Source organism: Pseudoduganella sp. jia 9 (genome assembly GCF_055502615.1).
Genome location: NZ_JBUPWE010000002.1, coordinates 115,344 through 173,014 on the forward strand (window position 1 = coordinate 115,344; position 57,671 = coordinate 173,014).

At 67.3% G+C, this 57,671-nt stretch carries 47 protein-coding genes (2 of these 47 cut by a window edge); 16 read left to right on the forward strand and 31 right to left on the reverse strand.

What is annotated here, in order from left to right; all coding sequences use genetic code 11:
• On the forward strand, positions 1-288 hold the end of the coding sequence (locus tag ACY34H_RS02285; RefSeq protein ID WP_464975859.1) for an AraC family transcriptional regulator. 705 nt of this gene lie to the left of the window's left edge; the window shows 288 of its 993 coding nt (coding positions 706-993); the start codon falls outside the window, past its left edge; the stop codon is at positions 286-288.
• A gap of 130 nt (positions 289-418) precedes the next feature.
• Positions 419-1,789 carry an amino acid permease gene (locus tag ACY34H_RS02290; RefSeq protein WP_464975860.1) on the forward strand — a complete coding sequence of 457 codons (1,371 nt, stop codon included), beginning with the start codon at positions 419-421 and terminating at the stop codon, positions 1,787-1,789.
• 51 nt (positions 1,790-1,840) lie between these two features.
• On the opposite strand, the gene ACY34H_RS02295 is transcribed toward ACY34H_RS02290, so the two are convergent.
• From ACY34H_RS02295 to ACY34H_RS02305, 3 genes are all read right to left on the reverse strand, one after another.
• A complete protein-coding gene (locus ACY34H_RS02295) occupies positions 1,841-2,779 on the reverse strand; it encodes a diguanylate cyclase domain-containing protein (RefSeq protein ID WP_464975861.1) in 939 nt (312 codons plus the stop codon).
• A complete protein-coding gene (locus tag ACY34H_RS02300) occupies positions 2,776-6,933 on the reverse strand; it encodes a PAS domain S-box protein (protein ID WP_464975862.1) in 4,158 nt (1,385 codons plus the stop codon). Before ACY34H_RS02300 ends, ACY34H_RS02295 begins: the two co-directional genes overlap by 4 nt.
• A 289-nt stretch (positions 6,934-7,222) precedes the next feature.
• On the reverse strand, positions 7,223-7,588 hold the full coding sequence (locus tag ACY34H_RS02305; RefSeq protein WP_464975863.1) for a hypothetical protein: 366 nt from the start codon (positions 7,586-7,588) through the stop codon (positions 7,223-7,225).
• Positions 7,589-8,022: 434 nt separating this feature from the next.
• Here ACY34H_RS02305 and ACY34H_RS02310 point away from each other — a divergent pair, with 434 nt between their 5' ends.
• Both ACY34H_RS02310 and ACY34H_RS02315 read left to right on the forward strand, forming a co-directional pair.
• Complete coding sequence (locus ACY34H_RS02310) at positions 8,023-8,277, forward strand: hypothetical protein (RefSeq protein ID WP_464975864.1); 255 nt, start codon at positions 8,023-8,025, stop codon at positions 8,275-8,277.
• 203 nt (positions 8,278-8,480) lie between these two features.
• Positions 8,481-10,508 carry a bifunctional diguanylate cyclase/phosphodiesterase gene (locus tag ACY34H_RS02315; RefSeq protein WP_464975865.1) on the forward strand — a complete coding sequence of 676 codons (2,028 nt, stop codon included), beginning with the start codon at positions 8,481-8,483 and terminating at the stop codon, positions 10,506-10,508.
• Positions 10,509-10,525: 17 nt separating this feature from the next.
• Here ACY34H_RS02315 and ACY34H_RS02320 read toward each other — a convergent pair whose 3' ends face one another.
• Entirely contained in the window at positions 10,526-11,344 is an 819-nt protein-coding gene (locus ACY34H_RS02320; protein ID WP_464975866.1) for a Crp/Fnr family transcriptional regulator, read from the reverse strand.
• A 233-nt stretch (positions 11,345-11,577) separates the two neighbouring features.
• Between ACY34H_RS02320 and ACY34H_RS02325 the strand changes: the two genes are divergently transcribed.
• The gene (locus tag ACY34H_RS02325; protein ID WP_229422550.1) at positions 11,578-11,778 is read left to right on the forward strand and encodes a hypothetical protein; all 201 of its coding nucleotides are present in this window, start codon (positions 11,578-11,580) and stop codon (positions 11,776-11,778) included.
• Positions 11,779-12,064: 286 nt separating this feature from the next.
• On the forward strand, positions 12,065-13,462 hold the full coding sequence (locus ACY34H_RS02330; RefSeq protein ID WP_464975867.1) for an amino acid permease: 1,398 nt from the start codon (positions 12,065-12,067) through the stop codon (positions 13,460-13,462).
• A 62-nt stretch (positions 13,463-13,524) separates the two neighbouring features.
• Here the strand turns inward: ACY34H_RS02330 and ACY34H_RS02335 are convergent, their stop codons facing one another.
• The 4 genes from ACY34H_RS02335 to ACY34H_RS02350 form a co-directional block, all read right to left on the reverse strand.
• Positions 13,525-16,293, reverse strand: a complete 2,769-nt coding sequence (locus tag ACY34H_RS02335; protein ID WP_464975868.1) for a TonB-dependent receptor — start codon at positions 16,291-16,293, stop codon at positions 13,525-13,527.
• 394 nt (positions 16,294-16,687) lie between these two features.
• The gene (locus ACY34H_RS02340) at positions 16,688-17,614 is read right to left on the reverse strand and encodes a DUF3616 domain-containing protein (RefSeq protein ID WP_464975869.1); all 927 of its coding nucleotides are present in this window, start codon (positions 17,612-17,614) and stop codon (positions 16,688-16,690) included.
• Between the two features lie 130 nt (positions 17,615-17,744).
• Positions 17,745-18,071, reverse strand: coding sequence for a hypothetical protein (locus tag ACY34H_RS02345; protein ID WP_464975870.1), 327 nt, complete (start codon positions 18,069-18,071; stop codon positions 17,745-17,747).
• Positions 18,072-18,192: 121 nt separating this feature from the next.
• Complete coding sequence (locus tag ACY34H_RS02350) at positions 18,193-19,419, reverse strand: NnrS family protein (RefSeq protein ID WP_464975871.1); 1,227 nt, start codon at positions 19,417-19,419, stop codon at positions 18,193-18,195.
• Between the two features lie 178 nt (positions 19,420-19,597).
• Here ACY34H_RS02350 and ACY34H_RS02355 point away from each other — a divergent pair, with 178 nt between their 5' ends.
• On the forward strand, positions 19,598-19,861 hold the full coding sequence (locus ACY34H_RS02355) for a cation transporter (protein WP_464975872.1): 264 nt from the start codon (positions 19,598-19,600) through the stop codon (positions 19,859-19,861).
• 134 nt (positions 19,862-19,995) lie between these two features.
• On the opposite strand, the gene ACY34H_RS02360 is transcribed toward ACY34H_RS02355, so the two are convergent.
• The 12 genes from ACY34H_RS02360 to ACY34H_RS02415 all read right to left on the reverse strand — a co-directional run bounded on the left by ACY34H_RS02360 (position 19,996) and on the right by ACY34H_RS02415 (position 35,545).
• Positions 19,996-20,673, reverse strand: a complete 678-nt coding sequence (locus ACY34H_RS02360; protein WP_464975873.1) for a response regulator — start codon at positions 20,671-20,673, stop codon at positions 19,996-19,998.
• Positions 20,674-20,688: 15 nt separating this feature from the next.
• Positions 20,689-22,629 carry a type IV pili methyl-accepting chemotaxis transducer N-terminal domain-containing protein gene (locus ACY34H_RS02365; protein WP_464975874.1) on the reverse strand — a complete coding sequence of 647 codons (1,941 nt, stop codon included), beginning with the start codon at positions 22,627-22,629 and terminating at the stop codon, positions 20,689-20,691.
• Between the two features lie 134 nt (positions 22,630-22,763).
• Complete coding sequence (moaA, locus tag ACY34H_RS02370) at positions 22,764-23,735, reverse strand: GTP 3',8-cyclase MoaA (protein WP_464975875.1); 972 nt, start codon at positions 23,733-23,735, stop codon at positions 22,764-22,766.
• A 107-nt stretch (positions 23,736-23,842) separates the two neighbouring features.
• Positions 23,843-24,595, reverse strand: a complete 753-nt coding sequence (locus ACY34H_RS02375; protein WP_464975876.1) for a peptidylprolyl isomerase — start codon at positions 24,593-24,595, stop codon at positions 23,843-23,845.
• Between the two features lie 37 nt (positions 24,596-24,632).
• Positions 24,633-25,316, reverse strand: coding sequence for a respiratory nitrate reductase subunit gamma (narI, locus tag ACY34H_RS02380; RefSeq protein WP_464975877.1), 684 nt, complete (start codon positions 25,314-25,316; stop codon positions 24,633-24,635).
• A 10-nt stretch (positions 25,317-25,326) separates the two neighbouring features.
• Positions 25,327-26,007 (reverse strand): nitrate reductase molybdenum cofactor assembly chaperone, encoded by a 681-nt coding sequence (narJ, locus tag ACY34H_RS02385; RefSeq protein ID WP_464975878.1) that lies wholly within the window; start codon positions 26,005-26,007, stop codon positions 25,327-25,329.
• A 3-nt stretch (positions 26,008-26,010) separates the two neighbouring features.
• On the reverse strand, positions 26,011-27,567 hold the full coding sequence (gene narH, locus ACY34H_RS02390) for a nitrate reductase subunit beta (protein WP_464975879.1): 1,557 nt from the start codon (positions 27,565-27,567) through the stop codon (positions 26,011-26,013).
• Positions 27,568-27,601: 34 nt separating this feature from the next.
• Positions 27,602-31,309, reverse strand: a complete 3,708-nt coding sequence (locus ACY34H_RS02395) for a nitrate reductase subunit alpha (protein WP_464975880.1) — start codon at positions 31,307-31,309, stop codon at positions 27,602-27,604.
• A 264-nt stretch (positions 31,310-31,573) separates the two neighbouring features.
• A complete protein-coding gene (locus tag ACY34H_RS02400) occupies positions 31,574-32,254 on the reverse strand; it encodes a Crp/Fnr family transcriptional regulator (RefSeq protein ID WP_464975881.1) in 681 nt (226 codons plus the stop codon).
• A 20-nt stretch (positions 32,255-32,274) separates the two neighbouring features.
• Positions 32,275-33,660 (reverse strand): NarK family nitrate/nitrite MFS transporter, encoded by a 1,386-nt coding sequence (locus ACY34H_RS02405; RefSeq protein ID WP_464975882.1) that lies wholly within the window; start codon positions 33,658-33,660, stop codon positions 32,275-32,277.
• 33 nt (positions 33,661-33,693) lie between these two features.
• Positions 33,694-34,947, reverse strand: coding sequence for an MFS transporter (locus ACY34H_RS02410; RefSeq protein ID WP_464975883.1), 1,254 nt, complete (start codon positions 34,945-34,947; stop codon positions 33,694-33,696).
• A gap of 124 nt (positions 34,948-35,071) precedes the next feature.
• The gene (locus ACY34H_RS02415; RefSeq protein WP_464975884.1) at positions 35,072-35,545 is read right to left on the reverse strand and encodes an RrF2 family transcriptional regulator; all 474 of its coding nucleotides are present in this window, start codon (positions 35,543-35,545) and stop codon (positions 35,072-35,074) included.
• 158 nt (positions 35,546-35,703) lie between these two features.
• Here ACY34H_RS02415 and ACY34H_RS02420 point away from each other — a divergent pair, with 158 nt between their 5' ends.
• The 4 genes from ACY34H_RS02420 (at position 35,704) to ACY34H_RS02435 (ending at position 39,157) form a co-directional block, all read left to right on the forward strand.
• Complete coding sequence (locus ACY34H_RS02420) at positions 35,704-36,081, forward strand: SirB2 family protein (RefSeq protein ID WP_464975885.1); 378 nt, start codon at positions 35,704-35,706, stop codon at positions 36,079-36,081.
• A 196-nt stretch (positions 36,082-36,277) separates the two neighbouring features.
• Positions 36,278-38,245 (forward strand): ribonucleoside triphosphate reductase, encoded by a 1,968-nt coding sequence (locus tag ACY34H_RS02425; protein ID WP_464976072.1) that lies wholly within the window; start codon positions 36,278-36,280, stop codon positions 38,243-38,245.
• A gap of 10 nt (positions 38,246-38,255) precedes the next feature.
• A complete protein-coding gene (gene nrdD, locus ACY34H_RS02430) occupies positions 38,256-38,453 on the forward strand; it encodes an anaerobic ribonucleoside-triphosphate reductase (protein ID WP_464975886.1) in 198 nt (65 codons plus the stop codon).
• Entirely contained in the window at positions 38,453-39,157 is a 705-nt protein-coding gene (locus ACY34H_RS02435) for an anaerobic ribonucleoside-triphosphate reductase activating protein (protein ID WP_464976073.1), read from the forward strand. The genes nrdD and ACY34H_RS02435 overlap by 1 nt, the downstream gene beginning before the upstream one ends.
• Before the next feature lie 50 nt (positions 39,158-39,207).
• Here ACY34H_RS02435 and ubiT read toward each other — a convergent pair whose 3' ends face one another.
• From ubiT to ubiU, 3 genes are read right to left on the reverse strand one after another with little or no spacing between them, the layout of a single operon-like run.
• Entirely contained in the window at positions 39,208-39,702 is a 495-nt protein-coding gene (ubiT, locus tag ACY34H_RS02440; RefSeq protein ID WP_464975887.1) for a ubiquinone anaerobic biosynthesis accessory factor UbiT, read from the reverse strand.
• Positions 39,699-40,595, reverse strand: coding sequence for a U32 family peptidase (locus ACY34H_RS02445; RefSeq protein ID WP_464976074.1), 897 nt, complete (start codon positions 40,593-40,595; stop codon positions 39,699-39,701). Before ACY34H_RS02445 ends, ubiT begins: the two co-directional genes overlap by 4 nt.
• 13 nt (positions 40,596-40,608) lie before the next feature.
• A complete protein-coding gene (ubiU, locus tag ACY34H_RS02450) occupies positions 40,609-41,619 on the reverse strand; it encodes a ubiquinone anaerobic biosynthesis protein UbiU (protein ID WP_464975888.1) in 1,011 nt (336 codons plus the stop codon).
• A 136-nt stretch (positions 41,620-41,755) separates the two neighbouring features.
• Here ubiU and ACY34H_RS02455 point away from each other — a divergent pair, with 136 nt between their 5' ends.
• From ACY34H_RS02455 to ACY34H_RS02470, 4 genes are all read left to right on the forward strand, one after another.
• The gene (locus ACY34H_RS02455) at positions 41,756-42,034 is read left to right on the forward strand and encodes a DUF2249 domain-containing protein (protein ID WP_464975889.1); all 279 of its coding nucleotides are present in this window, start codon (positions 41,756-41,758) and stop codon (positions 42,032-42,034) included.
• Positions 42,035-42,040: 6 nt separating this feature from the next.
• Positions 42,041-43,387, forward strand: coding sequence for a permease (locus tag ACY34H_RS02460; RefSeq protein ID WP_464975890.1), 1,347 nt, complete (start codon positions 42,041-42,043; stop codon positions 43,385-43,387).
• Positions 43,384-43,581, forward strand: coding sequence for a hypothetical protein (locus ACY34H_RS02465; protein WP_464975891.1), 198 nt, complete (start codon positions 43,384-43,386; stop codon positions 43,579-43,581). The genes ACY34H_RS02460 and ACY34H_RS02465 overlap by 4 nt, the downstream gene beginning before the upstream one ends.
• A 125-nt stretch (positions 43,582-43,706) precedes the next feature.
• A complete protein-coding gene (locus ACY34H_RS02470) occupies positions 43,707-43,892 on the forward strand; it encodes a hypothetical protein (RefSeq protein WP_464975892.1) in 186 nt (61 codons plus the stop codon).
• Between the two features lie 21 nt (positions 43,893-43,913).
• Here ACY34H_RS02470 and ACY34H_RS02475 read toward each other — a convergent pair whose 3' ends face one another.
• The 7 genes from ACY34H_RS02475 to ACY34H_RS02505 all read right to left on the reverse strand — a co-directional run bounded on the left by ACY34H_RS02475 (position 43,914) and on the right by ACY34H_RS02505 (position 54,983).
• Entirely contained in the window at positions 43,914-44,876 is a 963-nt protein-coding gene (locus ACY34H_RS02475) for a glycoside hydrolase family 43 protein (RefSeq protein ID WP_464975893.1), read from the reverse strand.
• Between the two features lie 28 nt (positions 44,877-44,904).
• Positions 44,905-47,811, reverse strand: coding sequence for a TonB-dependent receptor (locus ACY34H_RS02480; protein WP_464975894.1), 2,907 nt, complete (start codon positions 47,809-47,811; stop codon positions 44,905-44,907).
• Between the two features lie 175 nt (positions 47,812-47,986).
• Entirely contained in the window at positions 47,987-48,817 is an 831-nt protein-coding gene (locus ACY34H_RS02485) for a carbohydrate ABC transporter permease (RefSeq protein ID WP_464975895.1), read from the reverse strand.
• Between the two features lie 10 nt (positions 48,818-48,827).
• Positions 48,828-49,712 carry a carbohydrate ABC transporter permease gene (locus ACY34H_RS02490; RefSeq protein ID WP_464975896.1) on the reverse strand — a complete coding sequence of 295 codons (885 nt, stop codon included), beginning with the start codon at positions 49,710-49,712 and terminating at the stop codon, positions 48,828-48,830.
• 48 nt (positions 49,713-49,760) lie between these two features.
• The gene (locus ACY34H_RS02495; RefSeq protein WP_464975897.1) at positions 49,761-51,089 is read right to left on the reverse strand and encodes an extracellular solute-binding protein; all 1,329 of its coding nucleotides are present in this window, start codon (positions 51,087-51,089) and stop codon (positions 49,761-49,763) included.
• A gap of 60 nt (positions 51,090-51,149) precedes the next feature.
• On the reverse strand, positions 51,150-53,135 hold the full coding sequence (locus ACY34H_RS02500) for a glycoside hydrolase family 2 TIM barrel-domain containing protein (RefSeq protein ID WP_464975898.1): 1,986 nt from the start codon (positions 53,133-53,135) through the stop codon (positions 51,150-51,152).
• Between the two features lie 42 nt (positions 53,136-53,177).
• Positions 53,178-54,983, reverse strand: coding sequence for a glycoside hydrolase family 43 protein (locus ACY34H_RS02505; RefSeq protein ID WP_464975899.1), 1,806 nt, complete (start codon positions 54,981-54,983; stop codon positions 53,178-53,180).
• Positions 54,984-55,367: 384 nt separating this feature from the next.
• On the opposite strand from ACY34H_RS02505, the gene ACY34H_RS02510 reads away from it, so the two are divergent.
• The gene (locus ACY34H_RS02510; protein ID WP_464975900.1) at positions 55,368-55,781 is read left to right on the forward strand and encodes a BLUF domain-containing protein; all 414 of its coding nucleotides are present in this window, start codon (positions 55,368-55,370) and stop codon (positions 55,779-55,781) included.
• Positions 55,782-55,914: 133 nt separating this feature from the next.
• Here the strand turns inward: ACY34H_RS02510 and ACY34H_RS02515 are convergent, their stop codons facing one another.
• A protein-coding gene (locus tag ACY34H_RS02515; protein WP_464975901.1) for an NADP-dependent malic enzyme crosses the window boundary here: on the reverse strand, positions 55,915-57,671 show its 3' portion. 442 nt of this gene lie beyond the right edge of the window; only the last 1,757 of its 2,199 coding nucleotides appear in the window; its start codon lies off the right edge, out of view; the stop codon is at positions 55,915-55,917.

Genomic DNA, 57,671 nt, shown 5'->3' on the forward strand with positions numbered 1-57,671 from the left:
CATGCCGATCCGCGCCACCCATGGGACGTGGCCCAGCTGGCCGGCGCCGCGGCGCTGTCGCGCTCGGCGTTCTGCGAGCGCTTCGTGCGGCTGCTCGGCGTATCGCCGGCGCGCTACCTGGCACGCTGGCGCATGGAGCTGGCCGCCATGCTGCTGCGCCAGGGCCAGGCCCCGGTCGCCACCATCGCCTTCGAGGTCGGCTATGAATCGGAAGCCGCGTTCACGCGCGCGTTTGCCCGGCTGGTCGGCATGCCGCCCTCGCGCTGGCGCGCCGCGCCGGTTCATTGAGGCAGCGTTTCCGCCGCCCCCTGCCCTGGCGCGGCCCGGCCCGCCGCAGGCCCGCCATTTGCCGAACCGCTTTTCCCATACGTTGCCGATGCGATAGAATCGTGCTCTTTGAACACGACCGGCGGGAACCATGGCAGCAGACATCGAGAATGGCGGGGGCCTGAAGCGGGGGCTGAAAAGCCGGCATATCCAGCTGATCGCACTGGGCGGCGCCATTGGTACCGGGCTGTTCCTCGGCATTGCGCAAACCATCCGCATGGCCGGCCCCTCGGTGCTGCTCGGCTACGCGATCGCCGGTATCGTCGCCTTCCTGATCATGCGCCAGCTGGGCGAAATGGTGGTCGACGAGCCCGTCGCCGGCTCGTTCAGCTTCTTCGCCGCCAAGTACTGCGGCCCGCTGGCCGGCTTCCTGTCGGGCTGGAACTACTGGGTCCTGTATGTACTGGTCAGCATGGCCGAACTGTCGGCGGTCGGCATCTACGTGCAGTACTGGTGGCCGGAGATTCCCACCTGGGTGTCGGCGCTGGCGTTTTTCGTCATCATCAACGCGATCAGCCTGACCAACGTGAAGGCGTTCGGCGAGATGGAATTCTGGTTCGCGATCATCAAGGTGCTGGCCATCGTCGGCATGATCGCTTTCGGCCTGTGGCTGCTGGCGTCCGGCGGCGCCGGGCCGGAAGCGACCGTGGCGAACCTGTGGCAGCACGGCGGCTTCTTCCCGAACGGCGTGAGCGGCCTGGTGATGGCCATCGCCGTGATCATGTTCTCGTTCGGCGGCCTGGAACTGGTGGGCATCACGGCGGCCGAGGCGGACGACCCGTCGCGCACGATCCCGAAAGCCACCAACCAGGCCATCTACCGGATCCTGATCTTCTATATCGGCGCGCTGGGCGTCCTGCTGTCGCTGTACCCATGGCAGAAGGTGGTGGAAGGCGGTTCGCCGTTCGTGCTGATCTTCCATGCCCTCGATGCCGAAGCCGTGGCGCACGCGCTGAACGCCGTGGTGCTGACGGCCGCGCTGTCGGTCTACAACAGCTGCGTGTATTGCAACAGCCGCATGCTGTACGGCCTGGCGCTGCAGGGCAATGCGCCGCGCTCGCTGCTGAAGGTCAATGCGCGCGGCGTGCCGCTCGCCGCGCTGGGCGTGTCGGCCGTGGCCACGGCGGTGTGCGTCAGCGTCAATTACTTCATGCCGGGAAAGGCCTTCGAACTGCTGATGGGCCTGGTCGTATCGGCGCTGATCATCAATTGGGGCATGATCAGCTGGATCCACCTGCGCTTCCGCGCCGCCAAGCGCGCGCAGGGCCTGCAAACCGGTTTTCCGAGCCCGCTGGTGCCGCTGGCGAACTGGCTGTGCCTGGCGTTCCTGGGCGGGGTGCTGGTCGTGATGTACCTGACGCCGGGCCTGCGGATTTCGGTGTACATGATCCCGGTATGGCTGCTGGTACTGTGCGCAGGCTACTGGAGCAAGCAGCGCAAGGCGGCCCAGCTCGCCGCCTGAAGTCCCGGCCGGCGCTGTGCCACGCGGCCGCCAGGCCGCGCGCTCCAGGCCTCAGCCGGCCTTCATTTCCACCATCGTGTCGTCGGCCAGCACACTGCGGTTGCGGCCCGTCCGCTTGGCGCGGTACAGCGCCATGTCGGCGGCATGCAGCATCGCCTGGGGCGTATCGCCTGCGCCGGGAATGCGGGAGCACAGCCCGACGCTGGCGGTAACGTGCGGCGCCGCCGATGCGGCGGGGTGCGGGATGCCGAGCGCGGCGATCCTGCGGCACAGCCAGTCGCCGTACTGCAGCAGCGCGGTAGGCGTGGTGTTGGGCAGCAGGACCACGAATTCCTCGCCGCCGTAGCGCGCGGCCAGTTCACCGGGGCGGCGCGCGCCGTCCTGCAGCGCTTCGCTCACTTCCTGCAGGCAGGCATCGCCGCGCTGGTGGCCGTAGCGGTCGTTGTACAGCTTGAAGTCGTCGACATCGACCAGCACCACCCCCATCGGCAACTGGTGACGCCGGTGCCTGGCGAACTCGGCGGCCATCTGGCGGTCGAAGTAGCGGCGGTTGTACAGGCCGGTCAAGCCATCCTGGTTGGCCAGGTCGTCCAGGGCGGACAGCGCCGACTGCAGCCGCAGGTGGGTACGCACGCGCGCCTGCACCACGGGTGCGTTCAGCGGCTTCGGGATGAAGTCGACGGCGCCCGCATCCAGGCAGGAAATTTCCGCCTCCGGCGACGTCTGCGCCGTCACGAAGATCACGGCACAGCTGCGCAGGTCCGGGTCCTGGCGGATCGCCCGGTTGACGGCGAAGCCATCCATGCCCTGCATTTCCACGTCCAGCAGGATCAGTTGCGGCCGCTGCACCCGCGCCAGCTCGAGCCCGGCGGCCCCGCTGGTGGCGAACAGCACGCGGCCCTGTTCGCGCACCATGGCCGACAGCAGGCGGATCGTGTCGGCGTTGTCGTCGATGATCAGGATCGTGTTTTGCGGCGCGGCAGCGGTCATTGGTTCTCTTTCAGGGTTGCGGGCAGCACGGCAAGCACGCCCTCGAAGTCGAGCGCGGCCATCGCGCCCGCCACGGCGGCCAGTTCCCCGGCCCCAAGCCGCGCCGCCAGCTGGCCGCGCAGCGTTTCATAGACGGTGGCGGCATCCAGGTCGCGCTCGCGCAGCAGCCTGATCCAGCGAAGCACCTCGTCCGGCGCGGGCGCCGGCACGTCGGGTTGCCGCTGCGCGGCCAGCCAGTCGCGCGCGGCCTCCGTCGTGCCGCCCAGTTCGCGCCCGGCGCTGTCGAACAGCCGGGCCGCATCCTCTTCCCGCCCTTCACGCAGCGCCGCTTCCAGTTCCACCGTTACGCCGGCGAAGCGGCGCGCGCCGAGGCTGCCGACGGAACCGCGCAGTGAGTGCAGGACGCGCGCCGCCGCGCTGCCGTCGCCGCCCTGCCAGCAGTCACGCGCACGCTCCAGCTCGGCGGGGGCTTCGCGGGTCATCCGCGCCACCAGCGCGACCAGCGACTGCAGCTGCGCGGGGTTGCGGGCCGACAACGCGGCCAGGCGTTCGACGTCGAAGCGCTGCGCCGGCGGCGCTTCCACCCGCGCGGCCGGCATGGCCTGCCGCAGGTGTTGCTGGATACGCGCCATCATCTGCTCCACATCGACCGGTTTCGGAATGAAATCGTTCATGCCCACCGCCAGGCACTGTTCGCGCTCGGCAGCGCTGACGCCGGCACTCATCGCCAGGATCGGCAACTGCAGCCCGAGCCGGGTGCGCAGGATGCGCGTGGCGGTATAGCCATCCATCACCGGCATCTGCACGTCCATCAGCACGATATCGAAATCACAACGGTTGCCGCTACGCTGGGCCGTGACCAGGTCGACGGCCTGCTGCCCGTCGGCGGCTGTCGTCACGATGGCGCCGGCCGGTTCGAGGATCCCTTTCGCCACCAGCTGGTTGACAGCATTATCCTCTACCAGCAGCACACGCACGCCAGCCAGTTCGGCAGCCCGCTCCGGTGCGGCCCCGGCGGGCGCCGGCAGGGCCCGCGGCGTCGACGCCGCCACGCCCGCCAGCGCGGAACGCAGGCTTTGCGCGGTCACCGGGCGCACCAGCGGGACCGTATCCGGCACCGGGCTGCCCGGCATGACACCGCCGGCCAGCTGCATGAAGGCGACCGCCCGGCCCGGCCAGCGCGCGGCCAGGGCGCGGCGCAGCTGCGCCACCACGGCGGCGTCGCTGTCCACCAGCACGGCATCGACCGGCAGCTCGGCCGCCGCCACGGCCTGCTCGGCCGACTCCGCCCAGCCGGCCGTCCAGCCCAGCGTTTCGATGGCGCGTGCCAGGCTGGCACGGCTGGCCCGCCTTGGCTCGATGACCAGCAGGCGCAGCGCCATGGCGGCCGGTTCGGCGCCGGCCCGTGGATCGGGCTGCACGGCAGGCGGTGGCGCGCAGGCAAGCGGCAGCGTGACCGAGAATTCGCTGCCCTTGCCCGGCACGCTGGCCACCTCGATGCGCCCACCCATCAGTTCGGTCAGCTGGCGCGCGATCGTCAAGCCGAGGCCGGTTCCACCGAAGCGGCGCGAAATACCGGCGTCGGCCTGCTCGAACGGCGTGAACAGGCGAGCCTGCTGGGCCGGATCGATGCCGATGCCGGTATCGCGCACCGCGAAGCGCACGGTGGCGGTATTGCCGTGCAGGGCCAGCAGTGCCGCGGTAAACACGACCTGGCCCTGCGCCGTGAACTTGAGTGCATTGCCGACCAGGTTCAGCAACACCTGCTGCAGGCGCATCGCATCGCCGATGAATGCCGACGGCAGGTCCGGCGCAACATCGACCACCAGCTCCAGCGGCTTGCCGCTGGCACGCATGGCGGTCGCCGCCGCTTCGACGATTTCGCCCAGTTCGAACGGCAGCGCGGCGATGTCGATGCGCCCGGCTTCGATCTTGGAAAAGTCCAGCACGTCGTTGACGACGCCCACCAGCGTCTTGCCGCAGGACTGGATCATGCCGACATATTCGCGCTGCTGTGGCGCCAGCCCGGAATGTTCGAGCAGGTGCGCCAGCCCCAGCACGGCATTGAGCGGCGTACGGATTTCATGGCTGACGTTGGCCACGAACTCGCTCTTGGCCCGGCTGGCGGCCTGCGCGAGCCGCTCGTTGCTGGCCTGGGCCAGCTCGGCCATCTTGCGGTCGGTGATGTCCATCGCCATCACGTGGAAGCCCTGCACCGTGCCATCGGCGCCGATGCTGGGAATGTAATCGACCATGAAGTACGCCGGCCAGCCGGGCACCGCGAACTCGGTCTCGAAATGCACCGCCTGCCCCGACAGCACGGTGTCGATGTAGCCGCGCACGCCTTCATAGACCTCCGGGCCGACGAGATCGCCGAGCCGTTTGCCGATCATCCGCACGGGGTCGACCCCCAGCAATGTCTGGAACCGGGCGTTGGCAAAGCGGTACACTTTGTCGCGGTCGAGGTAGGCGACCAGCGCCGGGCTGTTGTCGGCGACGGTACGCAGGAAGCGTTCGCTGTCGGCCAGCTCGCGTTCGATGCGCCGGCGCTCGGAAATATCGTCCAGGAAGGCACCGAACGAGCGGCTGCCGTCGACGTCGATCAGCCCGATCGTCATGGCGACTGGAAACTCGCTGCCGTCGCGCCGCAGCGCCATGACTTCGACGCGCTTGCCCAGCACGCGGCTGTCGCCGCCGGCAAGGAAGCGTGCCAGGCCCGCCGCGTGGGCGCCACGCAAGGCAGGCGGCACGGCCACGTCCTCGAGACGTCGGCCGAGCACTTCCTCGCGGGCCCAGCCGAACAGCTGTTCGGCGCGCGGGTTCCAGTCCGTGATGCAGCCGGCGCTGTCCATGCCGATGAAGGCGTCATGCGCTGTTTCCAGGATCGCACGGATGCGCGCCTCGTTGTGGCGCACCGCTTCCAGCGACTGCGCCACGTCCCGCGTGCGCTGCGCCACGCGTTCCTCGAGCTCGGCATTCACCTGGGTCAGCTGGCGTTCCTTGTCCTTCAGCCGCGACAGGCTGGTATTGACGGCACCGGTCAGCGCCGCCAGTTCCGCGAAACTGCCGTGCGGCACCGAGATCGCATGGCTGCTGCCTTCCTCGATCGCCGCGGCCAGTGACGCGGCCTTTTGCAGCGGGCGCGTGATACGGCGCGATACCCGCCAGCCGATCAGCGAGAAGGCCAGCGCCACGGCGAGCCCGACCAGCGCCACGCGCACCTGCAGCGCCCGCACCTCGGCATAGGCGGCCCGGGTTTCCTGCCGGGTCAGCACGATCCAGCCCAGGCCGGGATAGCCGCCGAGGCCATGCGTGGCGGCGCCGCCGACCAGATACTCGCGGCCATCGGCCCAGCGCTCCTCGACATGGTCGTGGCGGCCGCGCCGCGCCGCGCCGAGCACCGCCGAATCCACCACGGTGCCGACCACGGAACGCGGCCCGGCCAGCACCTTGCCGTCGCGCCCCACGATCAGCGTTTCGCCGTCGCTGCCGCCGGCCGCGTCGATCTGCAGGCGCATCGCCTCGGCCCAGCGCCAGTTCAGGTGCGCCGCCAGCACGCCCTTGGCGCGCCCGCCCTCGTCCGCCACCGGAAACGCCACGTCGACGAAACGCGGCGGACCGTCCTGCTCGCGCGGCAACAGCCTGGCCAGCAGCTTCGCATCGTGCACGTCGTGGACGTGCCGGCCTGCAAGGGCGCCGGCAAACCAGGGCCGTTTCGCCACGTCGGCACCCTCCAGCAGCCCGCCGGTGGCGGCCTGCACCTTGCCGTCCATGCCAGCCAGGCCGATCCATGCGTACAGCGGATAGCTGCGTTGCAGGCCTTCGGCGGCGCGGCGGCGGTCGGCGGCAAACATGTCCGGGCTGGTGAATTCGGGGCGCGATGCGAGGAACTGCATTTCGCGGAAGCGTTCGTACATGGTGCCGTCGAGCTGCTGCGCGGCGTACCGTGCCCGCTCCGCCAGGGCATCGGCGATCGACTTCTTCAGCGCCCCGGTGGCCAGGTGGCCCAGCAGCAGCACCAGCACCGTGGTCGAGAGCAGCACGGACAACGCCAGCCACAGGGCCAGCCAGCTGCCCAGGCGCCGGCGCGGGAAAAGCCGCGCGAGGAAAGAAGGATGCGTGGGCGGATGCACGTTCCCCGTGTGACGAGCCATCGGAAATTCCTGATCAAGAGGTAGCGGGTATGAACTCAGGAACCGGGGGCGGGGGTTCGCGGAAGAATCGGCCATGCGCCGTCGTGGACGGGCGGAGGTGGCGATGCGCTGGCGGCGCGCCCGGCGACGGCGTGAACGATCGGTTGCCGGGTGAACCGCCAGTCTACTCCAGGATGGCGGCGAGCCGGCAGGGCGCCGCCGGGGAACGCGCCGATGCAACGTATTATGTTGCCATTCAGCATCGCCCTGCCCGCCGGCGGCCGATCGCCCGGCCGGGCGGGCGACCGAGTCAGGCGGCGCGCAGGCTCATGTCCGGCACGTCGTTCTGGGAAAACGCCACGCGGAACTTGCTGCGGCGGTCGCCCATCAGGATGCGCAGGTCGCCGATCGCGATGTCGGACACTTCATGCATGCGTATCAGCAGCGAGGCACCGACCGCGAGCCGGTAGTGGCGGATCTTGCTGATCACCGGCGGCGCGACGTCCAGCATGCGGGCCAGGGCCGCGTCGTTCTTCAGGTCGAGACGGTCGACCAGGTGGTCGAGCAGACGGTTCGGGTCATAGGTAAGCAGCACGTCTTCGTGCGAAACCGCGCTCGCGCCGCTGTTCTTGTTCAGATTCGTGATGGCGCTGGCAGCGCTGTAATGGGTGGTCATAACGTTCTCCAGAATTTGCAGTTCACAGCCCGGATGGGGCCTGGCGGCCGGTACGAACGCGATGGCCCCGGGATGGGTGCGACGGAAGCGTTACCGGTGGTGGTGAGATGCGCCAGGAGCGGCGTCCCCGCGGAGGTGCGGAAGGGAACTCGATCCGCGCGGCATAGTTTAGGGGCGGCGGATGGTTGGTATATTGCACGAAAAATTCTTTAAAGGCAATCAGCAAACTTGTTGTAGTTTTTCTACAATGGTTGGACAGGGCAGCTGTCCCTGCCGTGGATTCGTGCTCGCCCGAGCGGCGGCCATTTGGCGAGCGGGAGCGCCGCTGCCCGGCACGGGCGAGTCGGCTCCGATCGCTACAATAAATACATGAGCCAGCTTGACTTGCGGTTTGCAACAGCGGATCCTATCTTACTGACAGCTGCGGAGGATGCATGACTCTGGATGGTACGGAAAGCGGGCTGGGCGGCCGTGGAGGCGGACCCGACGAACGGCGCAACAACGCCGCGCTGGCGGCCGTGGTCGACCAGGGGATCCGCTTCGATGCCGAACGCGGCGCCGCATTGGCCTGGGCATACCTCGCGCAACATGGCCTGCCGCCGGAAACCATCCTGCGCGTGCTGGCGGCCCCGGCCGCAGGGCAGCGCCCGCGCCGCGCCGCTCGCGACGGGAGCGCGCACCAGCGCTGAGCGGACCACCGTAAATCTGCCGCATCGGTGCCGTCCTTCGCGGTGCCGTCTTCGTCTTGAGCCCCAGTCTTGCGTCCCACTCTTGCGCCCCCGCTCTTGCGCCCCCGCTCTTGCGCCCCCCGCTCTTGCGCCTCCATTTTTGCGCCCGCACGCCAGCCGCCACCCGCGTACGCTTCATTGGCTTGCAGTCGCTACAATGCAGAATGACCGCGTCGCCCATCCCGTCCAGCTCCCAGTCCGGCTCCCAGGATTCGCCGGTGGCCAGCACCGTTCCGGACCCCGCCTTGCGCCCTGCCGGCGCCGCCGCGCCGGACGAAGCCGGCCGTATCGCCATGCTGCATGCGCTGCGCTTGCTCGATACGGCACCCGAGCCGGTGTTCGACCGGATCACGCGGGTCGCCAGCCGCATGCTCAATGCCCCCGTCACGCTGTTTTCGCTGGTCGACCGCGACCGCCAGTGGTTCAAGTCCCGGATCGGCACCGACGTGCCGGAAACGCCGCGTGCCATCTCCTTCTGCTCCCATGCGATCGGCCAGCACAAGCCGCTGGTGGTCAACGACGCCACGGCGGATCCGCGCTTTGCCGACAACCCCCTGGTGCGCGGCGACATGCACATCCGTTTCTATGCCGGCGTGCCGATCCGTACGCTGGATGGCCATGCGATCGGCACGCTCTGCGCGCTGGATACCCGGCCGCGCGAGCTGGCGCCCGGTGAACTGGCCGCCTTGCAGGACCTGGCCGCCATCGTGGCCGACGAAGTGCACCGGCGCGAACAGCTTGCGCGGGCGCGCGACCACCTGCAGGTGGCGGACGCCGCGATGCGTGGCACCGAGGCGCGGCTGCGCTCGATCTTCGAACTGGCCAGCTTCGGCATCGCCCTGATCGACGCCGTCAACGGCCACTGGCTGGCGGTCAACGCCGCGGCCTGCGCGATCCTCGGCTACTCCGAAGAGCAATTCCGCCGGCTCACGTTCAGGCAGATCACCCACCCGGACGACGTGGCCGGCGACATGGCCCTGGTGCGCGAACTCCTGGCAGGCAACATCAGCCAGTTCGAACGGCAAAAGCGCTATCTGCGGCACGACGGCAGCCCCGTGTGGGTACACACCAATGTCAGCCTGAAAAGCGACGACGCCGGCCGGCCGGAGTATTTCATCGTAGCCGTGATCGACATCCAGGCGCGCAAGACGGCCGAGCACGAACTGGCCGTGCTGCACGCCCAGCTCGAAGCCCGGGTCGACAGCCGCACCCGCGCACTGGTGGAAGCCAACCGCAGCCTGACCGAGGCGATCGGCCGCCAGCAGCAGGCGGAGGCCGCGCTGCGCGCGCGCGAGGCCGAACTGTCCAGCATCCTCGAGTACGCGAACGATGCCTACATCGGTATCGACGCGTCGGGCCGCGTGACCGCCTGGAACCGCCAGGCGGAGCGCACCTTCGGCTGGACCGCCACCGAAGCCGGCGGCAAGGCCCTGGAAGAACTGATCATTCCAGCCGACCTGCGCGCCCGGCATGCGCACGGGCTGGCACACTACCGCGCAACGGGAAACGCGCCGGTGGTCGGCAAGCGGCTCGAACTGCCGGCGCTGCGCAAGGATGGCAGCGAGCTGACGGTGGAGCTGCGCATCCACGCCACCGAGATTGACGGGCGCCTGGCGTTTTCCGCCTTCCTGCACGACATTTCCGCCCGCAAGCAGGCCGAGGCGCAGCGCGAGCACGACATCCGCCACGATCCACTGACGGGCTTGCTGAACCGGCGCGCGCTGGAAGAAGTGCTGCCGCAGGCGCAGGCCCGTTCGCAGCGCCACGGCATCGGCTTCGCCGTGCTGTTCATCGACCTCGATGGCTTCAAGGCGGTCAACGACCGGCTGGGCCATGACGCCGGCGACGCACTGCTGCGCGAGGTCGCGCGCCGCCTGCGCGCCGCGGTACGGCAGAACGACAGCGTGGTACGGCTCGCCGGCGACGAATTCATCGTCGTGCTCGAGGGCCAGCCCTATACGATGGAGAAAGCGCGCGTGGTGGCCGCGAAACTGATCGCGGCACTCGCGCAGCCGGTGGCGACAGGCGACGTGGGCTCGGCGGAAACGGTGCAGGTCGGCGCCAGCATCGGCATCGCCATGCATGGCCCGGGCGATGCCATGGCTCCGGCCGAACTGCTGCGTGAAGCGGACCGCCAGATGTACCTGGCGAAGGAAGCCGGCCGGGGCAGCATCCGCCCCGCCGGCGATTGAACTGGGATCGTGCCCGCTCAGTGGCTGCCGTGCATGGCCTGCGCCGCGGTGGCGCGGGCGGCGAAGTAGCAGGCGCCCGCGCCGCGTTCCAGGCCGGCACGGTCAAGCACCACCACCATGCCGCGGCGGCACTGGATCAGGCCGTCGGCGGCCAGCTTGCCGGCGGCGGCGGTGATGCTTTCGCGGCGCACGCCCAGCAGGTTGGCGATCAGTTCCTGGGTGACCTTCAGTTCGTTCGATGGCGAGCGGTCGAGGCGCTCGAGCAGCCAGCGGCACAGCTTCTGCTCGATGCTGCTGTGGCGGCTGCTGACGACGTTCTGCGCCAGTTGCGCGAACAGGCAGCTGGTATAGCGCATCAGTTGCTGGGCCAGCATTCCGCCCTCGGCGAAGTGGGCGCGCAGCGCATCGGTGCGCAGACGGTAGCCGTAGCCGGCTGCCTGCACCACCGCCGTATTGCTGGCACGCTCGCCCTTGTACATCGCCACGCCGGCCACGCCTTCGCGTCCAACCACGGCGATTTCCGTCGTGACGCCATCTTCGTTCACGTATTGCATCGACACGATGGCCGTGGTGGGGAAATAGCTGTACTCGATCTTTTCGCCGAAGTCGTACAGATGTTTACCGACAGGCATCGCCACCAGTTCCAGGTCCGGGATCAGCCGTTCCAGCTCGTCCAGCGGCAGCGCGCGCAGCAATTCGTTCTGCTGCACGCCGGTGACGCTGATGCCCTGCAGAGGCAGCTTGCCACGCGGTGCCTTCGGTTCGGCGGCAGCCGTGGAGACATTGATCATCGAGGCTGGCAGGGCGGTGGTGTTGGTATGCGTGGTCTTAAACATTGTCGTGTCCTCGGCGAAGTTTTATTTGGTTTCTTGTTTCGTTGTCATTTCCTCCACTTTATGGTTGAGCCATGGTTTTGAGAGTCGGACTACTGTAGGACACCATGTAGTATTCGGACATGAGCCGCTGTAATCTCAGTCCTACGTGAACTGGCGCACATTCAAACAGGGCGGAAACGCGGAAAATTGCTTTCAACGGCAATGACGCCAGCCACCGAACGATGAAAGCGCCCATGAACAGCATCTTCAAAGTCTCCTACGCCCTGCAACGCCAGCAACGCGCGGTCGAACGCACGCTCTATGCGAGCTCGGCCGAGGAAAGCATGCTGGCTTCGAAGTGGGTCGACGCGTGGCACCGGCTGGTGCAGGCGCGCCTGGACAAGATGGCTGAAACGAGCCGCTACATCGACAGCCGCGGCCGTTTCCTGCACTGATCCGCGCACCCATCCCCAACGGGTCGCTGGCCGGGCTTAGTTAGCGATTCCTGCAGCGATCCCCGCCTTTCGCCTGCCGGGCTTTCTCCCGGCGCAAGCCGCCTTTCCCGTCTCCCGGCGCCCCGCCGGAGGCAGCCATTCACACATTTTCACGCTTCTTCCGCTGTGCTAGTATGCGGCGGCGAGCCCGGCCGGGCTTGCCGCTATGCAAACTAGCGACAGACCGCTGCGGGCCTACCCGGCAACGCGCGGCGCCGGAGACAATCTCAACAAAATTGGAGAAGCAGTGAGCATTTTCAGAACCAAAAACCTTGACGACATGGTTGCGGCCAGTCGCAAACCCGGCGGGTTGAAGAAAGTCCTGGGGCCCTTCGACCTTGTCCTGATGGGTATCGGCGCCATCGTCGGCACCGGCATTTTCGTGTTGACCGGTACCGGCGCGCTGACCGCGGGCCCCGCCCTCACGCTCTCCTTCATCGTTGCCGCCCTCGCCTGCGGCTTCGCCGCGATGTGCTACGCGGAATTCGCCTCCACCGTGCCGGTCGCCGGCTCCATCTATACCTACAGCTACGCCACGCTGGGCGAGCTCGTCGCCTGGATGATCGGCTGGGACCTGATGCTGGAATACGGCCTGGCCGCGTCCGCCGTCGCGGTTGGCTGGTCCGGCTACTTCCAGTCGCTGCTGGCCGGCTTTGGCCTGGAACTGCCGACGGCCCTGACGGGAGCGCCAGGCGCGGTGCCGGGCGTGGCCACCTACTTCAACCTGCCCGCCTTCGTCATCATGATCCTGCTGGCGGGCATGCTGTCGCTGGGCATCCGTGAATCGGCGCGCATGAACAACGTGATGGTGGCCATCAAGGTCGGCGTCGTGCTGCTGTTCATCGCCGTCGGCGCGGGCCATGTGAAACCGGAGAACTGGCAGCCGTTCATGCCGTTCGGGCACACCGGCGTGCTGTCCGCCGCCGCGCTCGTGTTCTTTGCCTTTATCGGCTTCGATGCCGTGACGTCGGCCGCCGAGGAAGTCAAGCGCCCCGAGCGCGACCTGCCGATCGGCATCATCGGTTCGCTGGCGGTCTGCACGATCCTGTACGTGATCGTCTCGGCCATCATGACCGGCATCGTGCCGTTCCAGAACTTCGCGGGTGTTGACCACCCGGTGTCGCTGGCGCTGAAATACGCCGGCGAGAACTGGGTCGCCGGTTTTGTCGACCTGGGCGCGATCCTCGGCATGACTACCGTGATCCTGGTGATGTCCTACGGCCAGACGCGGATCATCTTCGCGATGTCGCGCGACGGCCTGCTGCCCAAGCGGCTGTCGTCGCTGCACCCGAAACACGGTACGCCGTTCTTCGCCACATGGATGGTCGGCATCGTGTTCGGCCTGCTGGCCGCGCTGATACCCCTGAACGTGCTGGCGGAACTGATCAATATCGGCACGCTGGCGGCCTTCTCGCTGGTGTCGATCGCCGTGATCATCCTGCGCAAGCAGCGCCCGGACCTGCCCCGCGCGTTCCGCTGCCCCGGCGTGCCGGTGGTGCCGCTGCTGGCCGTGGCGTTCTGCTTCACGCTGATGGCCTACCTGTCGTGGCATACCTGGCTGGCCTTCGGCATCTGGCTGGTGATCGGCCTGGTCATCTACTTCGGCTACGCGCGCCACCATTCGCTGCTGAACAAGCAGCGCTAACGGGAACGTGACGTAAAAAAAGGGGCGCCGCGGCGCCCCTTTCGCTTTCCCTCACAGGTGTTTCAGAACGCCACGCGCACGCCCACGTTGACGCGGCGCCCGACGTCTTCCAGCATCAGGAACTGGCTTTCGTTGCTGGCGTATTCATGCGCCTGCTGGTTCGACAGGTTGATCGCATCGGCATAGATCGCGACCATGTCCGTGATGTTGTAGCGCAGGCTGGCATCGGTCTGGCCATACGCGGACCGGTTGCGCGGCTGCGTGCTGCCGCCGCCGCAATTGATCGAGAAGTGGTTGCGCCAGTTGTAGCTGACGCGGGCCTGGAAGTTGCCGTTCTCGAAGAACACCGAGCCGTTGTATGACTGCTTCGACAGGCCCGGATAGCCGCACACCAGCGCGGCGGCGTCGCCGTCACGTTCGGCGGAAGCATCCACGTAGGTGTAGTTGGCGGCCACGCCAAAGCCGCGCAGCCACGGGATGGCATCGTCGAACGCGTACTGGCCGGCGATCTCGGCACCCTTGATCTTGCCCTTCTGCCCGTTGCGCACGCGGCTGTCGTGCACCACCTCGTCGTACTGGGGTATCCGCATGTCCACCAGCCGCGTTTCCAGGAAGTCGGACACCTTCTTGTAGAACACGGCCGCGCTGACGTAGTTGGTCTTCGACAGGTACCACTCGTACGACAGGTCGAGGTTCTTCGACTGCATCGGGTTCAGGTAGGGATTGCCGCCACCCGTCTGCACGTCGCCGAAGCGGCCGCCATACCAGTTGTCGACACCCATCTGCGACAGCGTCGGCCGGGTTTCCGTCTTCGAGGCGGCCAGGCGCAGCAGCATGTCCTTCGTGACATCGAATTTCAGGTTGGCCGACGGCAGGTAGCTGTTGTAGCTGTTGTCGACGCTGGTGGCCACCCGCGGCCCCCAGTTCAGGATATAGGTAGTGTCGTTGGGGCTTTTCGTTGCCGACAGCAGCTCGCGGCTGAAGCCGGTCGAACGGGATTTCACGTGCACCACGCGCACCCCGGCGTTGGCGGACCAGCGCTCGCCTTCCCACTTCGTGTCGAGGAAGATGCTCGCCACCTTCTCGCGCACGCCCCACTGCGAGGCCGGCGCCGCATAGTTGATGCCCATCGGGCCGTTCGGGTAGCGCGACTTGTCGCCATACAGGGCCGGGTCGTTCGACTGCCCCAGCAGCGACGGCTGGTTCAGGTACGCCATGTATTCGTTCGGATCGAAGCGCAGGAAGGCCTTCGGCACCTGGCCGCCGCTGCCGAAGAAATCGTCCATCGGCGTCACGGTAAACAGCGATGCCGGCAGGGCCAGGTGGTAGCCGCTGAACGCATTCCACGAATCGGCTTCGTACTCGTGGCGGCCCACTTCGCGCTGCGAATACGACAAGCCCGTATCGATGCCCTTGAAGGGACCGTTTTCGCGGTCCCAGGACAGGTTCAGCCGCCCCTCGTGCAACTTGTCGGAATTGCCGACCTGGCCGTTCGAGACCGCGTGGGCCTTCACGGCGGTGGGATCGGCGATGTCGTCGCCGAAGGTCACCGTGGGCGCCGCGCCGAACGTGAGCACGTCGCCGTTGCGCGGCACCATGCCGGCCACCACCCACTGGTCCGGCGATGCGGACGTGGTGCGCGACGTGGAGAGATCGCCTTCCAGCTTCCAGTCCGGTGCCAGGTTCCACTTCGAATTCAGGCCGAATGCCTTGGTTTCGGTCAGCCGGTCGCCGCCCTTGACGATCATGTCGTTCGAATTGGCTTCGGTGAGCGGGCGCCCTTCCCCGACCAGGGCCGGGTTGTTCGCGTAGAAGTCCGAACCCGGCCGCATGAAGGACGTCACCTGGTCGTTGTCGTCGTACTGGACGCCCACCTGGACCGGATTGTTCCAGTCGCTGAATGCGATCACCTTGTTGCGCTGGTCGAGGCGGGAATACAGCGCATCGGCCGACAGCTTCCAGTCGCGCGACGGGTTGTATTGCACGGCCAGGTTGCCGACCAGGCGCTTGCGCGATTCGTCCTCGACCTGGAAGCCGAAACTCTGCGGCATGTACAGTCTTCTCGTCGTCACGTCGGCCATCGTCAACCCGCGCGAATTCAGGTCGCCGTTGATCATCGTGACGTCGCGGTAGTGCCAGTCGTCGGTCACGGCCTTGTTCTGCTTCGATGCCCGGTCGGTGTACGACACCGAGCCGGTCACGCCGAACGTGCGCGCCGCGTTGGCAAAGGTGTACATGCCGGACAGGTTCGGCGTGTGCTCCTTTGAATTGTCGTCATAGGAATGCGAAACATTGATGACCGAGGAATGCCCGGTCTTGCCGGACAGCGGCCGCGCCGTCTGGATATCCACGGTCGAGCCGATGCCGCCTTCGGGCAGGAACGCCTGCGACGTCTTGTAGACCAGCACCTTGGAAATCAGGTCGGACGACAGCAGGTCGAACGAGAACTCCCGGCCACCCGTGTCGCTGGTAAGCGTGCGGCCATTGACCAGCACGTTGTTGAATTCCGGACCCAGGCCGCGCACGGAGATATAGCGGCCTTCGCCGTTGTTGCGCTGGATTTGCACGCCGGTGACGCGCTGCAGCGATTCGGCGATGTTCGTGTCGGGGAACTTGCCGGCGTCCTCGGCCGACACGGCATCGACCACGCCGTCCTGCATGCGCTTGGTGTTCAGGGAAGAGCTCAGGGAGGCACGGATGCCGCTGACCACGACCGTGGCCGCGTTGTCCATCGGGGCTGTTCCAGCAGTACCGCTCCCGGCGTCCTGTGCGAATGCGGACATGGGGATCAGTAATTCGGCGATCAGTGCCGCCAGGACGGTCTTGCGCATGCGATGTCGTTGCATAGTATCGGGTCTCCGTATTGTTCGTTATAGGCGCCGGCCGGTTCGAGCCGGTCGCTTCCCTCTGGAAATACCAGTTTTCATCCGGTCATTGCTGCTTGCCGGACAGGCAGGCAACGTAGCCGCATCCATCCGTTCAGCATATGGCAACGTTACCATTGTCGATACTACATGGCGCGATTTCACGCCCAACTATGACTTTTTAAACGATTGGTATGCCGTTTGGGAATAGCTGCGCGGCCCGCCGGAAAGCCTGCGTGCAGGCCGCAATGCGGGGTGCAACGGTGCGTGACGGGAGAGCCCCGTTGATCGCCGGGGCGTTACAAAAAAACAACAACATGCCCTGCCGCCGACAGCCTTGCGGGCATGCCCGCGGCCGTCGTCAGGCGCCCTTGCCGCTGTCCCACGCCGGGCGCGGCACCGACAGACGGCGGAACGTGCGTTCCTCCACGGGCAGGTTCTTGCATTTGTGGCCGCCCGGTTGGGCCTTGCCGTCGTCGGACAGCAGGTGCAGCGTACCGTGCGCATCGAAGAACAGGGCTTCCGGATGCAGGCCGGCGAGGCCCGGTATGTCGATCTGCACGGGCCAGTCGCCGGCGCGGCCGGACCAGCGGTACAGCGCGTAGTCGTCGCCGGCCCCGGGCGGGCCCGCGGCAATGTAGTAAGCCCCGCCATGCCATTCGATCGCGCGGATGCCATGGCCAGCCAGATCCAGCAGGATCGGCGCGCCCAGCACGGCGCGGCCGCCCGCCAGCAGCGATGCGGGGTCGGCCAGCGGCACCAGCAGCGCCCAGCCATCGGGAATCGGATTGCGGAAGCCGATCAGCAGGCCGCCGCCCGGCGTGGCGGCAAGGCCTTCGATGCACAGGCCGCCCGGCTCTTTCGGCGCCTTGCGCGCCGCCTTGTCGAGGTCGAAATGGGCCAGCAGCGGATGAGCCGCCAGGTCGTCGAGCAGCCGGCGATACGGTTTGCCGACGGGCTGTCCCTGCGGATCGGTGGCGAACAGCTGGCGGCGCGTCGAGCTCTGCCGGCCCTTCCGGTCGCAGCCGTGCGACGTGATCCACCAGATCCGGCCGTCCAGTTCCGCCGCGCCTTCGATGTCGGCCTCGCCGCCGTCGGGCGTATCGAGCAGGGCCGTCAGGTCGCATTCGCGCACCGGTGGTCCGGCGTCGTAGCGGTACACGTGCAGCACGTTCGATTCGTCGTCCGCCGCGATGAAGGCATCGTCACCCAGCGGCACGGCTGCGGACGCATCGCAGATGCGGTAGTGGGTGAAGTGCGCGTGCCGGGTCGTTGCCGTGTCTTCCATGCTTTCCTCCAGTCGTTATCTTTCCGATGCCGGCCCGCTTGCGGGTTCCGTACGAAAGGAACAAAGCCGGCGGGCATAGTATGCCGCGCCGGCCATGCAAAAGGCAGCGATTCGGAAGAGCCGGCGGAAATTACTCCTGGGCTGCGGCTTCCGGCTTGAAATGCGTCGGGCTGATACGGAACTTCTGGCGGCGATCGCCCATCAGGTAGCGCAGGTCGCGGATCGACAGCTCGCTCACTTCATGCATGCGGATCAGCAGCGAGGCGCCCACGGGCAGCTTCTGGTGCCGGATCTTGCTGATCACGGGAGGCGCCACTTCCAGCGCGCGGGCCAGCGCGGCATCGTTTTTCAGGTGCATGATGTCGAGCAGCGCGTCGAGCAGGCGGTTCGGGTTGTAGTTGAGCGCTTCCTCGTCGGACATGACATGGGCAAGCACTTGGGGTGAATCGGGTTTCATCGGGGGCTCCAGAACGGGGGGCAACGCGACTGTCATATTGCATCATTCTTTTCCCGCAAGCAATGTCCTGGACGGTTTTTCACCCCGATGTGTTGCACCGGTGCCAATTGCCGCGGTTTTCCTATCCTGCCTTGCCGTCCAGCCGGGCCGCACACAGCTTCGGCCGGTATGCCAGCACGAACAGTCCGAATGCCACCGTCCACGCCACGGCGGCGCCGACCAGTGCCGGATCGCGCCATGCCGCCGCCACCTCCAGCGACGCCGCCACGCGCGCCACCGCCGCCAGCTGGATGGCGGCAAACATCGCGATCTCGGCACGGCCCGCCTTCAGCGCCCGCCCGGTATGTCCCAGCGAGGTGCGGCACATCATGCCGATGATCAGGCCGCCCATCGAGCCCACCGCCAGCGCATGGAACCCGGCGCTGGTGCCGGCCATGCCAAGCGCAGCGCCGGCCAGCAGCAGGAAGCCGGCGCCGATCCAGGCGTAGGACAGGTGCAGCACCCACAGCAGCGGCACGCGCAGCGTGCGCAGCGGCTGCCAGCCGGCCAGCCGCGCCAGCGTCAGCACGCCGGCCGCGCCCGCCAGCGCCGCCGCCAGGCCGGGAGCGACGTCCGGCAGTCCGGCAACCCAGCCGGCCGACGCCGCGACCGTGCAGGCCAGGCCGGCGCGATCGAGCCAGGGGCGCACGACCGGCGTGCTGCCGGGCGCACCGTTGCGGGTGAACATCGGCAGCACGCGCATGCCGATCACCGCTTCCATCAGCACGATCGTGAAGATCGCCGCATGCAGCGGCACCATCGGCGACCATGCCGCCCAGCCCAGCACCGCGGCATGCCAGCACAGGTTGGCCGCTCCCAGCACGCCCAGCAGCAGCACCATGAAGTAATTGCGGCGGTTGCCCGCACGGTGCAGGACCCGCCACAACGGCAACGTGGCCAGCGGCAGGAATGCGCTGTCGACCAGCGCCGTCCATGCCCCGCCGTCCGCGCCGGCCAGCATCGCCAGCCGGCCGGCCACCCACAGCGCGGCCAGCAATGCCAGCGTGCCATGCCGCGGGGTCCACAGGTTGGTCCAGTTGCGCCCTGCCGTGTACAGGAAACCGATGACCACCGCAACGGCCATGCCGAACACCATCTCATGCAGGTGCCACAGCAGGTCCAGCCTGGCCGCGGGCGGCAGCAGGCCATAGTAAGCGGCCAGCCAGGCCGGGATCGCCAGCGCGCCGAAGCCCGCGGCGAGCAGGTAGAACGGGCGGAATCCCAGCGCCCACAGGGGCCGCCGGCTCCACTGGAGGGCAGCGCCGCCAGGCCGCGCGGGGTCCGGCTCCTCGATCGTCAGTAATGCCACGGTGTGCTCCTTCCTGCGTGATGGGTGCAGCCATTGTCCGCCCCACGGGCCCGCGCAACCAAGCCGCGCGCGGCAAACGATAATCTGGATTAACTATTTCGGTGCCGGACACGTCCCGCAGTGGACCGGAGCGGACCGGGACGCTTACGCTGGAAGCCTGTCAACCAAGGAGAACAACATGGCAACCACCGATCTGCTGCTGCACACTACCCCGGACACCACCACCGACGCGATCGCCGCGGCGATCACCGCGGCGCTTGGCGACGCCCAGGGCGTCCTGGCCGTGCGCCTGGCCACCGCCACCGGTACCGTGAGCATCGAGTACGACCACCAGGCCACATCGCCCGGCCGCCTGCAGGCGGCGCTGCGCGCCCACGGGGTGCCGGCCTCGCTGGCCACCGGCGCGCCGGCCGGCGGATGCTGTGGCGGGTGCTGCTCGTAAGTTGAATCGGGAATCGGGAATCGGGAATCGGGAATGGTCGCCGCCGAAAGCGCGGCACGAAGCGCGGCACGAAGCGCGGCCGGAACCTCGGCAGGAACCGCTGCCGGAGGCGCGGCTGGAACTGCGGCCGCGCTTCAGCGGGCGTGCGCGTGACGCTGTTCGACGGCGAACACCGCCGCCTGCACGCGGCTCGTCAGGTTCAGCTTCTTCAATACATTCTGCACATGGATCTTGACGGTGCTTTCCGACAGGTCCAGCGCGCGGGCGATCATCTTGTTGCTTTCACCACGGGCGAGGAACTCCAGGACCTCGCGCTCGCGCGGCGTCAGCCGGTCCAGTTCCGAGGCGGGTTCGGCGACCCGCGCACCGGCCTGCAGCTGGGCCACCAGCTTGCCCGTCATCGCTTCGGCGACAACGGTCTCGCCCGCCGCAGCGCGGCGTACGGCGCGCACCAGGTAATCGGTATCGATATTCTTCAGCAGATAGCCGGCCGCGCCGGCCCGCAGCGCGGCCGACAGGTCCAGCGCATCTTCCGACACGGTCAGCATCACCACCGCGCTGTCCGGGCAATCCTGCAGCAGCAGCTGCAGCGTTTCCAGGCCGGACATGCCGGGCATGTTCAGGTCCAGCAGCACGACTTGCGGCCGGAGCTGCTTGGCGCGCTTGATGCCTTCGATGCCGTCGGCCGCTTCGCCGACCACGTCGAACTCGGCGTGGCGCTGCAGCAGCGAGCGGATACCGCTGCGGAACAGCGTGTGGTCGTCGACCAGCAATACGCTGATCGGCTTGTCATCGGGTTGTTCGTACTGCATGGGTTCTCCTTGTGGTCATGCCGCCTGGCGGCGCTCGCGCGGCAGGTGCAGCGTGACGGTTGCGCCGGCGCCGGGCGCCGACCGGACGTCCAGGGTCGCGCCGACCCGCTGCGCGCGTTCGTGCATGATATGGATGCCGACGTGGTTCTCGCCCTTGCGGGCCAGCTCGCCCGGATCGAAACCGGCGCCGTCGTCTCCGATCGCCAGCGTGAAATCGTCGCGGTCGCGCAGCACCACCGATACATGGCTGGCCCCCGCATGCTTGCGCACGTTCGACAGCGCCTCCTGCACGATGAACAGCAGCTGCAGCTGCTGCTCGCGGGGGAACGGCGCGCCGTCCGGGTCGGCGTCCAGCTTCGCCTCGATGCCGGTCTGGCGCTCGAACTTGCCGAGCGCCGACTGCAGCGCGCCCACCAGGCTTTCCTCGGCCAGCCGGGTACGGAAATTGAGCAGCAGTTCGCGCACGTCTTCATAACTTTCCTGCACGCCCGCGCGCAGCAGCGGCACGATCTCGCCGACGTCGCCGTACTGCTGGCGACGTACCGAATCCTCCAGCATCTGCACCTGCAGGTTCAGGAAATTCAGGCCCTGGGCGATGCTGTCGTGCAGCCCCTGGGCCACCAGGTTGCGCTCTTCGGAGATTGCCATCTCCCGTTCGCGGGCGCCGAGCCGAAGGTTTTCGATCGCAGTGCCCAGCAGCTGGCCCAGCGTCTCGAGCAGCGCCTCCTCGGTGGCGCCGAGCACGCGAGGCTGGCGGAAATGCAGGTTGAACATGCCCAGGTGCTGGCGCTGTGCATACAGGTGGAACACCGACACCGTGGCAAAGCCCTCGCGGTGACACTGCAACTGCAGGTTGCGGTCGATGCTGCGCATGTCGTGCACCACGGTGATCTTCCTTTCCACCGCCTCGCCGCACAGGCAATCGCCCACCTTCAGGCAACGCTCGGCCTCCACCAGCGGCGCCGGCAGGCCGCGGTGCACGAGCATGTGCAGGTTGCCCTTTTCCGGATCGAGCACGCGTACCGAGCCGCCATCGGCGCCGAAATACTCGGTCAGCCGTTCGAGGAAACCATCGCACATGGCCTCGGCGCGCTGCGGCTTCTGCAGGAAGGCGGCGCTGTCGTAGAGCAGCGCCAGCTCGCGGTTCTGCGCGGCCAGCGCCGCGGTCTTCGAATCGACCAGCTGTTCGAGGTGCGAATACACACCCTGCAGGTGGTCGGCCATGTCGTTGAAGCCGCGCGCCAGCTGGCCGAACTCGTCGCGCCTGTCGGTCGGCAGGCGCACTTCGAAATCGCGCTCGCGCATGCGCACCATGCCCGCTTCCAGCGATGCCACGGGCGCGATGATCAGGTTGAACAGCAGGTAGACGATGCACACGGTGGCGCCGACGGCAAACGCCAGCAGCATCAGTTGCCAGGCGCGTAGCCAGAAGGTGCGGTTTTCGCTGTCGCGTTCGATCGCCTCGACCAGGCCGGACACGTCGCGCACGAAGTCCTCGGCCTGCCGCTGGAATGTCCAGGCCCGGGCCGGTGTGATCGGGCCCTGCGCCAGCAACGCCGCGGCGCCCGGCCGCACGTCGCCGTGCCAGCGTGTCGCCACGCGTTCGAAGCCGCGCCGGATCGTGACCGATGGCGGCAGGAACAGCGGGCGCTGGGGATCGCCGACACGCAGCGTCTTCAGCATCGCGTCGATTCTCGCCAGCTGGGCAATACCCTCGGTGCGCGCGGCTTCGTGGCGCGCCGGATCGGCGAGGCCAGCCACCGACAGGCCGAGGCGCAAGGTGTGCATGCGCAGGCTGCCGGTCACGTTGATCGCCGCCCCGCTGCCTTCGAGCTGCCAGGACAGATAAAGCGTGGCGCCGATCACCGTCAGCGCCACGGCCAGGAACGCCAGCAGGCTGCCGACCACCTTGGTCGACAGCCTGTTCCACGCGGCCTGGGGAGGTACGCGCAGCATGTCAGCGAGCCCCGCCAGCGCGCGCGCCGGGCCGTCTTTCGTTGCGCTGCTTTCGCCGCAGTGTTTCCATGCCTGGCTCCGTGCTCGTTCTTGACCGGTACGCAGTATACCGCCGGGAAGGTCGGCCATTCCGTTCAACCGCCAGTTTGCGACATGAACCGGACGATTTTCTCCGGGCGGCGCGTGAAATCATGCTCGCGCGGCTTCAGCTCGATCGCCGCGCGGATCGCCCGTTCCAGCGCCGCGTCATCGGCGCCGCCGCGCAGCAGCGGGCCCAGTTCGACTTTCTCTTCCTGTCCCAGGCAGAGGTACAGCGTACCGTCGACCGACAGCCGCACCCGGTTGCAGGTAGCGCAGAAATGCTGCGACATCGGCGTGATGAAACCGATCCCGGCCTGGCCGTCGGGCGTGGCGTAGTAACGCGCCGGCCCGCCGCCGAGCTCGCGGGCCTGCGGCACCAGGCCGAAGCGAAGCACCAGCCGCTCGCGCACGGGGCCCAGGTCCAGCCATCCGGCGCCGCGCCCTGTGTCACCCATCGGCATGGCCTCGATCAGGCGCAGCAGGAAGCCGCGCGCGATACAGAACTCGGCCATCGACTCGATCTCGTGCTGGTTGACACCCATCGCCACCATATTGATCTTGATCGGCGCAAAGCCCGCGGCACGCGCGGCCTCCAGGCCCGCCAGGACCCCCGGCAGGCAGTCACGCCCCGTGATGCTGGCCACGCAGGCAGGGTCCAGCGAATCGAGGCTGACATTGAGGCGCGCCACGCCGGCTGCCTTCAGCGCGGCGGCATGGCGCGCCAGGCGCGTGCCATTGGTCGACAGCGACAGGTCCTGCAAGCCGGGCAACGCGGCCAGCCTTGCGGCCAGGTCCGGCAGGCGGCCGCGTGTCAGCGGCTCGCCGCCCGTCAGGCGCACGCGGCGCGTGCCCAGGCGGGTAAAGGCCCGCACGACGCGCTCGATCTCGTCGAACGTCAGCCAGTCGGGTGGATCCTCGAATCCCTTGAAGTCATTCGGCAGGCAGTACGTGCAGCGCAGGTCGCAGCGGTCGGTGACGGACACGCGCAGGTAATCGATGGTTCGGCCGAAGCGGTCGGTCAGCATCGGCGGCTCCCAGGTTGATGATGATGAAATTGTAGCGATGTCGCCGGCCGCCGGTCAGTGGCAGGAAGGTGGAGCCGGACTAGTACTTTGTGACTAGTCCGGCATGATCACTGCACCAGGGGGCTGCTCGCACCGGCCAGGTCAACGCCGTCGATCCTGGCGCGGCCGACCAGCAGGTGCAGGTACTGGTGCAGCGCGCGCTGCCAGGCCTGGCGCCGCAGCGTGTCGGCGACATGATTGCGCACGGCATCGAACGGCAGCAGCGTGCCCTCCAGGCGCCGCTGTACCTGCACGATGTGCAGGCCGAAGCGGGTCTCCACCACGCGCCCGGCCAGCTCGCCGGGCGCCAGGCGGAACAGCACCTCCTCGAACTCGGGCACGCATTCGCCCCGTCCGAACTGTCCCAGGCTGCCATCGACGGCGCCGGACGGGCAGTTCGAGTAGCGCCGCGCCAGTTCGCCGAAGCGCTCCGGCCGCTGGCGCAGCTCTTCCAGGATCAGCGTGGCCGTCTCGCGCAGCAGTTCGAGCTGCGCGCCAGGCGTCACCTGGAACAGAATATGGCGAACCTCGACCCGTTCGCCGCGCGTAAACGCCGTCCGGTGCGCGTCGTAGTAGCGGCGGCATGCCGTTTCGTCCGCTTCCGGCACCTGCACTTCGCAGGCAAACAGCGTTTCGATGCGTTCGTCGTCGCTCGCATCCCCCGCGACGATCCCCAGCCGGTCCGCCTCGTCCAGCAGCACGCGCCGCAGCACCACTTCGTGGACCGCCTGCTGCAGCGGATTGGCGGCGTTGGCATGATGCGCGAGCTCGGCGCCGATTTCAGCGTCGGTGATGTCGGCGCCATTGACTGCGATACCCATGATGTTCTCCTGTATAAGTTGACGGAACGCCGGCCGCTCAGCGGCTGCGCACCAGCTGGAACGCGCGCCCCAGGTAGCCCACGGCACCGAAGCCGCTCCACACGTGCACCAGGCGGGTGAACGGGAAGATCACGAACAGCGACATGCCCATGAACAGGTGCAGCTTGAACACCAGCGGCGCATCGACGATCAGTGCGGCGGCGTCGGCACGGAACGTCACGATGTGCTGGGCCCACCCCATCAGCAGCACCATCATGTGGCCATCCATGTGCGAGGCCGACGACCAGATCGACGACAGGCCCAGCAGCAGCGTGGCCAGGATCCACAGCAGCACGACCTTGTCCTTGAACGTGGTCACATGGCGCAGCCTGTCGCTCTGGAAGCGGCGCACCAGCAGCAGCACCAGGCCAACCAGCGCGAAGGTGCCCATCACGCCCCCGGCCACCATCGCGAACAGCTGCTTTGCGCCGTGCGGCACGCCCAGCGCATCCCAGATCGCCACGGGGGTCAGCAGGCCCACGGCGTGGCCGAAGAACAGGCCGATCACGCCGATATGGAACAGCGGGCTGGCCAGCCGCAGCGGTCCGCGGTGCAGTACCTGGCTCGATTCCGAGCGCCAGCTGTACTGCTCCCGGTCGAAGCGGATCAGGCTGCCCAGCAGGAAGATCGCCAGCGCGACATAGGGATAGATCCCGAACAGGAATTGATGCAGGTAGTTCATGACGGCTCCTTCATGGTTGCGGCACGGCCCGGGGTGCAGGCTCCCGCGCCGGCTTGTTGGGATGGAAATGGATCGGCTGCGCACCGCCCGGCGTGCCGGCCTGCCGGAGCAGCGGCTCGACGCCGTCGGCGCCGGGGCCGAACGTTTCCAGTGCTTCATCCATGTCGCGCACCGGCGGTTCGGTCAACGGCCGCGGTGCCACGGGGCTGGCATCGACCAGCAGCGCCAGCAGCGGCCCGTAGGGGCTGTCCGATGTGCACAGCTTGCGCGCCACGTGGGCCAGCACGTCGACCGCGTCGCCGAGCAGGCGCAGCGCGTCGTCGTCCGGCAGCTGGGACAGGAATTCCAGGAACAGCGGCACGTAGTCCGGCAGCTCGTCGCCGGCCATCTCCAGGCCATGCCGGCGGTATTCCTCTATCAGGTCCACCATGGCCTGGCCGCGGTCGCGCGATTCACCGTGCACATGCTCGAACAGGTGCAGCGAATGGGCTGGATTGCGGTCGAACGTGGCCACGTAGTCCTGCTGCAGTTCGATCAGCGGCGTGGTGCCGAGGTAGGCCAGCAGCGGCTGCAGGCGTTCGCGCCAGGCCGGGCGTGCTTCCAGCACGCACTCGATGTCGCGCAGCGCATCGACCAGCTCCGCTTCCGGGTACTGCAGCAGCAGCGACAGCATCTGATATTGGCGGTTCATGAATCAAACTCCTTCCGGTTCTTTTTTCTTGCGCGACTTCGGCATCGACATGAAGATCGCCGAGCCCTGCTTCTTCTTGCCGAACAGGCTGGCGTCGGAGACCCCGTCCGAGCAGCCGTTGCCGAAGCTGAAGCCGCAACTGCCTTTTTCGTTGAAGCTGTCCTCGACCATCTCCTTGTGGCTGGACGGGATCACGAAGCGGTCTTCGTAGTTGGCGATGGCCATGATGTGGTACATGTCCTCCACCGTGGCCTTGTCCAGCCCCACCTGCCGCAGCGCGTCGGTGTTCTCCACGCCGTCGACGCTCTTGCCGCGCATGTAGGCGCGCATCGCCAGCATGCGGTCGAGCGCCTTCAGCACCGGCACCTGGTCGCCGGCCGTGAGCAGGTTGGCCAGATACTGCACGGGAATGCGCAGGCTCGCGGTATCGGGCAGCACGCCATTGGTGCCCAGCTTGCCCGATTCGGCGGCGGCCTGGATCGGCGACAGCGGCGGGATGTACCAGACCATCGGCAGCGTGCGGTATTCCGGGTGCAGCGGGAACGCGATCTTCCACTCCATCGCCATCTTGTAGACCGGCGAGCGCACCGCAGCTTCCAGCCACGCCTCGGGAATGCCCTGGCGGCGCGCCTCGGCGATCACCTCCGGGTCGTGCGGGTCGAGGAACAGGCCGAGCTGCGATGCGTACAGGTCACGTTCGTCGGCCACCGAAGCGGCGGACTCGATCTTGTCGGCGTCATACAGCATCACGCCCAGGTAGCGGATGCGGCCCACGCACGTTTCCGAGCAGACGGTCGGCTGGCCGGCCTCGATGCGGGGGAAGCAGAACGTGCACTTCTCCGCCTTGCCCGACGACCAGTTGTAGTAGATCTTCTTGTACGGGCAACCGGAGATGCACATCCGCCAGCCGCGGCACTTGTCCTGGTCGATCAGCACGATGCCGTCGTCCTCGCGCTTGTACACGGAGCCGGACGGGCAGGACGCCACGCACGTCGGGTTCAGGCAATGCTCGCACAGGCGCGGCAGGTACATCATGAACGTGTTCTCGAAGGTGCCGTACATGTCCTTCTGCATGTTGTCGAACAGCTTGTCCTTGCTGCGATGGGCGAATTCGCCGCCGAGGTCGTCTTCCCAGTTCGGGCCCCACTCGATCTTGTCCATTTTCTTGCCCGTCAGCACCGACACCGGGCGCGCCGTGGGCGGCGTTTCCGACAGCGGCGCGTTCTGCAGCCGCTCGTAGTCGTACGTGAACGGCTCGTAGTACTCGTCGATCTGCGGCAGGTTCGGGTTGGCGAAGATATTGGCCAGGATCTTCAGCCGGCCGCCCTGGCGCGGTTCGATCGTTCCCGCGCCGGTGCGGCGCCAGCCGCCGTTCCACTTGTCCTGGTTTTCCCACTCTTTCGGATAGCCGATGCCTGGCTTCGTCTCAACGTTGTTGAACCATGCGTACTCGACCCCGTCGCGGCTGGTCCACACGTTCTTGCAGGTGACCGAACAGGTATGGCAGCCGATGCACTTGTCCAGGTTCAGCACCATGCCGATTTGCGCCCGTATTTTCATTTGTATGCTCCTTGTTTTGCCTGCTTTTGGCTTCTTATGCCTGCGCGGCGGTCCGTTCGTCCAGCGGACGTTCCAGCCAGTCGACCTTGTTCATCTTGCGCACCACCACGAATTCATCGCGGTTCGAGCCCACGGTGCCGTAGTAGTTGAAGCCCCATGACAGCTGGGCGTAGCCGCCGATCATGTGCGTGGGCTTGGTCACTGCCCGGGTCACCGAGTTGTGGATGCCGCCCCGCTTGCCCGACATTTCCGCGCCCGGCACGTTGACGATCTTTTCCTGGGCGTGGTACATCAGCGTCATCCCCACCGGTACCCGCTGGCTGACGATGGCGCGCGCGGTCAGGGTGCCGTTTACGTTGAAGACCTCGATCCAGTCGTTGTCGACGATGCCGGCCGCCTTCGCATCGATCTCCGACAGCCACACGTGCGGTCCGCCGCGCGACAGCGTCAGCATGCGCAGGTTGTCCGAGTAGGTCGAGTGGATCCCCCACTTCTGGTGCGGCGTGATGAAGTTCAGCGCGATCTCCTTGTTGCCGTTCGGGCTGGCGCCCATCGCCGCGCCCGTGGTCCGGGTATCGATGGCGGGCTTGTACACGCAGAAGCCTTCGCCGAAATCGCGCATCCAGCGGTGATCCTGGTAGAACTGCTGGCGGCCCGTCAGCGTGCGCCAGGGGATCAGCTCGTGCACATTGGTGTAGCAGGCGTTGTAGCTCACTTCCTCCGATTCGAGGCCCGACCAGGTCGGCGACGAGATGATCTTGCGCGGCTGCGCCTGCACGTCGCGGAAGCGGATGCTGTCGTGCTCGCGCGGCAGGGCCAGGTGGGTGTGGTCGCGCCCGGTGATCTTCGACAGCGCCGCCCAGGCCTTGACGGCCACGTGGCCATTGGTTTCCGGTGCCAGCGACAGGATCATTTCGGCAGCGTCGATCGCGGTATTGAGCCGCGGCTGGCCGTGCGAGACGCCCTCTTCCAGCACCGTGCGGTTGATCCCGCGCAGCACGTCGACTTCATGGCCGGTCTTCCAGCCGATGCCCTTGCCGCCATTGCCGATCTTTTCCAGCAGCGGCCCGACCGAGGTGAATTTCCTGTACACCTGGCGATAGTCGCGCTCGATGACGGTCATGTTCGGCATCGTCTTGCCCGGGATCGGCTCGCACTCGCCGGCGTGCCAGTCTTTCGGGTCGAACGGCTGCCCCAGTTCGCCCGGCGTGTCGTGCATCAGCGGGGTCAGCACGATATCCTTGCGGGTGCCCAGGCAGTCACCGCCGATTTCCGAGAACTTCTTCGCGATGCCCTTGTAGATTTCCCAGTCCGACTTCGACTGCCATAGCGGCTGCACGGCTTCGGACAGCGGGTGGATGAACGGGTGCATGTCGGACGTGTTCAGGTCGTCCTTCTCGTACCAGGTGGCGGTGGGCAGCACGATGTCGCCATACAGGCAGGTGGTGGACATGCGGAAATCCAGCACCACCAGCAGGTCCAGCTTGCCCTCGACTGCCGGACGCACCTTCACGTCGCGCGGCTTGATGCAGTCGTCCTCGTCGCTCATCAGCGCATTCTGCGTGCCGAGCAGGTATTTCAGGAAATACTCGTGGCCCTTGCCCGAGCTGCCCAGGATGTTCGAGCGCCAGACGAACATATTGCGCGGGAAATTCGCCGGGTTGTCGGGGTCGTCGCACGACATGTTCAGCTTGCCCTCCTTCAGCTGGCGCACCACGTAGGCGGCCGGATCCTCGCCGGCCGCGGTCGCCGCATCGACGACGTCCAGGGGATTGGTCTGCAGCTGCGGCGCGGACGGCAGCCAGCCCATGCGCTCGGCCTTGGCATTCAGGTCCAGCAGGGACATCGGCGCCACGTCCGGGCCGGCCGTCGGCGAGGCGATATCGCTGGTATGCAGCTTTTCATGGCGCCACTGGCTGGTGTGCGCATAGAAGAACGACGTGCCGTTCATCTGGCGCATCGGCCGGTTCCAGTCCTGCGCGAAGGCCAGAGGCGTCCAGCCGGTCTGCGGACGCAGCTTTTCCTGGCCCACGTAGTGCGCCCAGCCGCCGCCCGACTGGCCGATGCAGCCGCACATCATCAGCATGTTGATGATGCCGCGGTACGTCATGTCCATGTGGTACCAGTGGTTCAGCGCGGCGCCGACGATGACCATGCTCTTGCCGCGCGTCTTGTCGGCATTCTCGGCGAACTGGCGCGCCACCGTGATCACGTCCGCGCGCTTCACGCCGGTGTGCTTTTCCTGCCAGGCCGGCGTATAGGGCACGTCATCGTCATACGACGTGGCCACGTTGCCGCCGCCCAGGCCGCGGTCGATGCCGTAGTTGGCCAGCGACAGGTCGAACACGGTGGCCACCAGGGCTGCCGTGCCGTCGGCCAGCGTCACGCGTTTCACGGGCACGTTGCGGGTGATCAGGTCCTGCGCGTCGTGCCCGCCGAAGTAGGCGAAGCCGACCGGCACGACGTCGTCGCCCGCGCCGATCAGCGACAGCTGCGGATCGACCGGCGCGCGGCTGGTGCCTTCCGTCATCTCCAGGTTCCACTTGCCGTCCTCGCCCCAGCGGAAGCCGATCGAGCCCGAAGGTGCGACGATCCGGCCGCTCGCTTCGTCGATGACGAGGGTCTTCCATTCGGGATTGTTGGTTTCGTCCAGGCTGTTCGCCAGGTGGGAAGCACGCAGGAAGTAATCGGGGATCAGCGTTCCCTCGTGTTCCTTCAGCAGCACCAGCATCGGGAAGTCCGTGTACTGCTTCGCGTAGCCGCGGAAGTAGGCGGACTGGCCGGCCGTGTGGAACTCCTTCAGGATCACATGGCCCATCGCCATCGCCAGCGCCGCATCGGTGCCCTGGCGCGGTGCCAGCCAGATGTCGCCGAACTTGGCCATCTCGCCGAAGTCGGACGATACCGCCACCGTCTTGGTGCCCTTGTAGCGCACCTCGGTATAGAAGTGCGCATCGGGCGTGCGGGTCATCGGCACGTTCGAGCCCCACACCATCAGGTAGGTGGAGTTGTACCAGTCGGCCGATTCCGGCACGTCGGTCTGTTCGCCCCACACCTGCGGGCTGGCCGGCGGCAGGTCGCAATACCAGTCATAGAACGACAGCGCCACGCCGCCGATCAGCGACAGGTAGCGCGTGCCGGCCGCGTAGCTGACCATCGACATCGCCGGGATCGGCGAGAAGCCGACGATGCGGTCCGGTCCATATTTCCTGATCGTCAGCGCATTGGCTGCCGCAATCATCTCGTTGCACTCGTCCCAGCTGGCGCGCACGAAGCCACCCAGGCCGCGCACCGACTTGTAGCGCTTCGCCCTTTCCGGGTCCTGGCTGACGTACTCCCACGCGGATACCGGGTCCATCGTCCTGCGCGCTTCGCGCCACATATCCATCAGGCGGCCGCGGATCATCGGGTATTTCACGCGCTGCGCCGAATACACGTACCACGAATAGCTGGCACCACGGGGGCAGCCGCGCGGTTCGTGGTTGGGCAGGTCCGGCCGCGTGCGCGGGTAGTCGGTCTGCTGGGTTTCCCACGTGATCAGGCCGTTCTTCACGTACACCTTCCAGCTGCACGACCCGGTGCAATTGACGCCGTGGGTGGACCGGACGATCTTGTCGTGCTGCCAGCGCTGGCGGTAGGCGTTTTCCCAGGTGCGGTCCTCGGTCACGACGACGCCGTGGCCATTGGAGAAGGTGGATTTGGGCTTGCTGAAGAATTTCAGCCGATCCAGAAAGTGACTCATGCTGCCTCCTTGATTCCGCTCCGCGCGACATGCGTGGAGTTGTCATTGGAATCAGTCTACTGAGCGGGGCGCAGCATGAACATCGGCAAGAAGTGCCGTGAAGGAACGCGGAAGGACTAGGGATATAGGCCTTTGTAACTAGCCGCGCATGCGAAAAAAAGGCACGCCGGTTGGGGCGTGCCTGTAAAACAGCATGCCGGCCGCCGCCCCTGGAGCAGGGAGCGGCCGGCATGCCGGGGCGCATGGCCGGGCAGCCGGCAAAGGCTACCCGGCGCAGGTCTTCAGCCGGTCGACGTCCGGGATCGTGATCCGCCGGCCCTTGAAGGCGATCAGGTCGCGGGCCGACAGGTCGGCCATGATGCGCGAGAAGTGTTCGGGCGTCAGGTTCAGGCGCGACGCCAGCACCGCCTTGGTGGCCGGCAGCGTCAGTTCGTCGCTGCCCTCGGCGGCGCAATCCTTCAGCAGGTAGCCGACCACGCGCTGGGTGCCCGAGCGCAGCGAGTACGATTCCAGGTCGCACATCAGGCTGTGCATGCGCATGCTGACGCCGGCCAGCATCGCGCACGCGAAATCCGGGTCGCCGTGGATCTCGCGAAAGATCACCGGCTTGGCCACGTGCAGCAGCATGGTGTCTTCCATCGCCTGCGCGCTGACGATATACGGCTTGCCCATGAACATCAGCGCTTCGCCGAAACTCTGCCCCGGGCCGATCAGTTCGACCACCTTCTCTGCTCCCTGCGCGGACGTGAACGACAGCTTGACCTGGCCGAACATCACGATATGGAAGCCCACGCACGGTTCGCCGCGCTGGAATACCAGTTCGCCACGCTCGACCTGCAGCTTCGTGGTGCCCAGCGCGATGCGGTCCAGCTCATCGGAGCGCAGCCGCGCGAACAGCGGCACGTTGGCCAGGAAGGCCTGCACCTTGATGCGGCTCTTGTCCATGCTCTATCCTCCCCGGTCCATCAGCAGGGCATGTCCGCATTGCGCCGCGCATAGCACCACCAGGTAATGGCGATGCAGCTGGCGTAGAAGGCGATGAAGCAGTACAGCGCCGCATCCGGGCGGCCCGTCAGCGCGATCGAGGTGCCATAGCTCTTCGGGATGAAGAAGGCGCCATAGGCGGCGAAGGCGGACGTAAAGCCCAGCACGGCGGCGCTTTCCTTGTTGGCCGTGACGATCGCGGCGTCCTGCTCGGCTTTCGGCCTGCCGGCAGCGGCGCGCTGGTGCTGCGTCATGAAGATCACCGGAATCATGCGGAACGTCGACGCGTTGCCGATGCCGGTGCCGGCGAACAGCAGCATGAACATCCAGAAGAACAGAGTGAAATTGCCGGAGGTGCCGGCCTGCGGCAGGAAAGCAAGCACGCCGAACACCGCCAGGATCATGCCGGCAAAGGTCCACAGCGTGACCCGCGCGCCGCCCAGCCTGTCCGAGATGATGCCGCCGGCGACCCGGGCCAATGCGCCCACCAGCGGGCCGAGGAAGGCATAGCGCAGCGGGTCCACTTCGGGGAACAGTGTCTTGATCAGCAGCGGGAACGCGGCCGAATAGCCGATGAACGAGCCGAACGTGCCCGTGTACAGCCAGCACATCAGCCAGTTGTGCTTGCGGGTGAAGATCACGGCCTGCTCGGCGAACGAGGCTTTCGCCGATGCCAGGTCGTTCATGCCGAACCAGGCGGCCAGCGTCGCCGCGATGATGAACGGCACCCAGACGAACGCCGCGTTCTGCAGCCACAGCATCTCGCCATGGCCGGGCTGCACCGGGGTTTGCGGCGCACCGCCCAGCGTTCCGAACACGCCGGCCGTGATCACCAGCGGCACCACGAACTGCACCGCGGAGACGCCCAGGTTGCCCAGGCCGGCATTCATGCCCAGCGCATAGCCCTTCTGCGCCTTCGGGTAGAAGAAGCTGATATTGGCCATCGACGAAGCGAAGTTGCCGCCGCCGAAACCGCACAGCAGCGCCAGCACCAGCATCGTCGGGTAGCCGGTCGTCGGGTCCTGCACCGCGAAGCCGATGCCGACCGCCGGCACCAGCAGCGAGGCGGTCGACAGCGCCGTCCATTTGCGCCCACCGAACACCGGCACCATGAACGAATAGAAGATGCGCAGCGTGGCGCCGGACAGGCCCGGCACCGCAGCCAGCCAGAACAGCTGGTTGGTGCTGTAGGTGAAGCCGACGACGGGCAGGTTGACGACGACCACGCTCCACACCATCCACACCGCGAAGGCCAGCGCCAGCGCCGGGATCGAGATCCACAGGTTGCGGTTTGCGGTACTGCGCCCGCTGCGTTGCCAGAACGCGGGAGCCTCGGGCTCCCAGGTGCTGATCAGGTACTTGCTCATGGTAATACTCCTTGGATCGATGATCGTGAAAGGTCAGTGGGCAGCCACGGCGGCCGGCACCCGTGCCGGCGCTGCGCCCACTGGGCGGAACGAGAAGTGCATCCACACCAGCGACACGCACACGGTGCCGTACAACAGCATGAAGGCCGACGAGCGCACGCCGGTGACATCGAGCAGCGCGCCGAACAGGATCGGCAGTACGAAACCACCCAGCCCGCCGGCAAGGCCCACCACGCCCGATACGGCGCCGATGTTGTCGGGGAATTCGTCGCCGATGAACTTGAACACCGAGGCCTTTCCGATCGCCATCGCGGTGCCGGCAACGAACAGCAGCGCGGTGAACACCCACGGCGACAAGGCCAGATCGACCGCCAGCGCGCCGTCCACCGTCTTGACCTGCATGCTGGTGGGCGGGTATGACAACAGGAAGAAGCACACCCAGCACACCCACATCACCCACCACGTGACCTTGTAGGCACCGTATTTGTCGGAAACCCAGCCGCCGAGCGCGCGCAGCACGCCGCCAGGCAGCGAGAAGCAGGCGGCCAGCAGCGCGGCCAGGCCCAGGTCGAAGCCGTATTCGGCAACGTAGTACTTCGTCATCCACAGCGCCAGGCCCACGTAGCCGCCGAAGACCACCGAGTAGTACTGGCAGTAGCGCCACACGCGGCGGTCCTTCAGCACGCGCAGCTGGCCGGCGAACGATGCGGTGGACTGCACCTTGTGCGAGGGATCGGTTGCCGAACACACCCAGAACAGCAGGGCCGTGGCCAGCAGCGCCGCTGCGTACACGCCGGGCAGCGCCTGCCAGCCCCACGTGGCGATGATGCCGGGAGCGACGAACTTGGTCAGCGCCGAGCCGGAATTGCCGGCACCGAAAATGCCCATTGCCAGGCCTTTTCGCTCCTTCGGGAACCAGCGCGCCACGTAGGGCGTGCCCACCGCGAACGAACCGCCCGCCAGCCCGAGAAGAAGGCCCAGCGCAAGGAACTGCCAGTATTGCGTAGCCCGTCCGATCAGCGCCACCGGGATCACGGTGGCCAGCATGACGGCAAAGAACACGATGCGCCCGCCGTAGCGGTCGGTCCATATCCCCAGCGGCACCCGTACCAGGGCACCGGACAGCACCGGCATCGCCGCCAGCAGGCCGAACTGCGTTTCGTTCAGGTCCAGCATCTGCTTGATCGGGATGCCCAGCACCGCGAACATCATCCACACGGCAAAGCACACCGTGAACGAGAAGGTGCTGGCGGCCAGCACCCGGTTGGCTTTTCCATTGTTGTTCATTTTTCCTCCGACGCTCTACGCGATGCCGCCAGCGTACGCGGAGGCCGCGCACGCGCCAATTGGCCGAACTGCGCAAGGCGCCACCGCAAAGGGGTAGGCCCCATCGGCCGGAAGGACTAGTGAATCAGGCTCGAAGCCGGGCGAAAGGCGCCGCGGCTGACAGGGCCATGGCAACCGGCATGGCGGCGGGAACCGGGAAGGCAGCGATCGCATCGGCCAGCGTGGTGCCATCGAGCTCGCCCAGCCAGGCCCGCGTGGCACGCGCCAGCACGCCCTGCAAACCGCATCCTCCCGCGTCCGGGCAGGTCCCGGCCGCATCGGCAAAGCACGGCGCGATGCGGAAATCCGGTTCCGTCGCGCGCACCACGGCACCAATCCGGATCGCCTCGGGCGGCGCGCCCAGCGCAATGCCGCCCTGCCGGCCGCGCACGGTGCGCAGCATGCCGGCCTGGGCCAGCCGGTGGACCACCTTGCTCAGGTGGCTCTTCGGAATGCGGTGGTAACCGGCGATTTCGGCGATCGTCACCAGCCGCTGCTGGCGGGCGGCGAGATAGATCAGGGTGCGCAGTGCATAGTCGGTGCAGCTCGTCAGTCGCATGACAGTTCCTCCTGCCGGCAGCGGCCGGCGAACGGTCCGATTATTCAACGGGACCGCCTGCAACGTTCATAACCTGCATTAAGAAAAGCGCTGTTGCGGATGCGACCCCGCCCACCGATTCCTACAATCGCCACATGATCCATCACCGGGAGAGCACCATGGACTACCTTGCGCTGCGCCATGTCCACATTGCCTGTGTCGCCACCAGCGGCACGCTGTTCCTGCTGCGCGGCCTGTTCATGCTTGCCGTGCCGGACATGCTGCGCCAGCGCTGGGTGCGCACGGTGCCGCACATCGTCGACACCGGCCTGCTGGCCAGTGCCATCGGCCTGGCGACAACCAGCGGCCAGTACCCGTTCGCGCAGCCGTGGCTGACCGCCAAGGTGCTGGCGCTGTGCGCCTATATCGTGCTCGGCACGGTCGCACTGAAGCACGGCCGGAGCATGCGGGTACGCGTCGCTGCGATGGTCGCCGCGCTGGCGGTCTTCGGCTACATCGTCACGGTGGCCGCGACCCGCCAGCCGATGCCTTTCTGAGCCGACGGGCCCGCCACATTAACGTGGATCATCCATTTGCAACGCCGATGCCGGCAACCTTTGCCGCAGCCGCGGCATGCTGGCTAAGCTGTTCCGCACAGTGCCATCAGGCACCACCGGCCACTATCGAGGAGCACGAGTGATACCGATTACCGAACCGAAACCGCTGGAATCCATCGTCAAGCGCGATGGCAGCATGCAGGCGTTCGACGCCGCCAAGATCCTGTCGGCGCTGCGCCGCGCCGGCGCCGCCAGCGGCGAATACGGCGACGAAGCCGCGCAGCGGCTGGCCTACAACACGGTCCGCCGGCTGCAGGCCGCGCGCGAAGCACCGCTTTGCGTCGAGGAAGTACAGGACCATGTCGAAAGCGTGCTGTACGACGCCGGCTACCGGCACACGCTGCGGCGCTACGTGATCTACCGCGAACAGCACCGCACCCTGCGCCAGGAGCGCCGCTCGCTGGTCGACGTGGAAGCTTCCATCGAGGAATACCTGCAGCGGCAGGACTGGCGCGTCAACGCCAACGCCAACCAGGGCTACTCGCTGGGAGGCCTGATCCTGAACGTGTCGGGAAAGATGATCGCCAACTACTGGCTGAACCACGTCTACCCACCCGAGGTGGGCCAGGCGCACCGCGACGCCGACCTGCACATCCACGATCTCGACATGCTGGCCGGCTACTGCGCCGGCTGGTCGCTGCGCATGCTGCTGGCCGAAGGCCTGAACGGCGTGCCCGGCAAGGTGGAGTCGGCGCCGCCGCGCCACCTGTCCAGCGCCTGCGGCCAGATCGTCAATTTCCTCGGGACCCTGCAGAACGAATGGGCCGGCGCGCAGGCGTTCAGTTCCTTCGATACCTACCTGGCCCCCTACGTGCGCAAGGACGGCCTGTCGTACGAGGCCGTCCGGCAGGCCATCCAGGAACTGGTCTACAACCTGAACGTGCCGTCGCGCTGGGGCACGCAGACGCCGTTCACGAACCTGACGTTCGACTGGACCTGCCCCGACGACCTGCGCGGGCAGGTACCGGTGATCGCCGGCGCCGAGCAGCCTTTCACGTACGGCGACCTGCAGCAGGAAATGGACATGATCAACCGCGCCTACATCGAAGTGATGACGGCGGGCGACGCCAGGGGCCGCGCCTTCACGTTCCCGATCCCGACGTACAACATCACGGCGGATTTCGCATGGGACAGCCCGAACGCGGAACTGCTGTTCGGCATGACGGCGCGCTACGGCCTGCCCTACTTCCAGAACTTCATCAATTCGGAGCTGCGGCCGAACATGATCCGCTCGATGTGCTGCCGGCTGCAGCTGGACCTGCGCGAGCTGCTGAAACGGGGCAACGGCCTGTTCGGATCGGCCGAGCAGACCGGTTCGCTCGGCGTCGTCACCATCAATTGCGCCCGCCTTGGCCACCGCCATCCCGACGACGAGGAAGGCTTGCTGGCGGCGCTCGACCGCCTGCTCGAGCTGGGCCGCCAGAGCCTGGAGATCAAGCGCAAGGCGATCCAGCGCCACATGGACAACGGCCTGTTCCCGTACACCAAGCGCTACCTCGGCACGCTGCGCAACCATTTCTCGACCCTGGGCGTGAACGGCGTCAACGAGATGATCCGCAATTACTCCGGCGACCGCTACGACATTACCGACCCGCGCGGGCATGCGCTGGCACTGCGCCTGCTCGATCACGTGCGCGCGCGCATGCTGGAGTTCCAGGAGCAGACCGGCCATATGTACAACCTGGAAGCGACGCCCGCCGAAGGCACCACCTACCGCTTCGCGCGCGAGGACCGCAAGCGCTTCCCCGGCATCCTGCAGGCCGGCACGGCCGACATGCCGTACTACACCAATTCTTCGCAGCTGCCGGTGGGCTTCACCGACGATCCGTTCGAGGCACTGGAGCGCCAGGACGCGCTGCAGCGCAGGTACACCGGCGGCACGGTGCTGCACCTGTACATGACGGAAGCGCTATCGAGCGCACAGGCCTGCCGCGAGCTCGTCAAGCGTGCGCTGACGCGCTTCGGCCTGCCCTACCTGACGGTCACGCCCACGTTCTCGATCTGCCCGAAACATGGCTACCTGTCCGGCCGCCACCCATTCTGCCCGAAATGCGACGCCGCGCTGATCGAGCGGCGGCACCAGCCACCCCCTGCAACCCACTGAAGGAGCCAGCATGAACCCACTTGATCAAAGCAGCCTGTCCACCGCACTGCGCGACGACGACCCGGAACGCCAGCCGTGCGAGATATGGACCCGCGTGATGGGCTACCACCGCCCCGTCGCATCGTTCAACACCGGAAAACAGGGCGAATTCCACGAGCGGCAATATTTCAGCGAACCGGCCGCGCGGCAAGCGCCGGCCGCACCGTGATGGCAGGCCGCCCGCTGAACGTGGGCGGCTTCACGCCGTTCACCGCCACCGACTACCCCGGCCGGCTGGCCGGGGTAGTGTTCGTGCAGGGCTGCGCCTGGCGCTGCGGCTACTGCCACAATCCCCATTTGCAGGCGCGCCCGCGGCACAGTCCGCTGGACTGGCGCGAAGTGCTGACCGTGCTGGAGCGGCGCCGCGGCCTGCTCGACGCCGTGGTGTTCAGTGGCGGCGAACCGACCACCGACCTTGCGCTGCCGCAGGCGATGCGCGCGGTGCGCGCACTGGGTTTCAAGGTGGGACTGCATACCGCCTGCCTGTATCCGGACCGGCTGCGCGCCGTCCTGCCCCTGGTCGACTGGGTGGGTTTCGATGTCAAGGCGCAGTTCGACCGCTATGACGAGGTGACGGGCGTTCCAGGCAGCGGCGTTCCGGCGCGCGCAGCCGTGGCGGCGATCGTTGCCTCCGGCATCGCCAGCGAATGCCGTACCACCGTGCACCCGGCGTTGCTGGCGCCGGATGCCCTGCTGGCGCTTGCCGGCGAACTCGCATCGCTCGGTGTACGGCACTGGGTGATCCAGCAGTTCCGTGCCACCGGGTGCGCCGACGACAGGCTGCGCGTCGCCGGCGCCGCGCAATATCCTTCCGATACATTGCTTGCCGCGTTGCGCGGCCGCTTCGGCGACGTGACGCTGCGACGCGCATAGCGTGTCCCGCCGCCGGCGGGGCACGCTATGCGCTGCTGCCCCGTGTGCCGCTATCGCGTACGCTGCTGGCGCAGCCAGCGCAGCACCGCCAGCGGATGTGGCGACGGCAGGTCGACGTCGAGCGCATCGAGCGTATTCTTGACCAGCAGTCCCAGTTCGGTATCGCCCTGCATGGCCAGGCGGCGGCCGAAGAACAGCGTGTCCGGATCGGCCTCGCGGCGCAGCAGCGCCACCATGTCGGCGGCGCCGGCGGCAATCTCCAGGTCCGGCTGGCCTGCCGCGGCGCACGGTACAAAGCGCCTGCCGTCCCATTGCACATCGAAGGCCACGCCGGCATCGCGCATGCGGATGCGCAGGCTGTGGCCGTGCAGCCGCTCGCGCACGTCGGCAGGCAGGTGCGGCCGCAATGCCAGGTTCAGGCCGGCCGCGAACAGCGCGGATCCGGGCCCGGGCGGCAGGCGGCTGCCGATCGCGGCAACGAAGGCAGGCAGGTCGCGCGGCAGGCCGGCCGTCGGCGCGCCATGGGTGGGATGCGGGACGCTCATGCCGCCCTCCCCGCCTGCCAGTCGATCCCCGGCCGGCCATGCCAGTAGCCGTCGCAGGCCGGCCCCGGCAGCAGCGGCAGCAGGGCGTGCGCTGCCGCATCCGGCCTGGACCGGCCATGGCGCAGGTCGTCGAACAGCGCCAGCACCTCCATCGTGTGGCGCGATTGCGGACTGATGCGCAGCACGTCGGCACCGGCCGCGTCCAGCGCGTCGAACTCGGCAGCCAGGTTGCATACCGAAGCGGACTGCGTCTGGATGCCGTTCAGCACCAGGAACGGCTCGCCGTCGCGCGTGGTCATGGCCAGGCCGTCCGGGTGCTCGAGGCAGCTGAAGCGGCAATCGTCCTTCGGCAGGTTACGGTGACGCGCCGTGAAGCAGCGCGCCGAAAACGCCAGCGGCATGCGGCCCAGCGCGAACACTTCCGTTTCCATGCCGGCCGGACGCGCGCGGTGCAGTTCCACCAGGCCGGCGTGACCCATCTCCAGCGGCATCACCCAGCGCCGCGCGCCCAGCCCGTGCATCAGCAGCAGCGTGGCGGCGTTGTAGATGTTCAGGTGCGGGCCCGCGACGAAGGGCCGGCCGTGCAGCAGGCCTACCGCGCCCATGTCGTTGGCTTCGACATCGAAGCCATCCTGCCCGGCCAGCCGGCGCAGCGCCGCCAGGTCGGCAGCGGATTCGATCAGCGCCATGCTCGACAACACCACTTCCTTGCCGGCCTCGCGCAATTGCGCGGCCACCTGCAGCCAGTCCGCCGCGCGCAGTTCGTGCCGCCGCGAACAGACTGCTTTACCCAGGTAGACGATGTCTGCCGGGCCGGCGGCCATGTCCCTGTAAAAATCCATCACGGTGGCGCGCGGCCAGTAGTACAGCAGCGGTCCCAGTGCGAGTTTCATCATCGGTTTCCCCTTATTTCCAGGCGCGGTGGTACGCGCGCAGCGTGTGCTGCCGGCCCTCGGCCACGGCGTCCAGTTGTGCCATCCAGGCCGGCTTTGCCGAGAAGCGGCCCGCGCACGCACTGTCGATCGCCTCGCGCCACACCCGCGTCACCTGCGCCACGTAGGCGGGGCTGCGCTGGCGGCCTTCGATCTTCACCGCCGCGACGCCGATCGCCAGCAGCTTCGGCAACAGCTCCAGCGTGTTCAGGCTGGCCGGTTCCTCGATCGCGTAGTAGGTCTCGCCGGCCACCTCGAAGCGTCCCTTGCACAGCGTGGGATAGCTGGCGTGCTCGCCGGCGTCGTAGCGGTCGATCAGCACGCCGTTCAGGCGCGCCTCCAGGCCATTTGGCAGTTGCTGCCAGCGCACCGCGCCGGCCGGGGAACACACGCCATGCGTGTTCGGCGACTCGCCGGTGGCGTACGAGGACAGCGCGCAGCGCCCTTCCACCATCACGCACAGGCTGCCGAAACCGAATACTTCGATTTCCACGTCGGTGCCGAGCACCACCTGCTCGACCTGGGCCAGCGACAGCACGCGCGGCAGCACCACACGGGCGATGCCGAATTCGCGGCGGTAGAAATCGATCGCCGCGGCATTGGTCGCCGAACCCTGCACGGAAAGGTGCAGGCGCAGGCCAGGATGACATTCGGCCGCGTACCGCATCAGGCCGGGGTCGGCAAGGATCACGGCGTCGACGCCGGCCGCGGCGGCGCGGTCGACCGCACCGCGCCACAGTGTTTCGCCGCCCGGTTGCGGATAGGTGTTCAGCGCGAGCAGCACCTTGCGGTGGCGGTCATGCGCATAGGCGATGCCGGCCGCGATCGATTTCGCGTCGAAATTGAGTCCGGCGAAATTGCGTGCATTGGTGGCGTCGCGAAAACCGAGGTACACGCAGTCGGCACCATTGTCCACCGCGCTTTTCAGCGCCGGCAGGCTGCCTGCCGGGCATACCAGTTCGAAAGGTCTTGCCAGTTGTGTCATCTAGTTGCTATCGAAAGTTTGCGTGGCGGAACTGTACCGCCGCGTGAAAGATTGATTCCTTAACCCGAATCAAGGAAATGACCGATACCTCGATGTGACAATGAAGACAGATCAAAACAGAGAAGAGAGAAGCATCATGCATACCCATCACCACCAGGCTGCCGACGATCCGCTGCAGTGGCCGGCGACGCTGCTCGATGTCGGCGGGCTCGAAGCACCGGACCCGATGATCCGCATCCTCGACGCGCTGGCCACGCTGTCGGAACAGGGCTGCCTGCACGTACTGATCGACCGCGAACCGCACCCGCTGTACGGCATCCTGGAACGCCATGCATTCCGCCACCGCTGCGCGCCGACCGGGGATGGCCGCTACGAACTGCTGGTCTGGCAACTGCCGCTGCCGAATGTCGCCTAGCCCCTCATGCAACGCGTCCTGTCCTTCGACCACCTTCCGCCGCTCGCCCTGCCGATGCGGTTTTTCCTGACCGTTCCGCTGTTTGCCGCGCTGGCGGCCGGGCTGCTGCTGTGGCATGGCGAGGCGGCGCTCGTCACGCGCTGGTCGCCGCTGACGCTGGCGCTGACGCACCTGCTGACCCTGGGCTGCCTGTCGATGGCGATGATCGGCGCACTGCTGCAGATCCTGCCCGTGATGGCCGGCATCGCCGTGCCGGGCGGCGTACGCACCGGGCGCACGATGCATTACGCACTGTGCACGGGCACGCTCATGCTGGCTGCCGCCTTCATTCTTGGCCAGCCGCTGCTGTTCGCGGGCGCACTGGCATGCCTTGGCGTGGCCTTCCTGCTGCTGCTGGGATGCTGCACGGTCGGCCTGTGGCAGCAGTTTCCCGGCCGCGCCGATGCGTCGCTGGCGGCAATCCGGCTGGCACTGGGTTCGCTTGCCGTCACGGTGATCCTGGGACTGCTGATGGCTGCCGCGCGGGCCTGGCCCGGCGCGCCGCCGATGCCGCCGCTGGCGGACCTGCACGCCGCGTGGGGCCTGCTGGGCTGGGTCGGGCTGCTGGTCATCGGCGTGGCCTTCCAGGTCGTGCCGATGTTCCTGGTGACCGAGCCGTATCCGCGCTGGATCACGGGCGGCTACAGCACGGCGCTGTTCCTGTTGCTGGTGGCGTCATCGCTGCCGGCCGGCATTGCCGGGGCGTTCCGCGACCTTGCCCTGTTGCTGCTGGGTGCAGGCCATGCGGCGTTCGCACTCGTCACGCTGCGCCTGCTGGCACGCCGCAAGCGGCCGCGCGCCGACGCCGCCACGCTGTTCTGGCGCACCGCGATGGTGGCGCTGCCGTGCGCGCTCGCACTGGCCCTGTTCCCGGACCATCCGGCGCGCGATGTCGCACGCGGCGCACTGCTGGTCGTCGGCTTCGCGCTGTCGACGATCAACGGCATGACCTACAAGATCGTGCCGTTCCTCTGCTGGTATCACTTGCGCCATGTCCGTGCTGCCGGCCCGGCTGGTGCGGCACCGGTCGGCATCCCGGCAATACACCGCATCATTCCCGACGCGGCGGCGCGCGGCCAGTACCTGCTGCACGCCGCCGCGCTGGCACTGCTGGTGGCGGCCTGCATCTGGCCCGCCGTGCTGGCGCGGCCGGCCGGGGCGCTGCTGTGTGTGTCATGCCTGGCCTGGTTCGCCAACCTGGCTGCCGGCCTGCGCGCCGGCATGCGCGCCGGCATGCGTACTGGCCTGCATACTGGCCTCGCCACGCCCGCCATGCCGCACGCCGCCGGGGCGGTATCCGGAGCCGGCCGATGAAAACGCTGCGCTGGCGGAAACCCGCCTTCGAGCCGCTGCCCGGCGGCCGAATCGCGGTCTTCGTCAGCCCGGACGGCCACCGTTTCCACCGCCTGTGCGACGACGCACCGTCACCGCTGCGGCAGACGGCACCGGCGATTCGCCGCGACCCGATGGTGGCGGCCCTGTTCGGGCCGGCGGACAAGCGCCGCTGAAGGAGACGCGGGGGCAAAATGGTTGCCTTACGTGAACTGGCGCACGGTACGGCCGCGACCGGCGCATTACGATGAAAACCATCAGATCACGCCACGCAACAAGTCACTACCGAAGGAGAAACAAGATGTACAAGGTCCGCCGCGCTTACTCCCGCACCGATATCGAAACCGAACTGATCATCAACCGTGCACTGCTCCTGCAACAGTCGACCGGACTGAAGGATGCGCACTTGTTTCTCACACGCAAGCGCATCAAGCCTGCAGTGATCAAGCGCGTGCTGGCCATGCCGGGCGAACGACGCGACTTCTGATTTCTGCCGGGAGACCGGCGCTCACACCGGCGCCGGCTGCGCCGATGCGGTCGGCCCGTCCGTCACCGGGCGGCCGTCTTCCCAGCGCAGCCGGTCGATGCACATGCGCCGCCCGGCGCGGTCCGGTCCCCAGGCGTGGTATACGATCCACGTCTCCCCGCCAGCCGGCGACGCCACGAAGGAATTATGGCCGGGGCCGATCAGGCGGTCCGGCAAGGTACTCATCAACAGGGCACGTCCGCCCTCCTCCGGCCGCCGGTATGGCCCCAGCGGATGATCGGCCACCACCCAGCTGACCCCGTAGTTTTCCTTTTCCCAGGCGCCGCCGCTGTAGAAGCAGTAATAGCGGCCGTCGTGCTTCAGCACGGCCGCACCTTCCACCGTGTGCCAGTCGTACACCTTGCCGTACATCGTGCGCCGGTTCAGGAACAGGTGCCAGTCCTCGTGCGGCCGGTGCACCATGCGCGGCTTGCCTTCCAGCGTCGTCATGTCGAGCATGCGGTCGACCACGATGCCGGTGCCGACCCGGTGATCGTCTTCCAGCTCGAGGAAATCGACGCAGTAGAACAGGTACCACTGGCCGTCGTCATCCTTGAAGGGATGCGCGTCGATCGAGAACGGCTGGTCGGGCACCAGGACCCCGGCCGCCCCGGGGACGGCATCGACGAACGGCCCCGCCGGGTCGGTGCTGGTGGCCACGCGCAGTTGATGATCGCGCCCCTCGATGCCCTGCGCCGAGTAATACAGGTAGAACGTACCGTCGTGCCACGCCACTTCCGGCGCCCAGAAGTCGGTGCCGCCGGATGGCACCAGCGCATAACCGAGCGATTCCCAGTGCACCAGGTCCGGCGAGCGCAGCACCGGGAATGCGCGCCCGTCGGCGCCGCCCGGCGCCGTGCCGTAGGCATAGTAGAAGCCGCCGTGCCGCAGCACGAACGGGTCGGCGAAGGTGGCCGGATACACCGGATTCACATATTCGGTCATGCACTTCCTTTCAACGATCCTGGCTTGATCACAGCTTGAAGCGCACGCCGACGCCATAGGTCGTCGGCGTGTAGCGGATGTCGCGCGGGCGCGACGGATCGCCCACATAGCTTTCGTACTTTTCCTTTGTCAGGTTGATCGCGTCGAACTGCAGCGAGATGTTCGGCGTGATCTCGTACGACAGCGACAGGTCGACATAGGTGGATGCCTTGACGATGCGGTCCTGCAGGAAGCGCGGCTCGGCGATCTGCTCGACGTAGTCGCCGCGCCGCGTGGCGGCCAGGCGCCCGGTCAGGCCGTGTCCTTCGTACAGCAGCGCGAGGTTGTGGCTTTTCTTGGCCACGTCGATCAGGCGGGTCTTCGTCAGCACGTCGGAACTGGCGTCGAGCCGCGTTTCATTGTCGCCGTCGATCCACGTGAAGTTGTACTGGGCGCCGAAGCCGCTCCAGAATCCGGGCAGGAAGTCGAAGAACTTCTGCGTGCCGAATTCATAGCCCTTCAGCGTGCCCTTGCCGGAGTTCTGCGGCCGCGTCACGCGGTAGCGCTGGCCGTCGATGATTTCATCCTGCGTGTAATTCTGCAGGTAGCCGTCGATATCGCGGTGGAACAGTGCGATCTGCGCATAGCCGTTGTTCGGGAAATAGTATTCGAGCGTGGCATCGAGGTTGGTCGACTTGGTCGGCGCCAGCTCCGGATTGCCGGCACCGCCGGTGCCCGGCGCGTTGACGGTCGGCGGAATCAGCGACAGCGCGGGATTCAGACGCAGGAAGTCGGGCCGCGTCAGTGTCTTGCCGGCCGACAGGTGCGACTGCAGGTTGTCGCGCCAGCCGACCAGTGCGGAGATGCTGGGCAGGTAATTGTTTTCCGACGCGGACAGGCTGACCGGCGTGATCACATCGCCGATCCGGCTGGTGCCTTCCAGCTTGCGCTTCACGTGGATGGCGCGCACGCCGGCATCGCCGCTGATCTCCACGCCGCCCAGCGTGGCCTGGTAACGGCCGCTGAGATACACGGTCGTCGTGCGCTCGCGCTGCTCGAACAGCCGGCGCGGATCGTCCGGCACGCGCCCGGCCGGCATGCCGTAGGCGACGCGCACCTGGTCGGCCTCGTCGATCAGGAAGTCGCGCGACGGCGCGTAGAACTGGCCGCCGAGCCGGTCGATGCCCGGCACCAGGCTCTGGAACGATGGTCCGAACAGCTCCACCGGCGTCGGCCGCACCGCCGACCGCAGGTCGCTGGCCACCTCGCCGGAATGGTAGCCGGTCGAGCGCGACGACAGCCGCAGCCCGGCATTGATCGCGCGGATCAAGCCCCCACCCAGCTTGTAGGTCGCGTCGGTGCGCCACTGGGTCTGCTTGCCGAGCGATTCTTCCCAGTTCTGCACCAGCCCGCGCAGCACGAACGCATTCGGGTCGCGCAGCGGCGCCGCGCTGGTCGGCGTGGTCACCGAGGCATAGCCGCCGTGGCCATCGGCGCCGTAGGTGTAGACGCCAACGCTGGCGTTCGGGATCTGCTGGTCGACGATCACCGTGTCGTTGATGAATTTCGAGTGCGTGTAGGCGAGCGCAGAGGTCACGTCCCACGGGCCGTCGCGGAAGCGCAGGCTCATGTTCAGGTTGTGCGTGTTGGTGCGCTCCTTCACGCCCCAGGCGCTGGTGGCCACGTACGGGTCCCAGTCGTAGGCGCCGGGGCTGAACTGGGCGGCCGGCGCGTTGGCGGACAGGATCGGGCAGATCTGGCCTTCCGGCGTATCGCAGCCCCGGTCGCCCAGCACCACGCCGTTCAGGCGCGGCGCCCAGCCGACGATGCCCAGGATATAGTCGACTTCGTTGCGCGCACGGTAGCCCATGCCCAGGTATTGCGTGGTGAATTCCAGTTTCGGGTTGATCTTCCACTGGAAGGCGCCATGCGCCGAGAACCGCTCGCGGTCGCCGGCGTTGTAGATGCCGCCGACCTGCGGCAGGTTGCCGAGCCGGTCGCCGGGGTTCAGCGGCGCAACCGGCTGGTCGTCGTTCAACCGCACCGCGGTGCCGTCGGGGCTGACGGAAAAGATGCGGTCGGGCCGGTCCACCCACTGCACCGGGTAGCCCCAGTGTTCCTTGTTGTAGGCGAGATCCAGCAGCACGCCCATTTCGCCCACGCCGGTCTTCCAGCGATTACTGTGCAACACGCCGAGACCGGGGCTGTAGCGTGCCCTGGCCGCATCGCTGCCGTTGATCTCCTGCCGCCGGGCCTCCAGATAGCCGGTAGTCATCTGGCCCTGGTAGTCGAACGGCGCGCGCAGGCGGATATTGACGGCACCCGCGATGCCGCCTTCGGGCTGGTTCGGCGTGGCCGACTTGTAGACGTCCAGCCCGGCGATCGATTGCACGGGCAGGTCCTGGTACGACAGCCGCCGGCCGCGGCCCGTGAAGACGTCGTTGCCGTCGAGCGTGGTGACCACGTCCGGCAGGCCGCGGATCGTCACGGTCGACGTCTCGCCCCGGTCGCGGCCTACCTGCACGCCGGCGATCCGCTGCAGCGCGTCGCCGGCCGCGCGGTCGGGGAACTTGCCGATATCCTCGGCATTGATCGAATCGACGACCTGCGTCGCATCGCGCTTGATCTGCTCGGCCGAACGGATGCTGCGGCGGATGCCTGTCACCTCGACCGTGGCGATCGGCCCGCCCTGGACGGTGGCTGGAGCGGTGCCGGTACCGGCGCCGGTCGCCTGGGCCGGGGCGGACTGGCCGGACGTGTCCGGCGCCGCCTGGCCTGAGGCCGGTGCGTCAACCTGGGCGCCGGCCGGGTTGGCCGCCTGCGCGGCGGGCTCGGCTTGCGCAGGCGCCGTGACGGTTTCAGGGGTTTGCTGCGCGCCCGCCGCGCCGGCGGCCATCGCGCACAGCGCGGCGGCAATGGCGCGGCGCATCGGCGTCGTCGTCAGTGAAGAACTCATGGGCTGTCTCCGGTGTCTGGTCTTCGATAAAGCTTGTGCCAGGCCCTTGACGCTTCGCCTGGAGAAGCTGCTGCCTGATCATAGACACAAGCTTTATTCGATGCCAACGCGGTACGCCTGTCTGGTTGCGCCGATGCGACGCCTGGCAGCCTGTCGGACATGAGATCGTCGGCTGCTAGCCTTTCAGCCCCGTGGCGGCCAGCAACCCTTGCGTGACGCGGCGCTGGAAGGCAATGTAGGCCAGCGCCACCGGAAAAGCGCCGAGCAGCGCCGCCGCCATCAGTTGCGCGTAGCGCACGCCGAACGCATCGTAGGTCTGCGTCAGCCCGAGGGGGATGGTCATCATGTCGTTCGAGGTGACGATGATGAACGGCCACAGGAAATTGTTCCAGGCCGCGATGAAGGTGACGATCGCCATCGCCCACACGATATTGCCCGACATGGGCAGGTACACGCTCCACAGGACCCGCAGCGGCGATGCGCCGTCGAGCAGCGCGGCATCGCGGAAATCGTGCGGCACCGCGTCGAAGAACTGGCGGAACACGTAGATCACCACCGGCGACACCACCTGCGGCAGCACCACGCCGGCATAGGTATTGATCAGGCCAAGCCCGTTCATCGTGCGGAACAGCGGCACCAGCAGGGCCTCGAACGGCAGCAGCAGCGCCAGCATCGAGACCATGAACAGCAGGTTACGCCCGCGGAAGCGCAACTGGGAGAACGCAAAGGCCGCCATCAGGCTGATCGCCATCGTCACGGCCGTCACGGCCAATGCCACCAGCGCGCTGTTGAACAGCCAGCGCGGCACATTGCCGGCACCGAGCGTCTTCGTGAACGCCTCGACGGTCCAGCGCTGCGGCAGCAGGTGCAGCGTGGGCAGGATGGTTTCATACTCTGGCCGCAGCGATGTCGACAGTGCCCACAGCAGCGGCGCCACCCACAGCATCGCCAGCCCCAGCGCGGAGGCCACAGCGATCGCGGTCCAGTGCAGCGGCGTGTTCTTCATGCCGGTCCTTTCACTTTTTCTTCCTCAGCAGCACGGCCTGCAGCAGGCCGATCGCCACCACGATGAGCATGAACGCCATCGCCACCGCCGCCGCGTAGCCGGCATCGCTCTGCGTAAACGCCGTTTCGTACATGTAGTGCAGCGTGACGCGGGTGGTATTGAACGGCCCGCCGGTGGTCATGATGTAGGTCTGGCCGAACACCTTCAGGGACGCGATCAGCTGCAGCACCAGCGCGGTGACCGTCACCGGTTTCAGGGCCGGCCAGGTAATGTAGCGGAACACCGCGAAGCCGCGCGCGCCGTCCAGCGCGGCCGCCTCGTACTGTTCGCGGGGAATGTTGCGCAGGCCGGCAATGAACATCAGCATGTTGAAACCGACCGTCCACCAGATCGTCGCGATGGCCACCACCGGCATGGCCCAGCGCACGTCGGAAAACCAGGAGCGCTGCACGCCGAGCAGGTGGTTGACGATGCCGGAAGACGGCTGCAGCATCCAGTCGGCAATCAGCGTCATCACCGAGATCGGCAGCACGTACGGCAGGAAGAACGCACCCTGCAGCCAGGCACCCGCACTGCCATGCCGGTTCGTGAAATGGTCGACCAGCAGCGCCATCACGAGGCCCAGCGCGGTCAGCGGGATCACCGTCAGCAGGGAAAAATAAAAAGTGTTGCCGAGGGAAGACCAGAAGGACGGATCCTGCACCAGCGTGGCGTAGTTGGCCAGGCCGACGAATTCGCTGGTGCGCGTCAGGCTGCTCTCGGTCAGCGACAGGTACAGCGTCTGCAGCGCGGGCAACAGGAAGAACAGGATGAATGCCGCCATGAACGGCAACAGCAGCAGCGCGGCGGACAGCGTTTCGGACCGACCGCCTGTTTTCCCCAACTTTCCCGTCATCGCATCGCTCCCCTCACCGGATCGCTCCCATAGCGCATTCTTCCGCTTTCAATACCGCGGCGGGCGTTTCTTCAGCAGTCGCTGCGCTTCGCTCTCGAAACGGCGCAGCGCATCGGCGGGCGTCAGCTGGCCGGCCAGCGGCGCCGGCAGGAACTTCGAGGCGATCGCTTCCAGCGGCCCGGCCGCGCCCATGTACCAGCCGGGCGGGTCGTAGACGACATTGGCCGCCGCCGCGGCGTACTCGGCGTTCGGCATCAGCGCGCGGGCAGCCGCCGATTCGGCCACCGGCCGGTATGCCGGAATGTGTCCGCCTTCGGCCCAGCCGAACGAGTTGGTACTGACGTAGGCGATAAACTTCATCACCGCACGCGTCTTCGCGGCCGTCATCGGCCTGCCCTCGTTGGCGGGAATCGCGAAGCCGTGCGAATCGGCCCACGTGCTGGCGTTGCCGTACAGTTGCGGCAGCGGCGCGATGCCGTAGCGGAACCGGATCGTGCCGGCCTGCGTGCCACGCACCAGTTCCGGCACTTCCCACACGCCGTTGATCATGAAACCGGCGTTGCCGGCCATGAACTGGCTGGTCGATGCCGGATAGTCCTGGCCCGCCGTCGCGTACCCGGCCTGGAACCAGTGCGCGATCGCAGCCAGCGTGCGTTCGCCGGCCGGACCGTAGGCAAAGCGCCCGTCGGCCACCACCGGCAGGCCCTGCTGGGCCAGCAGCGACAGCCACAGCCGCCAGATCGCATAGGTGCTCTGGGCCGCTTCCATTGCCAGCCCCGCCTTGCCGGTCTTTTCCTTCACGGCGCGCAGCGCATCCGTCATGGCAGGCATGCCGGCGATGGTCTTCAGCTTGCCGTCCGCGTCCAGCAGGCCGGCCCGGCCGGCGAGATCCTTGTTGTAGTACAGGACCAGCGGATGCATGTCGAGCGGCACGGCGTAGGCATGGCCGCCGTATTGCGAGCGGGCCCACTGGCGCGGCAGGAAATCGCTGCCGCGCAGCCCGGCGGACGCCAGCTCGGCTGCGCTGACCGGCCGCAACACGCCGCCGCCGGCCAGGTTCGGCAGGCGCGACAGGTGGATCGTCGCCAGGTCCGGCCCTGCGCCGGCCACGCTGGCGGTGATCAGCTTCGTGTAGAACGGCTCGCCCCACTTCAGCGTGGTGCTTTCCACCCGCACCTCCTGCTGCGACGCGTTGAACCCTTCGATCAGCGCGCGCATGCGCGCGCCGTCGCCGCCGGACAGCAGCGTCCACATCTGCACCACCTGCGTCTCGGCACGCGCGGCACCGGCGCACAGCAGCAAGAGTGGACACAGCAGTGCAAGCGATCGCAGACGCGGCAGCCATTGCGCCGCGGCCCGCAGGCCGGCTCGCCTCATGTTTCGTCTCCGTGATCGTCGTTGTTATCGTCGGTATTATCGTTGTCGCCAGGGTGATCGTCAGGCCGCTTCGCTGGGCAGCCGGATGCCCGGCTCCGGCGCCGACATGCCCGGCTGGTCTTCCGGCCCGGCCGAGGCGTGCGTGGTTTCCGGCGTGGCCGGCAAGTCCGCGGCCTGCCCCCCCATCGGCGCCGGCTCGGGGATGCGCTTGCCGCGCCACAGTTCACTGTGGCCGAGCGGGTCCGTGTACCAGTCGTGCAGCCGCGCATCCGGCCCGCGGGTCGCCTCGGCCAGCGCCGCGATCGGCGCCTTCGGCACGCGCTGCTCCGTCAGCAGCCCGTTTTTTTCATGGAAGGTGTCCGTCAGCTGGGTATAGCAGAAGCCCGACAGCGGCCGGCAGCGGTGGATCGCGTCCATCAGCCGGCGATAGCGTTCCAGCAGTTCCTCGCCGTCGCGCGCCACCGAATAGCCCCAGCCTTTCGGATCGGCTTCGTCCATGCAGGCGATGCCGCCGAACTCTGAAAGGAACAGCGGCTTGCCGGTGCCCTCGAAGCCGTCGATCACGAGCCGGCGCCGCGCCGGGCGCACGTGCTCGAACGTGTACTGCAGTCCTTCGCGGGTGCCGTAGCGGGCGACCAGCTCTTCCGGATCGGCGTGGTAATCGTGGATGTTGACGAAATCTCCGCACGGCATTTCCCAGCCGTCGTTGCCGACCACCGGGCGCGTGCCGTCCAGCGCCCGCGTCATGTGGTACATCGCGCGCACGAAGTCGACCTGGCGCCGGTCGTGCATCAGCTCCGGCACGCCCCACGATTCGTTGGTCGGCACCCAGGCCACGATGGAAGGATGGGAAACGTCGCGCTCGACCAGTTCCTTCCACTCTTCCATCACGCCATGCACGGTTTCGCTGGAAAAGCCGTAGGCAGACGGCATCTCGGCCCATACGCACAGGCCCATCACGTCGCACCAGTACAGCCAGCGCGGATCCTCCGACTTCTGGTGCTTGCGCACGCCGTTGAAGCCGAGCCGCTTGATCAGCACCACGTCCTGCCGCAACTGTTCGGCCGAGGCCACCATCAGGCTTTCCGGCCAGTAGCCCTGGTCCAGCACCATGCGCAGGTAATACGGCCTGCTGTTGAGCAGGAAGCGGTCGCCGTCCACGGACACCGTACGCAGCGCCGTGTAGCTGATCACGTGGTCGAGCACCAGGCCGTCCGCCGCATGCAGCGTGATCTCGGCGTCGATCAGCTGCGGGCTTTCGGGGCTCCACATCCAGTGCGCGCGGGCGTCGTCAATGCCGGGGTCGGGCAGCTGGAACAGCCGCGAAAGCCTGCCTTCGAGCAGCATGCAGCGGTCCGACACCAGCACCTTGTCGCCCAGCCTGAGCACGACGTTGACGGTGCTGCCCGGCGCGTGGTGGGCCACGTCCGCGTCGAGCCGGATCTGCCACGTGAACACGTCCGCCGTCCAGCGCAGTTTCGCCACGTGCGAACGGGCGACTTTCTCCAGCCAGACGGTGCGCCAGATGCCGGTGGTGCGCGGGTACCAGATCGAGTGGGGCTCCAGCTCCCAGTCCATCTTGCCGCGCACCTTGTGCATGTCGTGCGGATCGTCCTCGGCCTGGACGACGATTTCCATGCAACGTCCGTCCAGGTAGCGCGTCACGTCGATCGAGAATGGCCCGTGGCCGCCCTTGTGCTGCATCGCGAAGCGGCCGTTGATCCACACGCGCGCGCGGTGGTTGACGGCACCGAAGTGCAGCTTGAGTCGCTCGTCGGGCGACGGCAGCAGATCATCGTCCAGCCCGACCACCCGGCGGTACCACACACGCCGGCGGAAGCCCCGGTCGTGCACGCCGCTGGCCGCCGCCTCGGGCGGGAACGGCACGATGATCGTGCGGTCGAACGGCACCTCGGCCGGTTCGTAATGCACGGCACCATCGTCCAGCATGGCCTGCCACGGTCCGTCCAGGTTCAGCCATTGGGTGCGCCGCAATTGCGGCCGGGGGTGATCCACGATCTCGTTCTCCTTGGGCAGGGCTCTCATCACGTTTGTCCTTATGATAAGTGGTTTATGTCCTGCACAGCGTCACGGTTGAGTTGCCGTGGCGCGCGCCTCCGGTGCGGCAGCCGCTGAGTGGGGCGGATACAACGCACTGACGCTGAGGGGCCCGAATGTGACCGCGCGGCCGCCGCCGCCCATCGCCACCAGGCCAAGCCGGACGGGCGCCCCGAGCCGGTGCGTCCATGTACCGCCGCCAACCCAGTCGCGGCCATCCTGGCTGGACCATGCGGTCCACCGTTCGCCCGCGTCCTTGCCGTCTCCGTCGCGCCGCCGGTCCAGCCGCAGCCACGTCCAGCCCCCTTGCGCCGCCGGTGTACCGGCCACCGTGTTGCCGTAACGCGGGTGATGGGCCGGCACCGGCTTGTGCTCCTTGCCGAATTCCACCTGGTGCAGGCCGGCGTTCGCCAGCACCGACAGTTTCACGTAATTGTCATCGTCCTTCATCGCCACGATGCCGGCCTGCACATGCGGACTGCAGCAGCCGTCGGGCGCATCGAGGCGCACCTTTGTCTCGATGCGCAGGTCGCCGGACGGCAGCGGGCGCGCCAGTACCGGCGCGGTGTTGGTATCGACATGCAGGTCGCCCGGCCGGGTGCTCCACGCCAGCCCTTCCGGCGTGGCGCGCCAGGCGCCGGAGCTGCGCAGCCAGCGCCATGGCCCGGCGGGGGGCTGCGTGAAGTCTTCGCGCCACAACAGGCGTACGTCGGCGCCGGTGCCCGCGAACGCCGGTGCCGGCCGCGCAGCGCCGGCCGATGTCGCCGAACTCGCCGGCGCCGGCAGTTCCCGGTCCGACGGCCCACGCCCTTCAGCGACCACCGGCCAGCCATTGGCCCAGTCGACCCGGTCCAGCAATGCGGGCCGCCGTGTCAGGCCCGGTGCGAACAGCGGGTCGCCGGTGTCGACGGCGTGATAGATCGTCCACCACTGCCCCGCGGCATCCTGCAGCACCGAATTGTGCCCGGCGCCGACCCAGCGGTTGCCGCTCTGGGCCAGCACCGGCGTGCCGCCGGCGCGCGGCGCCGCCATGTCCTTGCCCTGCCTGTCGAGGAAGGGGCCGAGCGGGCTGGCAGCGCGCCCCACATGCAGCGCATATCCCGTCAGCGGACCGGCGCAGCAGTCGGTGGCGGAAGCAAACAGGTAATACCAGCCGTCGTGGCGCACCACCTCCGCGCCCTCGTAACGGCCGGACGTGCCGACCCGGCGCGCTTCGCCCTCCACCGACAGGCCGTCCTCCGACAGGCGCTGGACGAACAGGCCGCCGCCATAGCTGCCGTAATAGAGCCAGCGCGTGCCGGCGTCGTCGATCACGACATCCGGGTCGAACGTCCAGTCGAACTTGCAACCATGCGCCGCGCGGCGCGGCCCGACCACTGGCTTGCCGCTGGCCTGCCATGGCCCGGCAGGCGAGGCGCTGCTGGCCACGCCGATCGAACTGTCGCCGTCGCAGCCCGGCTCGGGGCTGTACGCGTCGGCGGTATCGGTGATCGTGTAGTACAGCCAGTAGCGGCCATCGTGGTATTGCGGCTCGGGCGCCCAGAGCCAGGACTTCGGCGCGGCGGGCGCCGGCCTGGCCTCCGGAAAGGCGTCGGCGATCCAGTTCCAGTGCACCAGGTCGATCGAGCGGTAGATGGGAAGGAAGCGGAAACGGTAGCCATCCCCCTCCTTCTCGCTGCGGCTGACCGGGTCGGTGGTGCAGTACAGGTACCAGGTGGGTTGTGCGGCTTGCGGATCGCGCAGCACCGCCGGGTCGGCGCAGTTCTGCGCCGGCTCGCCGCTGGCCAGCGTGACCGGGAGCGGGTTATGGTAGACGGGAACTGGTTGCGCTTGCACAGCGGCCGCGATGGGGAGGACCGCGCCCAGGAGAAACAGGCTTGACCGCACTGGATGCTCCGATTTTCAAAAGGCGGACGTTAGCATGGCTGGCGCGCGGCTGGTGCACGGGTGGCGCGCTGGCCCGCGCGGTTGGCGAGCCCTCCGCCACGGCGGCCCACTGGCCGATCCGTTATTGTCGGGGAGGTCGGCGTGCGGACCCGTCCTTCGGTTAGTTGCAAATTACAGGTACATCACCGCGCTTGCAGCGCCTGCAGGGAATGACTGCAACTACGATCCGCTCGGACGCATCGCGGCATTCGGCAGGTGGAGCGCGCCGACAACAAACAAGGCCGGTTAGACTGGGCACGGAATACAGATCCCAACCCGTCACGCTCCTTCGCCATGTCACTTCATCAACTCGTATACCTGAGCCAATCCACCCGCAGACTCGACAAGGAAGAACTGGCCGCCCTCTGGGCGCAGGCCAAGGCCAATAACGCCAGGATCGATGTCACCGGAAGCCTGTTCTACAACGGCGGATGGTTCATGCAGGTACTGGAAGGCCCTGCCCCGACGCTGGCCTCGCTGTATGACAGGATCGGCAGGGATCCCCGCCACCACGACTTGCGCCTGCTTTATAACGAGCCGGCGGACTTCCGCACCTTCGTGCGGTGGACCATGAACATGACCAACCTGGACGAGCGGCAGGCCGACAAGTACCAGGAACTCATCGACATCGTCGAAGCGGCGAAGACGGGCCGCAAGATCTTCGGTGTATCGCCGGCGGTGACGTTGCTGAACTTCTTCAAGAGTTGATGCCATGACGAGGCCGGACACGCTCCATAGCAAGGCGGACAACCGGTTTGCGAGCCTGCCGGCGCCGGGGCTGCGCCCATGTAAAAAGGGCCGCCGGCGTGCCGGCGGCCCCTCTTCTATCCGGCGAAGCCGATCAGCGCACCGCGCCCGCGACAGCGACCGCCGTCATGTTGACGATGCGGCGCACCGTGGCGCCCGGGCCGAGTACGTGCACCGGCCTGGCGGCGCCCAGCAGCACGGGACCGACGGTAACGCCCTTGCCGCCCGTGACCTTCAACAGGTTGAAGGCGATATTGGCGGCGTCCAGCGACGGCATGACCAGCACGTTCGCTTCGCCCGTGAATCCCGGGATCACGCCGCCGGCCAGTGCGACGTCGCCCTGCACTTCGCCGATCACCGGCAGGTCCGGCGCCGCATGGGCCAGCAGCGCCCTTGCATCGCGCATCTTGCGGGCCGACGGGCGTTCGGAGGAACCGGCGGTGGAGTGCGACAGCAGCGCAACCTTCGGTTCGAGGCCGAAGTGGCGCACCTGCTCGGCGGCCAGCCGCGCGATCGCAGCCAGTTCCGGCGCGGTCGGATCGTCGTTGACGTGGGTATCGGTGATGAACAGCGTGTGCTTTTCCAGCACCAGCGCGTTCATCGTCGCCATCACTTCGGCACCCGGCGCCAGGCCGATGGTCGCGCGCACCTGCTCCAGGTGGGTGTCGATGCTGCCGCGCAGGCCGCAGATCACTGCATCGGCCTCGCCCGATTTCAGCAGCGCCAGCGCGTGGTCGGTCGAATCGGCGCTGCCAGGATCGGCCAGCGTGAAGTCGGTGCCGCGCTTCAGGCGCAGGCCGGCGGTGGCGATCGCCTTTTCCACCTTGTCGGCGGAACCCACCAGCACCGGCTTGGCCAGGCCTTCATCGACCACGGTCTGCACGGCGCGCAGCACGCGCTCTTCGTCGCCCTCGGCGTACACCACGCGCTTTTGCGCGGCCTTGGCAGCCGTGAACAGCGGCTTCATCACGAGACCGGTGTGGTAGACCTGCTGCTCCAGCTGGGCGCGGTAGGCGGCCAGGTCGGCGATCGGCGTGGTGGCCACGCCGGATTCGGCCGCCGCTTTCGCCACGGCCGGCGCGATCGCGGCGATCAGGCGCTGGTCGAACGGCTTCGGAATGATGTAGTCGGGGCCGAAGGCCAGCGTCTGGCCGGCATAGGCGGCAGCCACCGTTTCGGATACTTCGGCCTCGGCCAGCGCGGCGATCGCCACCACGCAGGCCTGCTTCATCTCCTCGGTGATGCGGGTGGCGCCGCAATCGAGCGCTCCGCGGAAGATGTACGGGAAGCACAGCACGTTGTTGACCTGGTTCGGGTAGTCCGAACGGCCGGTGGCGATGATGCAGTCCGGCCGCGCGGCCAGCGCGACTTCCGGACGGATTTCCGGTTCCGGATTGGCCAGCGCCAGGATGACGGGACGATCGGCCATCGTCTTGACCATCTCGCCGGTCAGCACGCCGGCCGTCGAGCAGCCCAGGAACACGTCGGCACCGCGCACGATGTCGGCCAGCGTGCGGGCATCGGTATCCTGCGCGTAGCGAGCCTTGTTGGCTTCCATATTGGCTTCGCGGCCCTGCCAGATCACGCCGCGCGAGTCGGTCACGTAGACGTTCTCGCGGCGCACGCCCAGGCCCACCATCATGTCCAGGCAGGCGATCGCCGCGGCGCCGGCCCCGGAAGCGACCAGCTTGATGTCGCCGATGCGTTTGTTGGCGACCTTCAGCGCGTTCAGCAGCGCGGCGCTGGAAATGATCGCGGTGCCGTGCTGGTCGTCGTGGAAGACCGGAATGTTCATCCGTTCGCGCAGCTTCTTCTCGATATAGAAGCACTCGGGCGCCTTGATGTCTTCCA

Excerpts from the sequence above, each read along its gene's own strand:
- ACY34H_RS02290 (WP_464975860.1), top strand. The coding sequence starts at position 419 with ATGGCAGCAGACATCGAGAATGGCGGGGGCCTGAAGCGGGGGCTGAAA.
- ACY34H_RS02480 (WP_464975894.1), bottom strand. The coding sequence starts at position 47,811 with ATGAGTTCTTCACTGACGACGACGCCGATGCGCCGCGCCATTGCCGCC.
- ACY34H_RS02325 (WP_229422550.1), top strand. The coding sequence starts at position 11,578 with ATGAACAGCATCTTCAAAGTCTCCTACGCCCTGCAACGCCAGCAACGC.
- narH (WP_464975879.1), bottom strand. The coding sequence starts at position 27,567 with ATGAAAATACGGGCGCAAATCGGCATGGTGCTGAACCTGGACAAGTGC.
- narJ (WP_464975878.1), bottom strand. The coding sequence starts at position 26,007 with ATGAACCGCCAATATCAGATGCTGTCGCTGCTGCTGCAGTACCCGGAA.
- ACY34H_RS02315 (WP_464975865.1), top strand. The coding sequence starts at position 8,481 with ATGACCGCGTCGCCCATCCCGTCCAGCTCCCAGTCCGGCTCCCAGGAT.
- ACY34H_RS02355 (WP_464975872.1), top strand. The coding sequence starts at position 19,598 with ATGGCAACCACCGATCTGCTGCTGCACACTACCCCGGACACCACCACC.
- ubiT (WP_464975887.1), bottom strand. The coding sequence starts at position 39,702 with ATGAGCGTCCCGCATCCCACCCATGGCGCGCCGACGGCCGGCCTGCCG.
- ACY34H_RS02460 (WP_464975890.1), top strand. The coding sequence starts at position 42,041 with ATGCAACGCGTCCTGTCCTTCGACCACCTTCCGCCGCTCGCCCTGCCG.
- ACY34H_RS02310 (WP_464975864.1), top strand. The coding sequence starts at position 8,023 with ATGACTCTGGATGGTACGGAAAGCGGGCTGGGCGGCCGTGGAGGCGGA.
- ACY34H_RS02415 (WP_464975884.1), bottom strand. The coding sequence starts at position 35,545 with ATGCGACTGACGAGCTGCACCGACTATGCACTGCGCACCCTGATCTAT.
- ACY34H_RS02475 (WP_464975893.1), bottom strand. The coding sequence starts at position 44,876 with ATGACCGAATATGTGAATCCGGTGTATCCGGCCACCTTCGCCGACCCG.
- ACY34H_RS02300 (WP_464975862.1), bottom strand. The coding sequence starts at position 6,933 with ATGGCTCGTCACACGGGGAACGTGCATCCGCCCACGCATCCTTCTTTC.
- ACY34H_RS02400 (WP_464975881.1), bottom strand. The coding sequence starts at position 32,254 with ATGGACAAGAGCCGCATCAAGGTGCAGGCCTTCCTGGCCAACGTGCCG.
- ACY34H_RS02485 (WP_464975895.1), bottom strand. The coding sequence starts at position 48,817 with ATGAAGAACACGCCGCTGCACTGGACCGCGATCGCTGTGGCCTCCGCG.
- ACY34H_RS02335 (WP_464975868.1), bottom strand. The coding sequence starts at position 16,293 with ATGCGCAAGACCGTCCTGGCGGCACTGATCGCCGAATTACTGATCCCC.
- ACY34H_RS02345 (WP_464975870.1), bottom strand. The coding sequence starts at position 18,071 with ATGAAACCCGATTCACCCCAAGTGCTTGCCCATGTCATGTCCGACGAG.
- ACY34H_RS02435 (WP_464976073.1), top strand. The coding sequence starts at position 38,453 with ATGGCAGGCCGCCCGCTGAACGTGGGCGGCTTCACGCCGTTCACCGCC.
- ACY34H_RS02365 (WP_464975874.1), bottom strand. The coding sequence starts at position 22,629 with ATGCTGCGCGTACCTCCCCAGGCCGCGTGGAACAGGCTGTCGACCAAG.
- ACY34H_RS02375 (WP_464975876.1), bottom strand. The coding sequence starts at position 24,595 with ATGGGTATCGCAGTCAATGGCGCCGACATCACCGACGCTGAAATCGGC.
- ACY34H_RS02420 (WP_464975885.1), top strand. The coding sequence starts at position 35,704 with ATGGACTACCTTGCGCTGCGCCATGTCCACATTGCCTGTGTCGCCACC.
- ACY34H_RS02490 (WP_464975896.1), bottom strand. The coding sequence starts at position 49,712 with ATGACGGGAAAGTTGGGGAAAACAGGCGGTCGGTCCGAAACGCTGTCC.
- nrdD (WP_464975886.1), top strand. The coding sequence starts at position 38,256 with ATGAACCCACTTGATCAAAGCAGCCTGTCCACCGCACTGCGCGACGAC.
- ACY34H_RS02320 (WP_464975866.1), bottom strand. The coding sequence starts at position 11,344 with ATGTTTAAGACCACGCATACCAACACCACCGCCCTGCCAGCCTCGATG.
- moaA (WP_464975875.1), bottom strand. The coding sequence starts at position 23,735 with ATGCTGACCGACCGCTTCGGCCGAACCATCGATTACCTGCGCGTGTCC.
- ACY34H_RS02405 (WP_464975882.1), bottom strand. The coding sequence starts at position 33,660 with ATGAGCAAGTACCTGATCAGCACCTGGGAGCCCGAGGCTCCCGCGTTC.
- ACY34H_RS02305 (WP_464975863.1), bottom strand. The coding sequence starts at position 7,588 with ATGACCACCCATTACAGCGCTGCCAGCGCCATCACGAATCTGAACAAG.
- ACY34H_RS02340 (WP_464975869.1), bottom strand. The coding sequence starts at position 17,614 with ATGGAAGACACGGCAACGACCCGGCACGCGCACTTCACCCACTACCGC.
- ACY34H_RS02360 (WP_464975873.1), bottom strand. The coding sequence starts at position 20,673 with ATGCAGTACGAACAACCCGATGACAAGCCGATCAGCGTATTGCTGGTC.
- ACY34H_RS02500 (WP_464975898.1), bottom strand. The coding sequence starts at position 53,135 with ATGAGAGCCCTGCCCAAGGAGAACGAGATCGTGGATCACCCCCGGCCG.
- ACY34H_RS02465 (WP_464975891.1), top strand. The coding sequence starts at position 43,384 with ATGAAAACGCTGCGCTGGCGGAAACCCGCCTTCGAGCCGCTGCCCGGC.
- ACY34H_RS02470 (WP_464975892.1), top strand. The coding sequence starts at position 43,707 with ATGTACAAGGTCCGCCGCGCTTACTCCCGCACCGATATCGAAACCGAA.
- ACY34H_RS02510 (WP_464975900.1), top strand. The coding sequence starts at position 55,368 with ATGTCACTTCATCAACTCGTATACCTGAGCCAATCCACCCGCAGACTC.
- ACY34H_RS02445 (WP_464976074.1), bottom strand. The coding sequence starts at position 40,595 with ATGAAACTCGCACTGGGACCGCTGCTGTACTACTGGCCGCGCGCCACC.
- ubiU (WP_464975888.1), bottom strand. The coding sequence starts at position 41,619 with ATGACACAACTGGCAAGACCTTTCGAACTGGTATGCCCGGCAGGCAGC.
- ACY34H_RS02295 (WP_464975861.1), bottom strand. The coding sequence starts at position 2,779 with ATGACCGCTGCCGCGCCGCAAAACACGATCCTGATCATCGACGACAAC.
- ACY34H_RS02495 (WP_464975897.1), bottom strand. The coding sequence starts at position 51,089 with ATGAGGCGAGCCGGCCTGCGGGCCGCGGCGCAATGGCTGCCGCGTCTG.
- ACY34H_RS02410 (WP_464975883.1), bottom strand. The coding sequence starts at position 34,947 with ATGAACAACAATGGAAAAGCCAACCGGGTGCTGGCCGCCAGCACCTTC.
- ACY34H_RS02395 (WP_464975880.1), bottom strand. The coding sequence starts at position 31,309 with ATGAGTCACTTTCTGGATCGGCTGAAATTCTTCAGCAAGCCCAAATCC.
- narI (WP_464975877.1), bottom strand. The coding sequence starts at position 25,316 with ATGAACTACCTGCATCAATTCCTGTTCGGGATCTATCCCTATGTCGCG.
- ACY34H_RS02425 (WP_464976072.1), top strand. The coding sequence starts at position 36,278 with ATGCAGGCGTTCGACGCCGCCAAGATCCTGTCGGCGCTGCGCCGCGCC.
- ACY34H_RS02455 (WP_464975889.1), top strand. The coding sequence starts at position 41,756 with ATGCATACCCATCACCACCAGGCTGCCGACGATCCGCTGCAGTGGCCG.